Annotated in this window: 48 protein-coding genes and 4 pseudogenes (1 of these 52 running past the window's edge); 20 read left to right on the top strand and 32 right to left on the bottom strand. The window is 37.3% G+C overall.

Going from position 1 to position 57,671, the window contains the following annotated elements; all coding sequences use genetic code 11:
- Positions 1–19: the start of an endonuclease SmrB gene (gene smrB / locus GG9_RS06270; protein ID WP_005630706.1), read on the bottom strand. Its footprint begins 485 nt before the window's first position; the window shows 19 of its 504 coding nt (coding positions 1–19); its start codon is at positions 17–19; its stop codon lies off the left edge, out of view.
- A 129-nt stretch (positions 20–148) separates the two neighbouring features.
- On the opposite strand from smrB, the gene prmB reads away from it, so the two are divergent.
- From prmB to GG9_RS06280, 3 genes and pseudogenes are all read left to right on the top strand, one after another.
- Positions 149–1,093 (top strand): 50S ribosomal protein L3 N(5)-glutamine methyltransferase, encoded by a 945-nt coding sequence (gene prmB, locus GG9_RS06275; RefSeq protein ID WP_005630704.1) that lies wholly within the window; start codon positions 149–151, stop codon positions 1,091–1,093.
- Positions 1,094–1,196: 103 nt separating this feature from the next.
- Positions 1,197–1,500 (top strand): annotated as a pseudogene (locus GG9_RS09465) (MFS transporter); the annotation flags it as partial.
- A 194-nt stretch (positions 1,501–1,694) separates the two neighbouring features.
- Positions 1,695–2,087: a hypothetical protein gene (locus GG9_RS06280; RefSeq protein WP_005630702.1), complete on the top strand. Its 393-nt coding sequence runs from the start codon at positions 1,695–1,697 to the stop codon at positions 2,085–2,087.
- Positions 2,088–2,143: 56 nt separating this feature from the next.
- On the opposite strand, the gene cysB is transcribed toward GG9_RS06280, so the two are convergent.
- The 7 genes from cysB to GG9_RS06315 all read right to left on the bottom strand — a co-directional run bounded on the left by cysB (position 2,144) and on the right by GG9_RS06315 (position 9,068).
- Positions 2,144–3,115 carry an HTH-type transcriptional regulator CysB gene (cysB, locus tag GG9_RS06285; protein ID WP_005630701.1) on the bottom strand — a complete coding sequence of 324 codons (972 nt, stop codon included), beginning with the start codon at positions 3,113–3,115 and terminating at the stop codon, positions 2,144–2,146.
- 10 nt (positions 3,116–3,125) lie between these two features.
- A complete protein-coding gene (rluB, locus tag GG9_RS06290; protein ID WP_005630700.1) occupies positions 3,126–4,199 on the bottom strand; it encodes a 23S rRNA pseudouridine(2605) synthase RluB in 1,074 nt (357 codons plus the stop codon).
- A 59-nt stretch (positions 4,200–4,258) separates the two neighbouring features.
- Entirely contained in the window at positions 4,259–4,882 is a 624-nt protein-coding gene (locus tag GG9_RS06295) for an L-threonylcarbamoyladenylate synthase (protein ID WP_005630699.1), read from the bottom strand.
- A 134-nt stretch (positions 4,883–5,016) separates the two neighbouring features.
- Entirely contained in the window at positions 5,017–5,886 is an 870-nt protein-coding gene (sucD, locus tag GG9_RS06300; RefSeq protein WP_005630698.1) for a succinate--CoA ligase subunit alpha, read from the bottom strand.
- Positions 5,886–7,055, bottom strand: a complete 1,170-nt coding sequence (gene sucC, locus GG9_RS06305) for an ADP-forming succinate--CoA ligase subunit beta (protein ID WP_005630696.1) — start codon at positions 7,053–7,055, stop codon at positions 5,886–5,888. The genes sucD and sucC overlap by 1 nt, the downstream gene beginning before the upstream one ends.
- 35 nt (positions 7,056–7,090) lie before the next feature.
- Positions 7,091–8,182 (bottom strand): 23S rRNA (cytidine(2498)-2'-O)-methyltransferase RlmM, encoded by a 1,092-nt coding sequence (gene rlmM / locus GG9_RS06310; RefSeq protein WP_005630694.1) that lies wholly within the window; start codon positions 8,180–8,182, stop codon positions 7,091–7,093.
- Positions 8,175–9,068 (bottom strand): transcriptional regulator GcvA, encoded by an 894-nt coding sequence (locus tag GG9_RS06315; protein ID WP_005630692.1) that lies wholly within the window; start codon positions 9,066–9,068, stop codon positions 8,175–8,177. Before GG9_RS06315 ends, rlmM begins: the two co-directional genes overlap by 8 nt.
- A gap of 475 nt (positions 9,069–9,543) precedes the next feature.
- Between GG9_RS06315 and GG9_RS06320 the strand changes: the two genes are divergently transcribed.
- Positions 9,544–10,575, top strand: a complete 1,032-nt coding sequence (locus GG9_RS06320; protein WP_005626306.1) for a branched-chain amino acid aminotransferase — start codon at positions 9,544–9,546, stop codon at positions 10,573–10,575.
- A 50-nt stretch (positions 10,576–10,625) separates the two neighbouring features.
- Here GG9_RS06320 and GG9_RS06325 read toward each other — a convergent pair whose 3' ends face one another.
- Entirely contained in the window at positions 10,626–10,769 is a 144-nt protein-coding gene (locus GG9_RS06325) for a hypothetical protein (RefSeq protein WP_005630689.1), read from the bottom strand.
- Between the two features lie 376 nt (positions 10,770–11,145).
- On the opposite strand from GG9_RS06325, the gene GG9_RS06330 reads away from it, so the two are divergent.
- On the top strand, positions 11,146–11,901 hold the full coding sequence (locus GG9_RS06330; RefSeq protein ID WP_005630686.1) for a Nif3-like dinuclear metal center hexameric protein: 756 nt from the start codon (positions 11,146–11,148) through the stop codon (positions 11,899–11,901).
- A 56-nt stretch (positions 11,902–11,957) separates the two neighbouring features.
- Here GG9_RS06330 and ffh read toward each other — a convergent pair whose 3' ends face one another.
- Positions 11,958–13,346, bottom strand: a complete 1,389-nt coding sequence (ffh, locus tag GG9_RS06335; RefSeq protein ID WP_005630678.1) for a signal recognition particle protein — start codon at positions 13,344–13,346, stop codon at positions 11,958–11,960.
- Between the two features lie 280 nt (positions 13,347–13,626).
- Here ffh and GG9_RS06340 point away from each other — a divergent pair, with 280 nt between their 5' ends.
- From GG9_RS06340 to GG9_RS06350, 3 genes and pseudogenes are all read left to right on the top strand, one after another.
- On the top strand, positions 13,627–14,889 hold the full coding sequence (locus tag GG9_RS06340) for an HlyC/CorC family transporter (protein ID WP_005630677.1): 1,263 nt from the start codon (positions 13,627–13,629) through the stop codon (positions 14,887–14,889).
- Between the two features lie 127 nt (positions 14,890–15,016).
- A complete protein-coding gene (locus GG9_RS06345) occupies positions 15,017–15,787 on the top strand; it encodes a threonine/serine exporter family protein (protein ID WP_005630676.1) in 771 nt (256 codons plus the stop codon).
- Position 15,788: 1 nt separating this feature from the next.
- A pseudogene (locus GG9_RS06350) lies at positions 15,789–16,256 on the top strand (threonine/serine exporter family protein); the annotation flags it as partial.
- 59 nt (positions 16,257–16,315) lie between these two features.
- Here the strand turns inward: GG9_RS06350 and GG9_RS06355 are convergent.
- Both GG9_RS06355 and GG9_RS06360 read right to left on the bottom strand, forming a co-directional pair.
- Entirely contained in the window at positions 16,316–16,534 is a 219-nt protein-coding gene (locus GG9_RS06355) for an HP1242/YdcH family protein (RefSeq protein ID WP_005630674.1), read from the bottom strand.
- Between the two features lie 120 nt (positions 16,535–16,654).
- Entirely contained in the window at positions 16,655–17,413 is a 759-nt protein-coding gene (locus tag GG9_RS06360; RefSeq protein ID WP_005630673.1) for a hypothetical protein, read from the bottom strand.
- Positions 17,414–17,582: 169 nt separating this feature from the next.
- Here GG9_RS06360 and serS point away from each other — a divergent pair, with 169 nt between their 5' ends.
- Positions 17,583–18,872, top strand: a complete 1,290-nt coding sequence (gene serS / locus GG9_RS06365; protein ID WP_005630671.1) for a serine--tRNA ligase — start codon at positions 17,583–17,585, stop codon at positions 18,870–18,872.
- A 51-nt stretch (positions 18,873–18,923) separates the two neighbouring features.
- On the opposite strand, the gene selD is transcribed toward serS, so the two are convergent.
- From selD to seqA, 8 genes are all read right to left on the bottom strand, one after another.
- A complete protein-coding gene (gene selD, locus GG9_RS06370; RefSeq protein ID WP_080563580.1) occupies positions 18,924–19,964 on the bottom strand; it encodes a selenide, water dikinase SelD in 1,041 nt (346 codons plus the stop codon).
- Between the two features lie 57 nt (positions 19,965–20,021).
- On the bottom strand, positions 20,022–20,978 hold the full coding sequence (gene lpxM, locus GG9_RS06375) for a lauroyl-Kdo(2)-lipid IV(A) myristoyltransferase (protein WP_005630667.1): 957 nt from the start codon (positions 20,976–20,978) through the stop codon (positions 20,022–20,024).
- A 46-nt stretch (positions 20,979–21,024) separates the two neighbouring features.
- Positions 21,025–21,792 carry a TSUP family transporter gene (locus tag GG9_RS06380; RefSeq protein WP_005630665.1) on the bottom strand — a complete coding sequence of 256 codons (768 nt, stop codon included), beginning with the start codon at positions 21,790–21,792 and terminating at the stop codon, positions 21,025–21,027.
- Positions 21,793–21,809: 17 nt separating this feature from the next.
- Positions 21,810–22,670 carry a penicillin-insensitive murein endopeptidase gene (gene mepA / locus GG9_RS06385; RefSeq protein WP_005630663.1) on the bottom strand — a complete coding sequence of 287 codons (861 nt, stop codon included), beginning with the start codon at positions 22,668–22,670 and terminating at the stop codon, positions 21,810–21,812.
- Positions 22,671–23,007: 337 nt separating this feature from the next.
- Positions 23,008–24,081, bottom strand: coding sequence for a chorismate synthase (gene aroC / locus GG9_RS06390; RefSeq protein ID WP_005630662.1), 1,074 nt, complete (start codon positions 24,079–24,081; stop codon positions 23,008–23,010).
- Between the two features lie 9 nt (positions 24,082–24,090).
- Entirely contained in the window at positions 24,091–27,414 is a 3,324-nt protein-coding gene (gene mscK, locus GG9_RS06395) for a mechanosensitive channel MscK (protein ID WP_005630660.1), read from the bottom strand.
- A 41-nt stretch (positions 27,415–27,455) separates the two neighbouring features.
- Entirely contained in the window at positions 27,456–28,814 is a 1,359-nt protein-coding gene (menE, locus tag GG9_RS06400) for an o-succinylbenzoate--CoA ligase (RefSeq protein WP_032825056.1), read from the bottom strand.
- A 2-nt stretch (positions 28,815–28,816) separates the two neighbouring features.
- Positions 28,817–29,428, bottom strand: coding sequence for a replication initiation negative regulator SeqA (gene seqA / locus GG9_RS06405; RefSeq protein ID WP_005630657.1), 612 nt, complete (start codon positions 29,426–29,428; stop codon positions 28,817–28,819).
- Positions 29,429–29,497: 69 nt separating this feature from the next.
- On the opposite strand from seqA, the gene GG9_RS06410 reads away from it, so the two are divergent.
- The 3 genes from GG9_RS06410 (at position 29,498) to fur (ending at position 31,371) form a co-directional block, all read left to right on the top strand.
- Positions 29,498–30,280, top strand: a complete 783-nt coding sequence (locus GG9_RS06410) for an alpha/beta fold hydrolase (RefSeq protein ID WP_005630645.1) — start codon at positions 29,498–29,500, stop codon at positions 30,278–30,280.
- A gap of 94 nt (positions 30,281–30,374) precedes the next feature.
- A complete protein-coding gene (fldA, locus tag GG9_RS06415) occupies positions 30,375–30,899 on the top strand; it encodes a flavodoxin FldA (RefSeq protein ID WP_005629135.1) in 525 nt (174 codons plus the stop codon).
- Positions 30,900–30,927: 28 nt separating this feature from the next.
- Positions 30,928–31,371 (top strand): ferric iron uptake transcriptional regulator, encoded by a 444-nt coding sequence (fur, locus tag GG9_RS06420; protein WP_005630643.1) that lies wholly within the window; start codon positions 30,928–30,930, stop codon positions 31,369–31,371.
- A gap of 106 nt (positions 31,372–31,477) precedes the next feature.
- Here the strand turns inward: fur and gdhA are convergent, their stop codons facing one another.
- The 7 genes from gdhA to GG9_RS06455 all read right to left on the bottom strand — a co-directional run bounded on the left by gdhA (position 31,478) and on the right by GG9_RS06455 (position 38,275).
- The gene (gene gdhA, locus GG9_RS06425) at positions 31,478–32,827 is read right to left on the bottom strand and encodes an NADP-specific glutamate dehydrogenase (protein WP_005630640.1); all 1,350 of its coding nucleotides are present in this window, start codon (positions 32,825–32,827) and stop codon (positions 31,478–31,480) included.
- A gap of 377 nt (positions 32,828–33,204) precedes the next feature.
- A complete protein-coding gene (tatC, locus tag GG9_RS06430; RefSeq protein WP_005630637.1) occupies positions 33,205–33,975 on the bottom strand; it encodes a twin-arginine translocase subunit TatC in 771 nt (256 codons plus the stop codon).
- A gap of 9 nt (positions 33,976–33,984) precedes the next feature.
- Positions 33,985–34,545 carry a Sec-independent protein translocase protein TatB gene (gene tatB, locus GG9_RS06435; RefSeq protein ID WP_005630634.1) on the bottom strand — a complete coding sequence of 187 codons (561 nt, stop codon included), beginning with the start codon at positions 34,543–34,545 and terminating at the stop codon, positions 33,985–33,987.
- A 3-nt stretch (positions 34,546–34,548) separates the two neighbouring features.
- Entirely contained in the window at positions 34,549–34,776 is a 228-nt protein-coding gene (gene tatA, locus GG9_RS06440) for a twin-arginine translocase TatA/TatE family subunit (RefSeq protein WP_005630630.1), read from the bottom strand.
- Between the two features lie 172 nt (positions 34,777–34,948).
- Positions 34,949–36,388 (bottom strand): alanine/glycine:cation symporter family protein, encoded by a 1,440-nt coding sequence (locus GG9_RS06445; RefSeq protein WP_032825047.1) that lies wholly within the window; start codon positions 36,386–36,388, stop codon positions 34,949–34,951.
- A 183-nt stretch (positions 36,389–36,571) separates the two neighbouring features.
- Entirely contained in the window at positions 36,572–37,486 is a 915-nt protein-coding gene (gene nagK / locus GG9_RS06450) for an N-acetylglucosamine kinase (protein ID WP_005630625.1), read from the bottom strand.
- A 63-nt stretch (positions 37,487–37,549) separates the two neighbouring features.
- Positions 37,550–38,275, bottom strand: coding sequence for a phosphatase PAP2 family protein (locus GG9_RS06455; protein WP_005630624.1), 726 nt, complete (start codon positions 38,273–38,275; stop codon positions 37,550–37,552).
- A gap of 69 nt (positions 38,276–38,344) precedes the next feature.
- On the opposite strand from GG9_RS06455, the gene ribA reads away from it, so the two are divergent.
- Positions 38,345–38,995 carry a GTP cyclohydrolase II gene (ribA, locus tag GG9_RS06460; protein ID WP_005630623.1) on the top strand — a complete coding sequence of 217 codons (651 nt, stop codon included), beginning with the start codon at positions 38,345–38,347 and terminating at the stop codon, positions 38,993–38,995.
- Between the two features lie 320 nt (positions 38,996–39,315).
- Here the strand turns inward: ribA and GG9_RS06465 are convergent, their stop codons facing one another.
- Together GG9_RS06465 and GG9_RS06470 are read right to left on the bottom strand one after the other, a co-directional pair.
- A complete protein-coding gene (locus GG9_RS06465; RefSeq protein WP_005630622.1) occupies positions 39,316–40,857 on the bottom strand; it encodes a peptide ABC transporter substrate-binding protein in 1,542 nt (513 codons plus the stop codon).
- Positions 40,850–41,212 (bottom strand): YbaN family protein, encoded by a 363-nt coding sequence (locus tag GG9_RS06470; RefSeq protein ID WP_032825046.1) that lies wholly within the window; start codon positions 41,210–41,212, stop codon positions 40,850–40,852. Before GG9_RS06470 ends, GG9_RS06465 begins: the two co-directional genes overlap by 8 nt.
- Before the next feature lie 123 nt (positions 41,213–41,335).
- Between GG9_RS06470 and prlC the strand changes: the two genes are divergently transcribed.
- The 5 genes and pseudogenes from prlC (at position 41,336) to GG9_RS06495 (ending at position 50,707) form a co-directional block, all read left to right on the top strand.
- Entirely contained in the window at positions 41,336–43,375 is a 2,040-nt protein-coding gene (gene prlC / locus GG9_RS06475) for an oligopeptidase A (protein WP_032825055.1), read from the top strand.
- Positions 43,376–43,630: 255 nt separating this feature from the next.
- Positions 43,631–45,175 (top strand): type I restriction-modification system subunit M, encoded by a 1,545-nt coding sequence (locus GG9_RS06480; protein ID WP_005630618.1) that lies wholly within the window; start codon positions 43,631–43,633, stop codon positions 45,173–45,175.
- An 83-nt stretch (positions 45,176–45,258) separates the two neighbouring features.
- The gene (locus GG9_RS06485) at positions 45,259–46,455 is read left to right on the top strand and encodes a restriction endonuclease subunit S (protein WP_032825045.1); all 1,197 of its coding nucleotides are present in this window, start codon (positions 45,259–45,261) and stop codon (positions 46,453–46,455) included.
- A 6-nt stretch (positions 46,456–46,461) separates the two neighbouring features.
- Positions 46,462–47,388, top strand: a complete 927-nt coding sequence (locus GG9_RS06490) for an Abi family protein (RefSeq protein ID WP_005630608.1) — start codon at positions 46,462–46,464, stop codon at positions 47,386–47,388.
- A gap of 235 nt (positions 47,389–47,623) precedes the next feature.
- Positions 47,624–50,707, top strand: a pseudogene (locus GG9_RS06495) (type I restriction endonuclease subunit R).
- 80 nt (positions 50,708–50,787) lie between these two features.
- Here the strand turns inward: GG9_RS06495 and GG9_RS06500 are convergent.
- Both GG9_RS06500 and GG9_RS06505 read right to left on the bottom strand, forming a co-directional pair.
- Positions 50,788–52,584: an ATP-binding protein gene (locus tag GG9_RS06500; protein ID WP_005630602.1), complete on the bottom strand. Its 1,797-nt coding sequence runs from the start codon at positions 52,582–52,584 to the stop codon at positions 50,788–50,790.
- A gap of 113 nt (positions 52,585–52,697) precedes the next feature.
- On the bottom strand, positions 52,698–53,285 hold the full coding sequence (locus GG9_RS06505; protein WP_032825043.1) for a uracil-DNA glycosylase family protein: 588 nt from the start codon (positions 53,283–53,285) through the stop codon (positions 52,698–52,700).
- 549 nt (positions 53,286–53,834) lie between these two features.
- On the opposite strand from GG9_RS06505, the gene GG9_RS06510 reads away from it, so the two are divergent.
- Together GG9_RS06510 and GG9_RS09255 are read left to right on the top strand one after the other, a co-directional pair.
- Entirely contained in the window at positions 53,835–56,069 is a 2,235-nt protein-coding gene (locus tag GG9_RS06510) for a TonB-dependent hemoglobin/transferrin/lactoferrin family receptor (RefSeq protein ID WP_005630596.1), read from the top strand.
- Between the two features lie 109 nt (positions 56,070–56,178).
- Positions 56,179–56,262 (top strand): annotated as a pseudogene (locus GG9_RS09255) (IS200/IS605 family transposase); the annotation flags it as partial.
- A gap of 125 nt (positions 56,263–56,387) precedes the next feature.
- Here the strand turns inward: GG9_RS09255 and GG9_RS06515 are convergent.
- Positions 56,388–57,041 carry an IS1595 family transposase gene (locus GG9_RS06515; RefSeq protein WP_032825042.1) on the bottom strand — a complete coding sequence of 218 codons (654 nt, stop codon included), beginning with the start codon at positions 57,039–57,041 and terminating at the stop codon, positions 56,388–56,390.
- Positions 57,042–57,671 lie beyond the last annotated feature (630 nt).

The following is a 57,671-nucleotide window of genomic DNA, read 5'->3' as shown; positions in this document are numbered from 1 at the left end:
AATCAAATTCGTCTTGCATTTTTTCTCATTAATTTCAAATTTTGCGTATCATATCATAGTTCTACATTCTCATCTGTGGTATAACTACGCCAAATTTTCATACCGAATTTTATGCTAACTTTTCTACTCACTTTTATGGAGAAATGCGATGGAAACTTCACATAACCAAGAATTAGTTGCAACTATCTTGGAAGATAATGTTGCAAACGAACTGCAAACCATCCAAGATTTTCTGCGTTGGACGTATAGCATTCTCAATCGTTCTGATATTTACTTCGGGCAAGGGCACGATAATCCTTGGGATGAAAGCCTGCAACTCGTTTTAAGTGGCTTACATTTACCCATTGATTTACCTACCGAATTATTTAACAGTCGATTAACCCCATCTGAAAAAGAAACCTTAGTTCAACTTGTATTAACCCGAATCGAACAACGCGTACCGGTGGCATATTTAACAAATAGTGCTTGGTTCTGTGGTCACGAATTTTATGTCGATGAACGAACTATTATTCCACGTTCTCCAATTAGTGCGTTAATTCAAGATCGCTTTGAAGATTTAATTTCACAAGAGCCGAATCATATTCTCGATCTATGCACAGGCAGTGGCTGTATTGCCATTGCTTGTGCTTATGCTTTCCCAAATGCGGAAGTAGATGCAGTCGATTTATCAGTTGATGCACTTAATGTCGCGGAGATCAATATTTCACGCCATCAATTAGAACATCGCGTATTCCCGATTCAATCAAACTTATTTGAAAATATTTTGGGACAAAAATACGATCTTATCGTGACCAATCCACCTTATGTGGATGAAGAAGATCTCGCCGATATGCCAGAAGAATACCATTTTGAGCCAGAGTTAGCCTTAGGTTCTGGCAGTGATGGCTTAAACATTACCAAACAAATTTTGAAACAAGCACCAGATTATTTAACCGAAAATGGCGTATTGGTGTGTGAAGTGGGTAATAGTATGATTAGCTTAATTGAGCAATATCCAGATGTACCATTTGAATGGGTAGAACTTAAAAATGGCGGGCTAGGCGTATTTGCTATTCAGCGTAAAGATTTAGTGAAATATCACGATCTGTTTTAATCTTTTAAGTGCGGTAAAATTTTAATATAAATTTCAACCGCACTTATAAAATTCATGGCGCGCGTTATTCAACGCGTGCTTTTCTTTTTTCTCATTTAACTCTATGAATTTACAAAAACTTTTACTGACTCGGCGTTTCTTTTCCACCCTTGCCTTTTTTCTGTATAAACGGTATTTCTGATTTATCTACAAAATAAAGGATTGAGCAACAGCGAAATTGCCTTTTCCTTATCACTACTCTTTTTCTCAAACCAAGCCCTTTCTCTATTCTTGCCGGTATTTGGGGCGATCGTTATGGTTTAGCCAAAATGATGTTACTCGGCGGTTTTTTAGATGTAATCGCTTATATTTTCTTTCTCGCAGCAGATAATTATTTATTGCTTCTTATTGCGACCACTTGTTTTGGTTTTTATTTTTATTATAACAAGTGCATTAATCAATCTTTCTCGAAGTACATTTTGTAATAAGGTTGGCAATCTTTTTTAATTAAATTTCAATTCTCTTAAACAAATATATTCATCAAAATACATAAATAAATTGTACTTATTTTCGATGTAAGTTAGACTAAGGAAGACTATAAATTCAAGAATAAGGAGATACCATGTCATTTTTATCTAAGACCCTCGGTGGATTATCAAGAGCTTACTATACTAGACAATTTCTATTTGGTTTAATATTCTTTATATCTATAGTTGCTATAAGCTATAACGGATATAATTACACTGGGAATACATCTATTCTTGTAAAAAATGTAATCCTAGGATTAATCTGCTTATTATTATATCCTTATTCTCGATTCGTTTATGAAAGTATTATCGAATATATTTTAGGTGATAATGTTTTTTTCGTTAATGTACCTTTAATGCTTGTAACAAAACTAATCACAATGGCGATTTGTTTCATATTCTCAATTTTTATTGCACCAATTGGTTTAATATATCTTTATTTTTATCATTCAAAACAAGAAAAACTTCAAGATCAGAATGAACAATAAGAGTAAGAAAGGACGTTTAACGTCCTTTTCTCTATCACTTAATTTCAACAATTAATTTATCTAACGTCTAATTTCACGTTATCAAATAATTTTTTCACTGAACTGTTATCACGCAAGCGTTCTGCTTTTTCCACGACACTACGAGTTAAGTGCGGTGAAAAATATTCCATGAAATCGTACATATAATTACGTAAGAACGTGCTATGTTTAAATGCAATATTCGTCATACTAGGGCGGAATAAATGACTTGCATCAATCGCCACAAGATCTGTATCTGATGGCGTATGAGCCATAGATGCCATAATGCCTACCCCTAAGCCTAAGCGAACATAAGTCTTAATGATATCAGCATCGGTAGCCGTAAAAACGATATTCGGTAAAATACCGGCACTATTAAATGCGTAATCTAAATCAGAAACACCCGTAAAACCAAACGTGTAAGTCACAAGTGGGTATTTGCCTAATTCCTCAATGGTCAGTTCTTTCACTTTAGCAAGTGGATGATCGGGCGTAACAATCACGGCACGATTCCACCAATAGCATGGAATCTGAACTAAATCATCAAATAAATAAGGTGCTTCAGTGGTAATTGCCAAATCCACTTCGCCTGACATTAAAGCATCGTGAATTTGTGTTGGAGAACCTTGATGAATATGCAAACTCACATCAGGGTATTTTTTAGAAAAACGTTCAATCACGCTTGGCAACATATAACGTGCCTGAGTATTTGTTGTCGCAATACGTAACACACCGTGATTTGGCTGAGTATATTCATCGGCAACGGCACGGATACCTTGTGCTTTAACAAGTAACTCGCGTGCAATCGAAATAATCTTTTTCCCTGCTGGCGTAATTGATTTTATATGCTTGCCATGACGCTCAAAAATTTCCAGACCTAATTCATCTTCTAATAGGCGAACTTGTTTACTGATACCCGGCTGCGATGTGTAAAGTGCATTTGCTGCTTCTGTAACATTCAAATTTTGGTTTACAATCTCAACGATATAACGCAATTGCTGCATTTTCATAAAAAAGTCCTTATTTTTTATAACGTTTATTCATCTCCGAATAACGTTTCACCGCTTTACGAATTTGCCCAGATTTTGGACGACGACTTGCCTGTTTTACATCTAATTTCGTTTCAGTCTCAGCAGGTAATCCTACCAATTCACGCAAATAATTGACGTTTTCAAGATCCATTTCTTCCCAGCCACCACGAGGCAAACCTTTCATCAATTTGATATTTCCATAACGAATACGAATCAAACGGCTGACTTGAATGCCTTGTGATTCCCATAAACGACGAACCTCACGGTTACGTCCCTCCATCAAGGTTACGTCATACCATTGGTTAATACCCACACCGCCTGTAAATTTAATTTCTTTAAAGTTGGCAGGGCCATCTTCAAGCTGAACGCCTTTGCGTAAACGCGCTAACATCGCATCATCAACTTGACCAAATACACGCACAGAATATTCACGTTCCACTTCACGGCTTGGGTGCATTAATCGATTTGCCAGCTCTCCATCAGTGGTAAAAAGCAATAAACCTGATGTATTAATATCTAAACGCCCTACCGCAATCCAACGAGATCCCGTTAAACGTGGCAAACGATCAAACACGGTCGCACGCCCTTCTGGGTCGCTACGCGTACAAAGTTCGCCTTCAGGTTTGTAATACATTAATACACGGCAAATTTCTTTTTGAGCGTGGCTAAGATTAATGATTTGACCATCAATACGCACTTTTACACCAGAATGTACGTCAATGCGATCGCCTAAAATCGCAATTTTACCCTCTACACTCACTCTGCCTGCGGCAATCATTGTTTCAATTTCACGACGAGAGCCTTGTCCAGCGCGTGCTAAAACTTTCTGTAATTTTTCGCCCTCTGCTTTAGGCTGATTTGAGACTTTTACAACAGGTTTCGCTTTTGGCTTAGATAAAAATTTGTTGTCAGAATTAACCGCACTTTTTTTCGTATTTGCCGTTTCTACGCGTGCAGTACGAGACACTGAACGTCTATCATTTTTAGCTGAAAAATCACTTTTCTTTGCTGAATCTTTGGAAAAGTGCGGTTGTTTTTGAGTTTGTTTTTGACTAGGTTTCATTGTTTTCCTTAAATAATGGAAAGGTCGCTTTCACAAGCGTCTATCTGTTATATAATATATTAAATAAAAGGATCAGTGCTTCCACTTCCTTCGCGTAAAATCACTGGCGATTCTTCCGTTAAATCCACCACTGTTGTAGGCTCTTGCCCTAAATATCCGCCATGAATAATTAAATCGACTTGGTGTTCCAAACGATCACGAATTTCTTCAGGATCGGATTGTGTAGTATGTTCTTCATTAGGCAACATTAACGAACAAGATAAAATCGGCTCTCCTAAGGCGGAAAGTAAATCTAAAGCAATTTTATTATCTGGTACGCGTAAACCTATAGTTTTACGTTTTGATGTCATTAAACGACGCGGTAATTCTTTCGTTGCAGTAAGAATAAAAGTATAACGCCCTGGCGTATTATTTTTAATCAAACGATAAGCGACATTATTCACTGTTGCGTAAGTTGAAAGCTCCGATAAATCACTACACACCAACGTAAAATTATGTCCTTCAGGCAATTTACGAATTGCTATAATGCGATCCATTGCGTGTTTATCGCCCATCATACAGCCTAAGGCATATCCCGAATCCGTTGGATACACAATTACACCGCCTTTTTGTAAAATCTCTACAGCTTGATTAATCAAGCGCGCTTGGGGATTTTCAGGGTGGATATAGAAAAATTGGCTCATCTGTTTCTTCCTTAAAAAGTGTGCGCTGATTATAGCAGTTTTGCGTTCACTTTATAATGGCGAGCATATAAAAATAAAGGCGTAGAGAGTCAATCTACGCCTTGTCAAACTAAAGTGCGGTTAATTTTCTAAAATTATTTTAATACCTTTCTCAAGGCTGCACCAATTTCAGCGAGGCTTTTTACACAGGTCACACCTGCGGCCTCAAGCGCTGCAATTTTTTCTGCGGCAGTACCTTTTCCGCCACTAATAATAGCACCAGCATGCCCCATCCGTTTGCCTTTTGGCGCAGTGATACCCGCAATATACGCAACCACTGGTTTAGTGACATTATCTTTAATGAAGATTGCTGCATCTTCCTCTGCGGAGCCGCCGATCTCGCCAATCATCACAATGGCTTCAGTTTCGGGATCTTGTTGAAATCTTTCGAGAATATCAATAAAACTAGAACCCGGTATGGGATCGCCACCGATACCCACACAAGTCGATTGTCCAAAGCCTTCATCTGTAGTTTGTTTTACCGCTTCATACGTTAAAGTACCAGAACGAGAAACAATCCCCACTTTGCCTTTTTTATGTATGTGAGCAGGCATAATGCCAATTTTACATTCATCAGGTGTAATCACACCAGGGCAATTTGGCCCAATCATCACAACGCCTGTTTCATTTAATTTTTGTTTCACTTTAAGCATATCCAATGTAGGGATGCCCTCAGTAATGCAGACAATTAACTTAATCCCTGCATCAATGGCTTCAATTATGGCATCTTTACAAAATGGTGCTGGCACATAAATGACTGTCGCTGTTGCACCTGTATTTTCAACGGCTTCACGAACCGTATTAAACACAGGCAAACCAAGATGGGTAGTTCCACCTTTATTTGGCGATACGCCACCGACTAATTGCGTTCCGTAGGCTAATGCTTGTTCAGAATGAAAAGTCCCTTGTCCACCAGTAAAACCTTGGCAAATCACTTTGGTGTTTTTATCAATTAAAATCGCCATTACTGTTCTCCTTTTGCTGCATTCACGGCTAATTCTGCGGCTTGTTGTAAACTCTGTGCGGTAAGAATATTAACATCGCTTTCCGCTAAAATTTGGCGACCGATTTCAGCATTCGTTCCTTCTAATCGCACAACCACGGGCACTCTCACACCCACTTCATTTACTGCAGCAATCACGCCTTCAGCAATCAAATCACAACGAACAATGCCACCAAAAATATTCACTAAAATCACCCTCACGGAAGGATCGGTTAAAATGATTTTAAATGCTTCAGCAACCCGCTCTTTCGTTGCACCACCGCCGACATCAAGAAAATTCGCAGGCTTCCCACCATAGAGTTTCACAATATCCATAGTTCCCATTGCAAGCCCTGCCCCGTTTACCATACAACCAATATCGCCCTCTAAAGCTACATAGTTTAACTGGAATTTTTCAGCTTCTGCTTCACGAGCATCATTTTGAGTTAAATCTTGCAGTGCTAAGAGATCTTTATGGCGAAATAAAGCGTTATCATCAACAGATATTTTGGCGTCGAGACAAACCAAATTGCCTTGTTTAGTCAGAACAAGCGGATTGACTTCCACTAAAGATAAATCTTTTTCAAAAAACAAACGAGATAAGCCCATAAAAATATCGGTAAACTGTTTGTTTTGCGTACCACTTAACCCTAATTTAAACGCCAATTCACGACCTTGATAAGGCAATCCTCCAAATAAAGGATCAATGGTGACTTTGTGGAGTAAGTGCGGTGAATTTTGCGCGATTTCTTCAATATTCATTCCACCCGCAGAGGAAGCAATAAACACCACTTTTTGAGAGGCGCGATCAACAACCGCACTTAAGTAAAATTCTTTAGCAATATCGCAAGTTTCTTCAAAATAAATCTGATTTACTGGCTGACCTGATTTATCCGTTTGAAAAGTGACTAAACGTTGTCCTAGCCATTTTTCTGCAAAAGATCTTGCTTCCTCTACATTCTGTACCAATTTAACGCCACCTGCTTTACCACGCCCACCCGCATGAACTTGGCATTTCGCTGCCCACTTATCGCCTGAAAGTTGAGCCAGTACCAAATCGACTTCATCAACAGATTGACAGACCGCCCCATTTTTTACGGGTAATCCATAATGATCAAATAGTTGTTTTGCTTGGTATTCGTGTAAATTCATTCGCGACGTCCTTTTTGGTTATGAAAACAATTCACTCAAGATTTTAATGCTATATGAACCGTGATTTCTTCACGATCGTGATATAAATGTTTTGCTTGAATCTCAAAATTCAAATTCTGCTCAGCCAACATAACAGCCAAGTTTTCTAAACATAATACAACTTCCTGATAACGTTTTTTCATGGGTAATTTTAAATTAAAGATCGTTTCTCGGCACCAACCATTCAACAACCATTTACCAATCAATAAAGAAATACGACTTGGTTGTTCCACCATATCACAGACTAACCAATCCACTTTTTTCCTTTTTGGGGGCTGAAATTTAAAACCATCTTCCGCGCAATGTTCAATACGTCCCGTATCATGCAAACTCGCCGCCATTTTTCCGTGATCAACCGCATAAACAAATAAACCGCGTTTGACTAATTGATACGTCCAACCACCAGGGCAAGCCCCTAAATCAACGCCAATCATATTTTCATTTAAACGTTTATTCTCCTCTTTACGCGGAATAAAAGTCAAAATAGCTTCTTCTAGTTTTAACGTAGATCGACTCGGCGCATCTGCCGGAAATTTTAAACGAGGGATCCCCATAAAATGGGGGGAATGATTATCCACATAAGAATATCCCACATAACAGCAATTCGGTTTTACAAAAAAACAATGTAAAAATTGACCGCACTTTTGAGTCGCCTTTGCAGAAAGCCAACCTTGTTTTTTCAATGCCTGGCGTAAAGGCACGGTAAATTTACGACAAAAAGTGGAAAGCTCTTTCGCTTCATTTGTGTCTGCAGTTTCTACAAAAAGCTCGCTAGATTGAACAAAATTAACGTGTTGTGATAATTCTTCAAACGCCGCCACGATGGGACTAATACGATCAGCGGGATCTAAATCTTCCAATAAATCGGAAATAACTATCATCTGACGAGCAAAAATCAAACGGTTAAAAGGAATTTCTTGGGCAAGGCGATCTGCCTCATCAGGTTGATAACATTCAAAAATCACATAGCCCGAATTATCTTGTACTCGTGCAAAACCAAATATACCTAAATTACTTGCTTGATCGGTGATCTCTGCGGCGACTTCTTTCTCAAAACCTGGGCGACAATATAATGCGAGTTTATTCATTTTCTTCTTGTTTAATTGAGTTAATAATCCACTGACGGAATGCTTGAATTTTTTGGTCATCAAGGCAATCAAGATGATTGACCACATAAAATGATTTTGGATCAGGCAAATTAGTTGGCAATACCACTTTTAATGAGCCATTTTCAATTTCTTGTAAGGCTAATAAGCGATTAGCTAATACAATGCCTTGCCCATGAATCGCAGCCTGTAACGCCATGAATGTATGGCTAAATAACGGCCCTTGCTGAATATTTAAATCGTCTAACTGTAAATGATTTGCCATCACTTGCCAATTATCGCGCGTATGAATATGAATTAATGTGTGTTTTTTTAAATCTTCAGACTGAATAATTGGATTTTCCGCTAACAATTCGGGTGCGGCTAAAATCAATAAATTTTCTTCGCAAAGACGATCTACTTGAAGATTCTGCCAATTTCCCAAACCATAATAAATAGCAAGATCAATTTCTTTATTTAACAAGCCTTCGTCTTGATCTACACCAGTTAAACGCACCTCAATTTGCGGATAAAGCTGATTAAATTCACTTAAATGTGGAACTAGCCATTGAATACCAAAAGTTTGTGGCACACTAATGTTTAAATGCGGATCAGTTTTTAGCGTTAGCAATTTCTCCGTTGCTTCATTTAAACGACGCAGAATTTTATTAATATCAACAAAATAAGCTTTTCCAAGCTCTGTTAATTCTAAAGAACGATTCTTTCGCTTAAATAATTCAATTCCTAAGAACTCTTCTAATAATTTAATTTGATGACTAACTGCCGCTTGTGTGACACAAAGCTCATCTGCCGCTTTAGTAAAACTTAAGTGGCGAGCAGCTGACTCAAAAGATTTTAGCGAATTCAATGGTGGCAAACGTTTATACATAAGTATTTCCATTCATAAAATTTTCGTCTATAATAGACAAGATTTAATTCGGATTAGTTTTTCTAATACTTCAAATAAAAAAACGTCATTTGTTCTTTCTAACCCTTTTTCTTAAAATATCGCCATACTTAATGATTGGTAATTCCTTACTAGTTAATGAGTTTCGGACTTAAGTATGATGTTGTGTTTGCATATAGTTCGGGTAACCGAACTTGAGTAACAAATATGTTACTCATTTACTTCCTGTATATTATTAAACCAATTTGGTTAAACGCTGCTCTCATTGAGTGGCGTTTTTTTCGTCCCGATTTTAGCATAACTATATCTTTATTTCCTGCCCTGTTTCCAAAATTTCCTTATTCCTTTTTAATTGGCTAAAAATTGCATAATTTCGAGAATTTATTATTTAAATCACTGCTGGAATGGTGTAGATTAAACGGTATTTCATTCAAAAAAATAATATTAAGGAAGCAAAATGAAAGACTTAGACTGGAATAACCTTGGTTTTAGTTATATTAAAACAGATTACCGCTTCATTGCTCACTGGAAAGATGGCAAATGGGACGAAGGCAAACTCACAACAGACAATACCTTACATATTCACGAAGGTTCTACCGCACTTCACTACGGTCAACAATGCTTTGAAGGCTTAAAAGCTTACCGTTGCAAAGATGGCTCAATCAACTTATTCCGTCCACAAGAAAATGCCAAACGCATGCAACATACTTCAGATCGTTTACTTATGCCACAAGTGCCCACTGAATTATTTATCCGAGCATGTAAAGAAGTAGTGAAAGCGAACGAAGAATGGGTTGGACCTTATGGCTCTGGCGCAACCCTATATTTACGTCCATTTTTAATTGGTGTGGGTGAAAATATCGGTGTGAAAGCTGCGCCAGAATTTATTTTCTCTGTATTCTGCTGCCCAGTTGGTGCCTATTTCAAAGGTGGTTTAACACCATCTAACTTTATTACCACAGAATACGATCGTGCTGCACCAATGGGAACCGGTGGCGTAAAAGTGGGGGGTAACTACGCTGCAAGCCTTCTGCCACATGTATTAGCGGCAGAACAAGGTACGCCAGAACGTAAATTCGCTGATGCGATTTATTTAGATCCAAAAACTCACACCAAAATTGAAGAAGTCGGTGCGGCAAACTTCTTTGGGATCACAAAAGACAATAAATTCATCACACCAAAATCAGAATCTATTTTACCAAGTATCACCAAATACTCTCTTTTACATATCGCAAAAGAGCGTTTAGGTATGGAAGCAATTGAAGGCGATGTTTATATCGATCAACTAGATCAATTTGCTGAAGCTGGCGCTTGTGGTACTGCAGCGGTCATTTCACCTGTTGGCGGAATCCAACATAAAGGCAAATTCCATGTATTCTATTCTGAAACTGAAGTTGGCCCAGTAACACGTCGCCTTTATGAAGAACTCACTGGCATCCAATTCGGTGATGTCGAAGCGCCTGAAGGCTGGATTGTGAAAGTAGAATAATTTCTACCAATAGAAAAACGAAAGTGCGGTTAAAAATTAACCGCACTTTTTTATTGATTCAATCCCCATTGGCGAGAATCTTTATCAAATTTAACACCTGAATGAGAACCTTCCGCTCCGTTAAAATACACGTCTTTATTTGCACAAGCTGAAATAATCAACGCGCCTGCAATAATGAATAACCATTTTTTCATAAGTAAACCTTTTTGTTAAATTAAAAAACCTGCGAATTGTAGCACAACGATGCCACATCCCAACGAAATATTTTACTTTACTTGCCATCATTAACACCTCTCACCAAAGCCAAGCTTCCCTTCTTTGCTGACAAATTTGACTTATTGAACTATTAAAAAACGTAAGAAATTTAAACCGCACTTTAAATTAAATAAAAAATTTCTTATTTTCTCTTGATCGCTATAAATTTATGTATATAATGAATCCTGTTTTAGATACTAGATAGTAATTTAATAGTAATGAAACTTGGCTAGTGCATTCCCCCACTCCTTCGCACTAGCCATTTTTTTTGGAATTTTGTACCATATCTCAACTTTTTCCAATCAACGATCAATTATGAATAATCTCGAACTTGAACAACTCATTAATCAAAAACTTTCTTCCGATAAAATCAATGACTATGCCCCAAACGGTTTACAAGTCGAAGGTAAAACAGAAATCAAAAAAATCATTACTGGCGTAACGGCGAGTCAGGCTTTGATTGATTACGCAATTAGACAAAATGCCGATGCGATTTTGGTTCATCACGGCTATTTTTGGAAAAGTGAAAACCCTTGTATTCGAGGAATGAAAGGCAAGCGAATTAAAGCGCTTTTAGTGAACGACATTAATTTATATGGCTATCATTTGCCATTAGATGTGCACCCAGAATTAGGCAACAATGCGCAATTAGCCAAACTGCTCAATATTGAAAATTTACAACCATTAGAAAAAGGCGCTGTGAGTATTCCTGTTTGGGGCGAATTAAAAGAACCGATGACAGGTAAAGACTTTGCAGAAAAAATAGAAAAAGTGTTAAATCGAAAACCGTTAATTTGCATTGAAAACGGACCGCACTTAATCCGAAAAATTGGTATCTGCACTGGTGGCGGACAAGGTTATATTGATCTTGCGGCAGAACAAGGCTGCGATGCGTTTATTACTGGTGAAGTGTCAGAACAAACAATCCATTCTGCCCGTGAGCAAGGATTACATTTCTTCTCTGCAGGTCATCACGCAACAGAACGCTATGGCATCAAGGCATTAGGTGAATGGTTGGCGAAAGAATATGGCTTTGATGTAGAATTTAAAGATATAGATAATCCAGCGTAAAATACAAAAGTGCAGTAAAAATATTTCTTTTTTAACCGCACTTTTATCTTCTGAAATTATCGTTTAAACATTCCGCCTAAACCACCAAGACCGCCTAAGCCTCCGCCCATTAAGCCTTGCATTCCACGCATCATTTTAGCCATGCCGCCTTTACGCATTTTCTTCATCATGCGTTGCATTTCGTCGAATTGTTTAAGTAATTTATTAACATCTTGCACTTGAGTGCCAGAACCTAATGCAATACGACGACGGCGAGATCCTTTGATAATATCTGGGTTTGCACGTTCTTTTAAGGTCATGGAGTTAATGATCGCTTCCATTTTGACAAACATTTTGTCATCCATTTGATTTTTAACGTGATCAGGCAAATTTTTGGCACCAGGCAATTTCTCAAGCATAGACATCATGCCGCCCATTTTTTTCATTTCGATAAGCTGCTCGCGGAAATCATCTAAAGTAAAATCATCGCCTTTCTTGAATTTCTGCGCCATTTTTTCTGCTTTTTCACGGTCAACAGAACGTTCAAGATCCTCAATCAATGAAAGCACATCGCCCATGCCCAAAATACGAGAAGCAACACGGTCTGGATGGAACGGCTCAAGCGCTTCTGTTTTCTCGCCCACACCCAAGAATTTAATTGGTTTACCTGTGATTTGACGAATTGATAACGCCGCACCACCGCGCGCATCACCGTCCACTTTCGTCAAAATAACACCCGTAAGCGGCAATGCTTCATTAAAGGCTTTTGCCGTATTGGCCGCATCTTGACCAGTCATCGCATCTACGGTGAAAAGAGTTTCGATTGGATTTAATGCAGCATGGACTTGCTTGATTTCATCCATCATTTCCGTATCAACGTGTAGGCGACCCGCCGTATCCACAATCAACACATCGTAAAATTTCAGTTTTGCATCCGCAAGCGCCGCCTTAGCAATATCAACTGGATTTTGTTTAACATCCGATGGAAAAAAATCCACGCCAACGGATTGAGCCAAGGTTTCAAGTTGCTTAATCGCAGCAGGGCGATATACGTCGGCAGAAACTACTAACACTTTCTTTTTATGGCGTTCACGCAAGAATTTTGCCAATTTACCCACGCTAGTGGTTTTACCCGCCCCTTGTAAACCCGCCATTAAGATAACTGCTGGTGGTTGGGTTGCAAGGTTTAAACTCTCATTCGCTTCGCCCATCGCTTTTTCAAGCTCACGCTGAACGATTTTTAAGAATTCTTGCCCCGGCGTTAAGCTTTTATTGACTTCTTCCCCAAGCGCGCTTTCTTTTACTTTTGCGATAAATTCACGCACCACAGGTAAAGCAACATCTGCTTCAAGTAATGCCATACGCACTTCGCGCAAGGTTTCTTTAATATTATCTTCCGTTAAACGGCCTTTTCCTGTGATATTACGTAAAGTTTTGGAAAGGCGATCCGATAAATTCTCAAACATGGCTAACAATCCTGTTTTTCTTAAAAAATTGCGCTGATTATACCGAAATTTAGGCGTTTTTCATCATTTCAAATGAAAATGGCTTTTTGAGTAGGCGATTTCATAAAGAAAGCATAGGATATAAGGAAAAAGAATGATTATTTAGCCAATTTCGGGTATCATTCTGCCCACTCTTGGCTATTTGAGTAGCCATTTGATTTAGCAAAATCAAATAACAGGTAAAAAGTGCGGTGAAAAATGACCGCACTTTTTGTTGATTAACGAACAAAAGGATTTTCCCTTGGACAGTATTCCCCTTAGTACTTTATTTATTATTCTCATTATCTGTTTAGTGTTATCTGCCTATTTTTCCGGATCAGAAACCGGACTACTCTCTCTCAATAAATATCGTCTTCGTTTTCTATCTGAACAAGGCAATAAAGGCGCACAAAAAGCAGAAAAACTGCTCGAAAAGCCTGATACCTTGTTAAGCTTTATTCTTATTTTTAATAACCTTGTGAATATCAGTGCATCGGCAATTGCGACCATGATTGGTATGCGTTTATATGGCGATGCCGGCGTGGCAATTGCAACGGGTTTGCTCACTTTCGTAATGCTCGTATTTTCTGAAATCTTCCCTAAAACTGTGGCTGCAATGCACGCAGAAAAAGTGAGTTTTTTTTCAAGTCATATTTTAACTTCATTGCTTAAAATCTTTTATCCGCTCGTTTGGTTAATGAATATTTTTACTAAATCCTTGATGCAAATAGTAGGATTAAAACTTGATATGCAAAAACAAGTGATTAGTAGTGAAGAACTGCGTAGCATTGTGTCAGAGGCGGGCGAAGCAACGCCAAATGAACAGCATCCGCAAATGTTACTGTCTATTTTGGATATGGAAACAGTCACTGTTGATGACATTATGGTTCCCCGCAACGAAATCGGCGGTATAAATATTGATGATGATTGGCGAGCCATTATGCGCCAGCTCAATCACGCCGCACACAATCGTGTTGTACTTTATAAAGGCAGCCTTGATGAAAAAGTGCTTGGCATTTTGCGCGTGCGTGAAGCATTCCGCTTACTGCTTGAAAAAAATGAATTTACCAAAGAAACCTTAATTCGTGCCGCAGATGAAGTGTATTTCATTCCTGAAAGCACGCCATTAAAAACGCAACTTGCAAATTTCCGTGCAAATAAAGAACGCATTGGCTTAGTTGTGGATGAATACGGCGATATTAAAGGTCTTGTAACTTTGGAAGATATTTTGGAAGAAATCGTTGGGGATTTTACCACTTCCACCGCCCCAAGCATTGACGAAGAAGTAATTCAACAGTCTGATGGTTCAATGATTATCGATGGCTCCGCTAATCTACGTGATCTCAACAAAATGTTTAACTGGGAATTAGATACAGAAGATGCTCGTACTTTTAATGGGTTAATCTTAGAACACTTAGAAGAAATTCCCGACGAAGGCACAATTTGCGAAATTGATGGTTTACTAATCACTATTCTTGAAGTGGGCGATAATATGATTAAACAAGCGAAAGTAGTAAAACTTTAATCATAAAAACTCCGCCAAATAGAACCGCACTTTTGACTTGGATCATAAGTGCGGTTCTTTTTTTGCGCATTTTTCAGAAAACATTTTTATAATTCTTTCTAGGTATATTTTGATAGAGAACAAAGATATGGAACACGAATATCAACGGGCGGTAACTCGCGTGTGCGTACAAACTGCACTGCTCTTGTTACAACATGGGGCAGAAAGTACCGTGGTGGTACAAATGGCGCAGCGTTTAGGCATAGCACTTGGTGTAGAAAGCGTAGAATGTGCGCTTACGGCAAATGCAGTTGTGCTGACGACCTTATCAGATAATCACTGCATTACCACCGCACGAAAAAATACGGATAAAGGCATTAATATGCAAATCGTTACTGATGTTCAACGTATTGTGATTGCCGTTGAGCATCATTTATATGACTTAGAAATAGCACAAAGAAAACTGGATCAATTAAAACCGCTTAAATATAACCGATGGTTAGTGGTGTTTATGATAGGCTTATCTTGTGCGGCGTTTGCTCATTTATCTGGCGGAGATTGGATAATTTGTGGTATTACCTTTGTGGCAGCCGCCATTGCCATGTTTGTGCGACAAGAATTTTCAAAACGGCACTATAATCCCATCATTGTCTTTTCTATCACATCCTTTGTTGCCTCACTGATTTCTGGCGTGAGCTTAAAATATAACTTAGGTAACGATCCTCAAATTGCGTTAGCGTCTAGTGTGTTATTACTTGTGCCAGGGTTTCCGCTGATTAATTCTTTGGCGGATATATTAAAAGGTTATGTGAATATGGGATTAGGCCGTTGGACGATTGCGACTATTCTCACTTTTGGCGCATGTCTTGGTATTGTATTCGCTTTGAGCGTATTACATATTACAACTTGGGGGCATTAAAATGTTATTAGATATAACAATATTTATATTGAAATTACTCGATGATATGTTATTTGCCGCAATTCCAGCGGTGGGCTTTGCTTTAGTATTTAATGTGCCGCCCAAGGCCTTAAAATATTGTGCAATTTTAGCCGCACTTGGACATGTTACACGCACATTATTACTGCATATTAATATGCCTATTGTATTTGCTACATTCTTTGCCACTTGCGTAATTGGATTTTTAGGCGTGCATCTTTCCCATCGTTATTTAGCCCATCCAAAAGCCTTTACCGTTGCCGCAATTATCCCGATGATTCCCGGTGTTCATGCTTATAAAGCAATGATTTCAATGGTACAAATCCATCATTTTGGTTTTTCTGATGCTTTATTTGAACAAATGATTAGCTCCTTTATTAATACCAGTTTTATCTTAGGCGCGATTGTATTTGGATTAGCCTTACCAGGGTTATTGTTTTATCGACAAAAAACCCGTGGTGTAACCTTAAAACAGTGCAACAAAAAAGCCGACATTTTGTCGGCTTTCTACTATTCTTGTGATTTTTTCTTGAGATATTCATAAAGCTCATCTTTAATCCGTAATTTTTCTTTTTTCAAAGCCTCAATTTCCATATGAGTAGCGAGCTGAATGTTTTCCTGCATATTCTTAATTTCATGATCTAATTCGTTATGCTTTTCAAAAAGACGATCAAAATAAGCATCATTACTTTTAAGCTTGGTAATTAAGTCTCGATATTCGGGAAACATAGCATTGCTCCTATAGTGGTTTTAACTAGTTTAAGTTTACTACATTCGCCCCAAATAAACAGAAGATGATCTTAAAAATTTGACAAAGATCACAAAAATTTATTTATCGCAAACAATTCTTTATTCTTTTGCTTTTTTATTTCTTCCTGCACCTAAAATCAGCATCGCTAACAAACTTAGAATAATTCCAAAACCAGCACCAATACCCGTTGAGATAACATAAGGTTTCTCTGCCATCACAAGATTAGGCTGTTGAACAAAATGAAATGCCACCAAATTATTATCCAACGGTTGAACAGATTGCATCATCTTCAATTTATTTTCCCAAGAAACATCAATTTTAGCGTCAGCCGCATTTTTCACTTGTTCAAATAAAGATTTCCATTTTGTAATCAATTCATTATTTAATGTTTGGCGCGCTTGATTATTCACATAGCGAATGTATTCCACAAAAAGTTGATCCACTTCTTCACGCTCAAAAGAAGAAAGAGTTAATTGATCAAGATTATTTTCTTGGGAAAATTTAAAATGTGAGGCAATCTGCTGAATGGTTTGGTTTTCAACTTTAACTCTCGCTTTCACAAAATCAGATTGATTTAAAAAAGCGATTAATTGAGCGGGTGAATTAAGAATTTTTGTAAATTCATGATACGCAGAATCTGTCGCCTTACGCTCAATTTTTACCATATCAACGGCATCAGCATCACCGCTAACTAAACTGTATGTAGAAAAAAGAGAAAAATAATTACCTAGTTCACTCATTTTTGGCGCTTCAAATTGCGCACTAACCTGCCATTTTGTCGGGTGAAAATGAGCCCCCGCAAAACCAAGCCCACCGCCGATAATCATAAATAAAAAAGAAAGAATAAATTTTCTCATAACTCACCTAAAAATTTGATTAAATTGGCGCGAATTTTAGCACAAAGTGCGGTGTATTTTTCTTTATTTTCAGAATCTCGCTTTTCCCTTGGCTTTTAACTGGTTTATTTCAACAACGTGCGATAGAATAAAACCGTTTTCATTTCAACGAAAAAAGTAAGGAAATACCATGATCGATCCAAATTTACTCCGTAATAATTTAGCGGAAGTCGCAGAAAAATTAAAAATAAAACGTAACTTTATTCTTGATACAGAAAAACTCACCTCATTAGAAGAACAACGCAAGAACTTACAAGTCACCACAGAAAACTTACAAGCGGAGCGTAATACTCGCTCCAAAGCCATTGGCGCTGCTAAAGCACGTGGTGAAGATATCGCGCCATTATTGGCAGAAGTGGATGATATGGGCAATCAATTGACTGAAACAAAAGCACAATTAGATGCAGTACTTGCGGAAATCAATCAAATTGCATTAAGTATTCCAAATCTACCCGCAGACGAAGTGCCATTAGGCAAAGATGACACCGAAAATAAAGAAATCTTACGTTGGGGTACACCGCGTACATTTGATTTTGAAGTGAAAGATCATGTCACTTTAGGTGAGGAAGCAAATGGCTTAGATTTTGCCGCAGGGGCTAAATTAGCGGGCGCGCGTTTTGCCGTAATGAAAGGTCAAATCGCAAAAATGCACCGTGCACTAGCGCAATTCATGTTAGATCTTCATACTGAACAACACGGCTATTTAGAAACCTATGTGCCTTATTTAGTGAATCACGCAACACTTTATGGAACAGGTCAATTACCAAAATTCGGTGAAGATTTATTCCATACTTTAGCCTTAGAAGGCGAACAACCTTACGCATTAATTCCAACCGCAGAAGTGCCCGTCACTAATTTAGTGCGTGATGTAATTATTGATGAAACAGAATTACCAATAAAAATGACCGCACATACGCCATGTTTCCGTTCAGAAGCGGGGTCTTACGGGCGTGATACTCGCGGTTTAATTCGTATGCACCAATTTGATAAAGTGGAAATGGTACAAATCGTTGATCCAGATAAATCAATGGAAGCACTCGAAGAATTAACCGGTCACGCAGAAAAAGTATTGCAATTATTAAATTTACCATACCGTAAAGTTTTACTTTGCACAGGCGATATGGGCTTTGGTTCTTGCAAAACTTACGACTTAGAAGTGTGGGTGCCTGCACAAAATACTTATCGCGAAATTTCTTCTTGCTCAAATATGTGGGATTTCCAAGCTCGCCGTATGCAAGCACGTTGTAAAGCAAAAGGCGATAAAAAAACGCGCTTAGTGCACACCTTAAATGGTTCTGGCTTAGCTGTTGGTCGTACTTTAGTGGCTGTGCTTGAAAACTATCAAAATGCAGATGGTTCAATCACCGTGCCAGAAGTGCTGCGTCCATATATGGGCGGATTAGACGTTATCGGAAAATAATCCTTCTATAAAATAAAAAAGCGTGGGTTTTCAAATTTCCACGCTTTTTTATTAAGCTATTTCAACGACAACATCGGATTCTGATTTAGGTTTTAATTCACCCACTTCATATAAATCAATGCCAGCATCTTTGGCTATTTCAATTATAGTTTGAACGCTATTAGGATCAACTGCCACTAATAAACCACCTGATGTTTGAGGATCACACAAAATCGCTTTTTGTTCTTCCGTCAATATCCCAACTTTATGCCCATAACTGTCAAAATTACGCCCTGTTCCACCCGGTACGCAACCTTGAGCAATATAATCTTTTACACCGCCCAAGGTTTTAATTTTGTCCGCAAAAACTACCGCACTTAGATTTGAACCTTCACAGATTTCAATTAAATGACCAAGTAAACCAAATCCGGTGACATCCGTCATTGCGGTGACACCATCCACTTGGGAAAATTGACTGCCAATAGAATTCATTTGGCACATAGCAGCAGTGGCTAAACCTTGATGTTCTGGCTTAAGTTTTCCTTTTTTCTCCGCCGTCGTCAAAATACCAATACCAAGCGGTTTAGTCATATAAAGCTTACAACCTGATTTTGCAGACGCATTACGTTTCACTTTTTCAGTATCAATCACGCCTGTCACGGCTAAACCAAAAATAGGTTCAGGCGAATCAATGGAATGTCCCCCCGCCAAAGCAATACCCACTTGATGGCAAGCAAAACGCCCACCATCAACAATTTTCTGTGCAATTTCTGCAGGTAATACATTGGTTGGAAAACCTAAAATGGCGATTCCCATAATCGGCTTACCGCCCATAGCAAAAATGTCACTAATGGCATTGGTTGCGGCAATTCGTCCAAAATCAAAAGGATCATCCACAATCGGCATGAAAAAGTCGGTGGTACTGATAATTGCAGTTCCATTACCAAGATCATACACCGCCGCATCGTCAGCAGTTTCATTGCCAACGAGCAGATTTGGATCATAAAATTTTTCCAGTTCTGAATGTAAAATTGTCCCTAACACCTTAGGCGAAATTTTACAACCTCAACCCGCACCATGGCTGTATTGCGTCAGCCGAATTTTTTCTTCCATTTCTTATTTACCTTATTGAATATCCGTTTTCGAGAATATGACTTTCAAACCCTATTCTTAATCATAAAGATCTTCGCCATCCTTCCTTGTACGCAATAATTGCAAAATCCAAACATATTGCTCTGGCGTTGGCGTAACAAAAGATTCTATTTCTTCGTTCATTGCTCGGGCTGATTGTTCAGGATCATCACTTAAATTCATTGCGGGATGAATTTCCATTTCATATTTGCCAGCCTCAGCGTTATAACGAGGAAACATTGGAATGACAACAGCTTTAGAAAGTTTTGCCATTTTATTTAATCCCGGCAATGTCGCTTTATAAGTTCCAAAGAAATCAACAAATACGCTTTGCTCCACACCAAAATCTTCATCTGGTAAGTAATAACCCATTTCGCCTTTACGAACATGATTTAAAAAAGGTTTAATACCATTTTGGCGAGCATGCATTTTTCCGCCGAAACGTTGGCGTGTAATCGTCCAAAGCCAATCCACCAATGGATTACGGTGTGGATTATACATAGAAGTCATTGGCATGCCTTGAGTGTGCATAATAATGCCAGACGCATCAATCGCCCAGCCATGTGGCACCATAAGAATAATATTCTTGCCTTCAGCTTTTGCCCGTTCGATATGTTCAAGACCGATAAATTCGCTACGTTTTTGCAAATGTTTCTTTGAACGGATGGCAATCTCACCAATACCAAACATAACTTGTGCAACAACCGCAAACATTTTATCAATTATTTGCTCATGTTGTTGTTCAGTCCAATGAGGGAAACAATATTGCAAGTTAGTTTGTGCACGCGTACGCTGTTTCTTTGCTTTATGCCCAATCCAAATACCTAATTTTCCCGCCAATTTATCGCGTAGACGAAAAGGCACAAATGCTAACAACAATAAAAAGAAAATACCGAGCCAAATTCCCCAATATTGAGGCTTTAAATACGACCATGAAAAGTGCGCTTCATAGCCCACCCTCGCTGTCAAACGTAAATTTTGTTGATTATTTGACATAATAAAATGAAATTAATTTTAACCGCACTTTTGCGCGCTTTCCGAATTAAAAATGAAACCAGCCCTGATCGTAAACCATTTTAGCCGTCATCATAAAGGACATGATAACAACCATTGGTCGAATCAAGGTTTTACCTTTCGTCATTACCATTTTAGCACCTAAATTTGCGCCTAAAATGCTCCCAGCCATCATCACGAAACCCACTTTCCAAAGAATTTGTCCGCCCAATAAGAAAAGCGCAAAAGAAGCAAAGTTTGAAGTGAAGTTCATCACTTTTGCATGTGCTGTCGCTTTCGGGAGATTAAATCCTAGCAAAGTAACACAGGCTAAACTCATTATTGAGCCAGTTCCTGGACCAAAGAAGCCATCATAAAAACCTAAAAATGGGCTAACTAAAAGACCAAATAACAGATAACTTAATCGTTGTTTTCGATCTTCATCACCTAATTTAGGAGTAAATAAAAAATACAGACCAATGGCTAAAATCAAAAAAGGTAGAATTTTTTTGAAAATCGCTACATCAATTGATTGAATTAACAATGTACCGAGGGATGAACCTAAGAAAACCCAAATCAAAATAAACCAAATATCGCGTAAATTGACCGCTCTTTTTCGCAAGAAATAAAGGCTTGCAGATAATGCGCCCCCCATAGCTTGCAATTTGTTGGTGCCTAACGCCATTGCAGGTGGTATACCTGTCATGAGCAACGCTGGAATAGTGATTAATCCACCACCGCCAGCAATCGCATCGATAAATGATGCAACAAAACCAACACAAAACAATATTGCTAAAAGATCAATTCCGATATCCATATTGATTTACCTTAATGCTATTCTAACCATTCACTCCGATTCGGTGAGTTCAAAATTTGTTGGCACAAAAACGGCTCTGGTGGTGTAACTTTAGGTTTGCTCACTGAAGCGCCTGGTTTTGGCGGTTCAAACCAAGAATATAATTCGTCTCCACAACCATCACCAGCAGGAACGGGGGCTTGATTTTCACAATAAGGCGCATCTGCAGGGCAAGTTAAACGAACATGAAAATGAGAGTCGTGACCATACCAAGGACGAACTTTGTGTAGCCAACCGCGATCATTGCCAGCGGTTTGACATAATTTTACCTTAATCGCAGGATTAACAAAAATACGCGTCACACTTGGATCTTGCGCGGCTAACTTGATTAACGTCGCATGATTGCTATTCCACACGCGTTCATCGACTCGTTGCGCCTTTCTATCCACAACTAATAAACCTTTACCATCAGAATTCAGCGCATCGGCATCTGACATTTCGCCCATTCTTAACCAAATATCCGCATCTAACCCCATCTGATGGCTAGCATGACCCGTTAAAAACCGCCCGCCACCCGGCATGGCAATATCGCCCACTAACATCGTTGGTAACCCAGCAGCTTTAACGCGTTGCCCCAAACGTTCAAGATACTGAATCATATTTGGATGACCATAATAACGATTGCGATTCATACGAATAACTTGGTAACCTTCACCTTTCGGCGGTAATGCTTGCGCTCCAATAATACACCCGTTGGTATAACTACCAATAGGACTTGCTTTACCATCTTCACTTGGAATAGGGCGTTTCACTTTTTGCCAATCTAGAGGAGACGCAACAACGTTCAGAGAGAAAAGTGCGGTAAAAATTATGGTTGTTTTTAATAAAATTTTATTCATTCTAAAGTTTTGCCGTAGGTAAATATATTCTAGGTCTTGCTTGTAGATAAGCATACTCTGGGTTTTGCCGTGGGTAAGCATATCCTAGGTTTTGCCGTGGGTAAGTATACCCACGGTTAGAAAAATAGTTCCCCTTTGGGGAACTTTATACTTACCCCAAAGGGGTAACATCAAACTAAAACTAACCTAGGGTATACCTACCCTAGGCACAGACTCACATATAGGTACACCTTAAGTTCAGCCCCATTGAAGAACTTTCCACTTACCCCAAAGGGGTAACATCAAACTAACCTAGGGTATACCTACCCTAGGCACAGACTCCCATCTTACACTAAGATTATTTACACTGTGCCTTAAAACGTAAGAGATGATCTAATAAGACAATCGCCACCATAGCTTCCGCAATTGGCACAGCACGAATCCCCACACAAGGATCGTGACGACCTTTTGTTACAACTTCTACGGGTTTACCATTAAGATTGATTGAACGACCAGGAATCGTAATGCTTGAAGTTGGTTTTAGTGCAATAGTGGCGATAATTGGCTGTCCTGAACTAATTCCGCCTAAAATACCGCCTGCATGATTACTTTCAAAGCCATTAGGTGTCATTTCATCACGATGTTCCGAACCTCGTTGTTCAACCACAGCAAAGCCATCGCCAATTTCTACACCTTTTACTGCATTAATTCCCATTAATGCGTGAGCAAGATCGGCATCTAAACGGTCAAATACTGGCTCACCCAATCCTACAGGTACATTTTCTGCAATAACAGTAAGTTTTGCGCCAATAGAATCTCCTTCTTTTTTAAGTTCACGGATCAATTCATCGAATTTTTCTACCGCACTTTCATCAGGACAAAAGAATGGATTACTGTTTACCTTTTCCCAATCAATTTGTCCCACTTTCTGCGGAGCAATTTTTATATTACCGATTTGGCTTAAAAAACCTCGCACCTCAATGCCAAAATGTTCACGTAAATATTTTTTTGCTATCGATCCAGCTGCAACTCGCATCGCTGTTTCACGCGCTGATGAACGTCCACCGCCACGATAATCACGGATGCCATATTTTTGCTGATAGGTAAAGTCTGCATGACCAGGGCGAAAACGATCTTTAATCTCTCCATAATCTTGCGAACGCTGATCACCATTTTTAATGATCATTCCGATACTTGTGCCTGTCGTTTTTCCTTCAAACACACCAGACAAAATTTGAACTTCATCGTCCTCACGACGCGGCGTGGTATATCGAGATGTTCCTGGTTTACGACGATCTAAATCTGGCTGAATATCTTTCTCTGATAATTCAAGATTTGGCGGTACCCCATCAACGATACAGCCTAATGCAATACCATGTGACTCCCCAAAGGTTGTCACACGGAAAAGTTGTCCAATTGTATTACCAGCCATAATTTCCCCTTATTTTTTTACATCAACAAAAGGAATTTCTTCGCCTGTATCATTATTTTTGATAAATACATCTAATTGATTAAAGGCAATATCAATATTATGTTCTGCAAATAATTCATTAATACGGCGATTAAGGGCATCTGTAGTACTGGTGCGATCCCCAACTTGTTCTACATAAACACGTAACTCGTGATCCAAAGTACTTGCGCCAAAAGTTAAAAAATAAGCAGATGGTTTAGGATCACGTAAAACAGTCGGCTGTTCATCAGCTGCTTGAAGTAATAATTGGCGCACGAGTGTTAAATCAGAACCATAAGCAACACCAACGCTAATCACTAAACGTGTCATAGTGCTAGATAATGCCCAGTTGGTCACTTGACCTGTCACAAAAGATTTATTTGGCACAATCACTTCTTTGCGATCAAAATCAATCAATGTAATTGCACGGATACGAATTTTCGCTACAGTACCGCTCACTCCATTAATGGTAACCACATCGCCAACTCGGATTGGGCGTTCAAATAACAAAATGATACCTGACACAAAATTTGCAAAAATCTCTTGCATACCAAAACCAAGACCAACAGAAAGTGCGGCGAATAACCATTGTAATTTTGACCAAGACATCCCTAAGGTTGCAAATGCCCACGCGCCACCAATGGCGATAAAAATATAAGTAAGTAGTGTCGTAATCGTATAAGGCGTACCTTGTGAAAGATTCACTCGAGAGAAAATTAATACTTCCAAAATGCCTGAAATATTACGAACCAACACATAAGTAATTCCCACGATAACCAAAGCAACAAGAAGATTAAATAAAGTAATGCTTTCCATTACAGTGCCAGCATCGGTTGTCGTGGTTTGTTGCCAAAGTGTAATTTCACGTAAATAGCTCACTACGGTGACTAAATCTGACCATACATAGTAGAAAATCCCTAATAATGCTGTCCAAATAAAGAGATCTACAAAACGTAATAATTGGCTACGCACATCATTTAACGCCAAACTTTCCTCTGGCTCTCCCACTGCAACCACATCATCAGAGGATATATTTTCATAATTATTTTCAAGTGCTTTTTGACGACGTTTTTCTGCTAAACGGCGATGTGCTAAACGACGAGAAGAAACCGTAATACCACGGTAAATCGTATTGCGTACTAACCACCATACACACCAAGCAATATAAGAATGAATAAAATGCTCAATCAAATTTAAAGCGGTGTAGTAATAGCCTAAAACAATAAGTACGATTAATCCCACAGGAATTAATCTCAAACCAATTTGTACAATTCTTATTAACCAATGATGTTTATTTGTTTCAGGTTCATAAGCGCGAAGTACTCGATTAAAACGAGGGGCAATAATCGCCGCACAGAAAATTAGAGCCGTAATAGTATTAATTTGACCTAACACATCATTAGCTAAACCTGCATCAGTGACATTGCTAAACACAGAAGTATTTAAAAGCAATACAATCACAATAATAATGCGCTGGATAACACCACGAAAACGTTGTGCATTCTCTTTTGAAGATTCAAAATGATTAACAAAAATACCATTTGGACGGAACAATGAAATCCAAAATGTAAAGAACCACCAATAACCCGCCATATTAAATGACCAATGCCAAAATTCTTCTGGATTTTTGAAGAAAAAGAAGCCGATCATTTGGCAAACTGCTAAAAACCAAAGTGTACTAGAAAGCGTTAAAAACGCTGTTAATAACAGGGCAAGTGGAGTACTCCACTGACTATCTGTATCTAAACGATGTATTTCACGATTAATTTTGTTTAATTGTTGTTTAATTCGATTTTTAAATTTAAAAATTGCACCGCCTACAATAAATAACCCTAAGAAATACATCAGCAAATAAGGTAAATTGTCATAATTAGTTGGAAAACCTAATTTTTTCAACATGCCATTAAACTGTTCAACTAAAGCTCTTGGAAGCATTTTTACCCAATCTAAATTAATAGGATTATTACTTTTCACCCAAAAACTTTGCTGCTCTAATTTAGATTGAATTTGATCACTGATTTGTGTAATTTGCTGCTGTGTTAATTCCAAAGAAATCGCGAGATTTAATTGATTATTTAAAGATTTAATTAGATCAGATGTCATTTTCCGACGCTCAGTTAATAACGTTTTAACTTGCGTTCTTTCTGCCTCAGTAAATTGTTTTCCATCTTCACTTTCAACTTTATTAATATAGTTATCTAGATCATAAAGTTCATTGCGTTTTTGAGTAATGTCAAAAATATGTACGCGCAAATCGGCAATTTGTTTTGATAAACCTTGAATATTTAAGTTAGTCGGTAATTTTTGTTTTTGTTGCTGGATAATACGTGAAAGAACTAACGTGCCTTGTAATGCACTAATTTGTTCATCAATAGTATGTTGAGTTTGAGTGAGGCTATCTAAAATATTTCGCATTCTTAACTCATCTTGAGTTAATGAATTCGCTTTTTCTGTTTGTTGTAATAAATACTGACCAAGCTGTGCATTGCGATCAAGCTCTTTTTGAATGTAATCATTTTGCACAGTTTTTTGCTGTTGCTGCTGAGCTTGTTCTACTTGATTTTGTGATTGCTGAAGATTTTTTTGATTAATGACTTCTTGAATCTCAATAATATTTTGCTGCTGTACTTGCAAACGTAAATTCAATAGGTCATAACGGCTTTGATAAAGTAAAGAAAGCTGATCATTATTTTTTAATAAGTTTTGATTATAACTATTCTTTAAATCAATCAGTTGTAATTCAATCTGATATTGTTTTCGCAATGTGCTACCAATATCATTATTGGCTAATTGTTGATTGATTTGCTGTGTGCGTACAACATTTTCTGTTAATGCCGCTTGTGCTCGTTCAGAAATAGAACTTTGCCCTGCCAATTGTGCATTTGCTGTGCTTAATGCGTTTTGCGTATCTTGTAATTGATCATTTAACTTAGTGAGACTATTTTGTAAATAGTCCTGTGATTGTGCATTATAATCAGTACTTGTTGCCGTTTCTTGTTGTTTTTTTAATGCTTGAATTTCTGCATTATTCTTTCTAATTTCACTCTCTGAATGGCTTAATGTTGTTTGCAATGCATCATTGATTTTTTGTTGAGCTTGAATTTGCTGCAATAAATCAATTGATGTTTGTAATTCTGCTAACAACGTATTTTTTGCCTCCCCCTCACTCATTTTTTGAGCGTTAGCCAAATCGGCTTTAAGCGATTGCTCTGTTGGTAATACGTTTGTTGAATTTGCCGCCAATACCCCTTGCGAAACGCTAAGGGTAAACATTGCCGAAGCAAAAAGTGCGGTAAAAAATGGAGGTGTTTTCATAAGTTTCCTAATCATTATTTTTCCCTAATCTAAATGGTAAATTAATTTATCTCATCTCGCTTTGCCAGCCAATCAGCAAGCTGTTTACGTGAGATCTTAATGCCTTTCTCAAGCATCAGTGGCAAAGGATAATATGCAATAGGCTGTTTAAAACGTGCAAGTTTATCTTGTAAAAAAAACATTAAATTTTCAACCGCACTTTTACTAAAGAGTTCATTAAAATCCACTAAAGCGACAGGACGCTGACCAAATTCTTTGTTTTTTTGTGGTAAAACAAACACTTGATTAACTGAAGAATGTTGAATAATCACTTGTTCAATTTCTTCTGGTTGAATATTTTCGCCACCTGAAATAAACATATTATCAAGTCGTCCGATAATAACAAGTTCGCCCTCTTGCCAAATGCCTTTATCTTTTGTCTGAATCCAGCCTTGGTTATTCGTTAATGGAACAATTTGTCGATCTTTCCAATACCCCATCGCCAAACCTGCACCTTTCAGCCAAATTTCATCATTTACTAAACAATACTCTCTACCTAAGAGCGGTTGCCCTACGCCTTGTTTTCTGTCAGATTTTTTAGCAAAAACTGTCGAAGCCATTTCCGTCATTCCGTAGCCAGAATACGTTTCGATACCGTATTTCACCATTTTTTGTGTAAGTTCTGTGGGAATATGCGCACCGCCCAGTAAAATATGACGCGTAGCAAATGAAATGCTCGGATTTTCCTGTAAATAATCTAATAAACGCTGTAATTGCGTTGGCACAAGAGAAACGTGAGTCGCCTCCAATAATGAAGCGTAAAAATCCGTTTTCGGAAAATGCAATTCAGCGCCACAACTCAACCAACGCCAAACAATACCTTGACCTGAAACATGATATAACGGCAAGGAAAGTAGCCAAGAATGTTCGCTATCAAACTTCATCAATTCGCATACGCCCTTCGCATTATCTAAATGCGCTTGAACATTATGTACTACCGCTTTTGGCAAACCTGTCGAGCCAGACGTGAGCGTCATTGTTGCAGGGCGAAAGAAATCGGCTTTTTGTATAACTACATTAGTTTTTGGAAAATCCCTCAAATCTTCATCATAAAAACAAAAATCGATGTGATGAATCTCACATAATTCTTCAATTTTTTCTTGAGGAAACGCCAGATTAATGCCTAGAATTTTTGCACCCAGTTGGATTGCAGCAAGATATAAAAATAAAATGTTTTCTGTATTTTTTCCGACAAAAGCAACCGCACTTTCAGGATTTACACCTTTATTTTGTAAGAAGGAAACAGTTTGGTTCACTTTCTCGGCTACTTGCGCCCAATTAAAAATATCGCCCTGTGCAGTGCGTAAGGCGATTTTATGAGAAAACTTAGGTTGAATAGCAAAGGCTTGCCAAGGATACATCATTAATTTACCGTGAAATATGCCCGCACTTCGTCAATTAAACTTTCAGGCAAATCCATTGATTGCATTGCGCCTTCCAACATCAGCATTTTACGGCCACTGTTTGTGTTAGTAATAACCCAATAAGGCGTATCTGGAATTTGTTTTGGTTTTGTATGATTGCCAGTCATTAACAATGTTGCTTCATCTCGAGCAAAATAAACTCGGGTGCGGCCTTGTAAAGATTCTGTGGCTTGCGCAAAACTCTCAGGATTAGTGCGATAAAGCACGCGCAAAATAGCTAAGAAACGCGTAACAGCTTTGCCTTCCTCTTGAAATTCTGTCGATTTTAATAAGGCTTGAACTTTTTCTACAATCTGATTAATCGCCGTTATCGGCTGTTTTTTCGTCAGTTTTACACTTTCTGACTTAGCCGGTTCGGGCTGTACTTCTACTTTTGATTCTGTTTTTTCGTTATTTTCAGCCGGAGCAAATGTTAAGCCATCGGCGAAAACACTCGCATGTGCCGGTAAATTAAGCAAACGGCGTAAAATATCCGAAGCACTTTCCCCAATAGAGCGGGTTTGGCTCGCAATGTATTGGTATAATTCTTCATCAACTTCAATGATCTTCATTTTTTTCTCTCTGTTTGCTAGAATTTTTTTAATTATAGCGACTTCTTTACAAATTCTCACGCAAAAATTATGGCAAATTCATTGCTCAATTATCAATTTCATCAAGTAAAACAAACGATTAATTCTCCAACTTTAGTTTTTATTCACGGTTTATTCGGGGATATGAATAACCTTGGCATCATCGCCAGAGCTTTTAACGAAAATTACAATATTTTACGCGTAGATCTGCGCAATCACGGCCATAGTTTTCATTCGGAAAAAATGAATTATCAACTTATGGCTGAAGATGTTATCGCGGTAATCCGCCACTTAAATTTATCCAAAGTGATATTAATTGGCCATTCCATGGGGGGAAAAACCGCCATGAAAATCACCGCACTTTGCCCAGAATTAGTCGAAAAATTAATTGTAATTGATATGTCTCCCCTGCCTTACGAAGGATTTGGACATAAAGATGTATTTAATGGTTTGTTCGCTGTAAAAAATGCAGCACCTAAAACTCGTCAAGAAGCCAAACCGCTCTTAGAAAAGGAAATTGATGATCAGGATGTCGTGCAATTTATGCTGAAATCTTTTGAACCCAATTCACCTGATTATTTTCGGTTTAATCTCACTGCACTTTTCAACAATTACGCTAACATTATGGATTGGGAAAAGGTGCATGTACTCACGCCGACGCTGTTTATTAAAGGCGGAAATTCTTCTTATATAAAAATAGAGAATAGCGAAAAAATTTTAGAACAATTTCCTCATGCGACGTCTTTTACTATTAGTGGTTGTGGCCACTGGGTACATGCTGAAAAACCTGAATTTGTTATACGTGCGATAGCACGATTTGTAAATAAGAATTAATTTAAATGAGAATACTTTTGTAGTATACTCCCACATAATTTAGGGTATATCCCCTATTTATAATCAATACGTTAAATTTTAAAAGGAAAGAAAAATGGCAGTTGTTGGTCTATTTTATGGCAGTGACACAGGCAATACCGAAAACATCGCGAAAATGATCCAAAAACAATTAGGTAACGACTTAATCGATATTCGTGATATTGCAAAAAGTAGCAAAGAAGATATTGAAGCATACGATTTCTTACTTTTCGGTATTCCGACTTGGTATTACGGCGAAGCACAAGCAGACTGGGATGATTTTTTCCCAACGTTAGAAGAAATCGATTTTACAGATAAACTCGTAGGTATTTTCGGCTGTGGTGATCAAGAAGACTATGCTGATTATTTCTGCGATGCTATCGGCACCGTGCGCGACATCGTAGAACCGCGCGGCGCAATCATTGTGGGTAACTGGCCAACTGAAGGCTATACTTTTGAAGCATCAAAAGCATTATTAGAAGATGGAACTTTCATTGGGTTGTGTATTGATGAAGATCGCCAACCTGAACTTACTGCAGAACGTGTGGAAAAATGGTGTAAACAAATTTACGATGAAATGTGCTTAGCTGAATTGGCTTAGCATTTTGTGCATAATAGGAAGAAAAATTATGTCTGAAGAAAACATTAAATTACTCAAAAAAGCGGGATTAAAAATTACAGAGCCTCGTTTAACGATTCTTGCTTTGATGCAAAATCACAAAAATGAGCACTTTTCTGCAGAGGATGTATATAAAATTTTGCTTGAACAAGGAAGCGAGATTGGCTTAGCTACAGTTTATCGAGTGCTTAATCAATTTGATGAAGCGCGTATTTTGATACGTCATAATTTTGAAGGTAACAAATCTGTATTTGAGCTAGCACCCACTGAACACCATGATCATATTATCTGTGAAGATTGCGGAAAAGTATTTGAATTTACTGACAATATTATTGAACAACGCCAACGTGAAATTAGCGAAAAATATGGCATTAAATTAAAAGCGCATAGTTTATATCTTTACGGGAAATGTAGTGATATTAATCATTGTGATGAAAACAATTCAAATAAATAACATCTCTAAGGCGACAAAATGTCGCCTTTCTTATATTCAAATTTTATCCGAAAAAATAACCGCTCTTTTTTAAAGTGCGGTTATTTTCTATTTGAAATTTTGAGGATTAATAAACGCCTTGTGCCAACATAGCATCAGCGACTTTGACAAAACCTGCTACGTTTGCGCCTACCACATAGTTAATATTTTCTTGCCCCTCAATCGTGCCGTATTTTTTACAGTTTGCGTGAATATCTAACATAATTCGATGCAATTGTGCATCCACTTCTTCCGCTGTCCAATATAAACGTTGTGAGCTTTGCGCCATTTCTAAACCAGAAGTCGCTACGCCACCAGCATTAGCCGCTTTACCAGGTCCAAATAATACACCTGCAGCCTGTAACGCTTCTGTTGCTTCAATGGTAGTTGGCATATTGGCGCCTTCAGCGACTAATCTCACGCCATTTTTAATTAAAAGTTGAGCATCTGAAAGTTCTAATTCATTTTGAGTTGCACAAGGAAGCGCAATATCAACTTTCACTTCCCAAGGGCGTTTACCTTCAAAATATTGCAAGCCAAATTGTTCTGCATAATCTTTCACGCGACCACGTTTCACATTTTTAATTTCTAAAAGTGCGGCTAATTTTTCAGTAGTAAATCCCTCAGCGTCATAAACATAACCAGAGGAATCAGAACAAGTCACCACTTTTGCGCCAAGAGATAATGCTTTTTCAATAGCATATTGCGCTACGTTACCAGAACCTGAAACCGATACAACTTTACCCGCAAAGCTATCGCCTTTTTCAGCTAACATGGCTTGAGCAAAATAAACTAATCCATATCCCGTTGCTTCTGGACGAATTAAGCTACCACCAAAAGATAATCCACGACCAGTAAATACGCATGCAGCTTGGTTCGATAATTTTTTCATATAGCCAGCTAAATAACCAACTTCGCGCCCACCAACACCAATATCACCTGCTGGCACATCAGTATCTGCCCCTACATGACGATAAAGTTCAGCTATCAATGCTTGGCAAAAACGCATAACTTCTGCATCTGATTTCCCTTTCGGATCAAAGTCCGAACCACCTTTTGCTCCGCCCATAGGCAATGTAGTTAAAGCATTTTTAAAAATTTGCTCAAAACCTAAAAATTTTAAAATAGATAAATTTACTGATGGATGGAATCGCATACCGCCCTTAAATGGACCAATTGCACTATTAAATTGCACTCGAAATGCACGGTTAACTTGCACCTGACCATTGTCATCAGTCCAAGCTACACGGAATTGAAATGCACGTTCAGGCTCGACTAAACGTTCTAACAATCCCTCTGAACGATATTTAGGATTAGCTTCTAAAAAAGGCCAAATAGAAGTAAACACTTCTCTAACCGCTTGTAAAAACTCAGGTTGATGACCATCACGTTGAGCGACTTTTGCTAAGAATGCATCTAAGGAAGCAACTGTTGACATAATGAATTTCCTTCTTTGTTGTTGATGTTGTGTGTATTGTGTTTTTTATTATGTTCGCCTCATGGGGCGCACTGACAATATGCAATGACCGACTTAACGTTGCAATAATTTTTATGAAGGAAATTTAAAGAAAAACAAAACAGAAAGAAATTATCTAAAAAATCACCCAATTTATTAGATAGAAAATAAAAATAAAGATAATAACCTAATAAAATGATGATGTTTTCGGTGAAAATACGAAACTTTTACTAAGCTATAAATCACATTTATTCGTGAATAAAGAAAAGATATTGTTTTATGAAAAAGCAACGCGACAATGTCATCAATGCAATAAAAAAGGGGCTTAGTGATCTGCCCCTCATGAATAGATTAATTCATTATTCTGTTTTTTCTGATTCATCGTTGTTTTCAACCGCACTTTCATCGTCTTTGGGTTGATAAAAACGAGCGACTAATAGGCCAAGCTCAAAGAGCAAGCACATAGGCACTGCGAGTAAAGTTTGTGAGAAAACATCAGGAGGCGTTAAAAGCATACCGATAAAAAATGCGCCCACAACAATATAAGGACGTTTTCCTGAAAGAGCCTTCACAGTGGTAACGCCAGTCCAGCAAAGTAAAATAATAGCTATCGGTACTTCAAAACACACACCAAATGCTAAAAACAATGCCAAAGCAAAATCTAAATAGCTACTGATGTCTGTTGCAATAGCAACGCCTTCTGGCGCAGTTTGTGTAAAAAAACTAAATACAAACGGGAATACAACGTAATAAGCAAAAGACACGCCACAATAAAATAAAATCGTACTTGAAAATAGCAACGGATAAATCATCTGTTTTTCATGTTGGTACAATGCAGGCGCAACAAAAGCCCAAATTTGATAAAGCAAATAAGGAACAGAAATAAAAACAGCAACAATCGCTGTTAATTTAATTGGCGTAAAGAAAGGCGTTTGAATATTCGTTGCGATCATCGTCGCACCTTTTGGCATAACAGCCGTTAAAGGTGCAGCAACAAAATGATAAATATCATTGGAAAAATACACCAATGCGACAAAAACCAATACCACACAAATCACACAGCGTAATAAACGGTTTCTTAACTCAACAAGGTGTGTAATTAGAGGTTGAGATTCATCCACATTACTCATAAAAACTCGCTATGATTCAGTTTTTGAAGATTGAGATTTTGGTGCTGGCGCAATTTCAATCTCATCCGGCGGATAATAATCAGATAAACGCTCAGTCAATTCTGCTTGCTCGTGGGCTTCAAGTGCAGTTAAATCTGCAGGTGTTTTTTCTGCTTCAGGTAAAGTTTCTGTCGAATCCTCAGTTAATGCCACATTTTGAGGCTTTTCTGCATTTTCAGCCGCACTTTTAATTTCTTTAATTTGCTCTTCCACTGTTGTACCAGCTTGAGCCGCTTTATCCTCTAGCTCTGCTTTCATTTTATCTGCTTGAGCTTTTAATTCTTCCACCGTTTTACTCAATTCAGGTGAAAGGGTTTGCAAGTTCAAAGATTCAGCTTTTTTGATACTATCCTGTAATTCTTGCAATTTTAGTTCTTGTTTCAACTCATTTTGCACATTGGCAGCTAAACCACGAATCGTTTTCACCCAGCCCATCACTGTGCGAATAGCGACAGGTAAACGCTTCGGCCCTAGCACAACTAGGCCAACCACCATTACCAAAACAAGTTCTGAAAAACCAATATCAAACACGGATTAAGCCTGTTCTTTCTCTTTTGTGGTTTCAGTTTTTGCAGATGTTGCATTATTGTCAATAGACTTAAATTCTGCATCTTTTGTTTTTTCATCATCTTGCATTGCTTTCTTAAAGCCTTTCACAGCAGCGCCAAGATCTGAACCCGCATTTCTTAATTTTTTCGTACCGAAAACCAATAAAATGACCACTAATAAGATAATCATTTGAGCAGGGGATAAACCAAACATAATAAACTCCGTTCTGTAAAAAAGAAAAAATTTGGGTCGGAATATACCCTTTTTACCCACGTAGAACAATAGCTATCGGGGATTATTTTCAATTTATCACGATATTAATGATAAAACGCAATATATGAATAAACTAAAAATGGCTAAAAATTTCTTTCTAGCCATTTTATCTTTATTTCCAAATACGGGAATCAAATATTTTCTTACTCAATTCAGGGTGTTCGTCAATTTTAAACTCTGGTGTTTTTCCTTCTTTAAGCTGGCGTTGATAATCCTTCATCAATTTCCATACGATTGGCGATAACATCAAAATTGCGATCAAGTTAATAATTGCCATGACAGCCATTACCGTATCTGCAAAATTCCACACCACATTGCCTGAACGAACCGAGCCAAAATACACGAAGAATAGCACCATTAAACGGAACAAAAATACAAACCAAGGTTTATTCTTGATAAAACGGATATTGCTTTCCGCATAAGCATAGTTACCAATAATAGAAGAATAAGCGAATAACAATAAGATAAACGCCAGGAAATGCACCCCAAATTCACCTACATGATATTGCAAGGCATTTTGCGTAAGTGAGATACTTTTTAGCGTTTCGCTACCATAATTATTGGAAAGCAAAATAATAATGGCAGTACAAGTACAAACGATCATTGTATCAACAAAAACTCCGAGCATTTGCACTAAACCTTGGCTAACTGGATGCTTAACGTGAGCTGCTGCAGCCGAATTAGGCGCAGAACCCATCCCCGCTTCGTTTGAGAATAAACCACGTTTAATCCCCATCATCATTGCTTTTGATACAAGCGCACCAAACATTCCGCCAGCGGCAGCATCAAAACTAAATGCACTTTGAATGATACGATGAATCACGGAAGGAATCATATCAATATGCATACCAAGAATAATCACCGCCATAATCAAATAGAAAAGCGCCATCATTGGCACAAGACTACTCGAAATAATCGCAATCCGCTTAACACCACCGAAAATAATAAGTGCGGTCAAAATTACTAATGAAATACCAACATATTCCCCTTTCCAATTCCACGCATTGCTCGTCGCTTCAACAATAGAGTTTGCCTGCACAGAATTAAAGGCAAAACCAAATGTAAAAATTAATGCAAGCGCAAAAGCCACTGCCATACAACGTGATTTTAAACCTTGCACAATATAATAAGCAGGGCCACCACGGAATGAGCCATCTTTATCCTGAATTTTAAATAATTGAGCAAGAGTAGATTCAGCGAAAGCACTCGACATGCCAATAAATGCCGTTACCCACATCCAAAACACTGCGCCTTCGCCACCTAAGGCGATTGCCGTTGCAACCCCACCAATGTTACCCACACCAACGCGGCTCGCAAGACCTGTCGTAAACGCTTGGAAAGGTGTTAATGAACTCCCCTCCACCGCACGGCCAAACCACATTTCACGAAGGCTTGCTGGAAATAAACGGAACTGCACAAATCCTGTTGTAATGGTAAAAAATAGACCAGTCCCAAGCAAAATAATAATGGTGGCATCCCATAAAGGTCCATCAAGGTGTGCAACTATCCAAGTTAGCACTTCTTCTAACATTTTTGAAAATTCAAATTCCATAATCATCCCTCAAGCGATAAATAATTTGATTGTATGGTTTTTCAATGAAAAGGCGAGATTTTTTAATGATTTCTCTAAAGAAAAGAAACACAAGCAAGAAAAAATCTAATAAATTTAGAATATTCTAAATATTTTCCAAAACAAAGGGCGTATTATTTGAATACGCCCCACTAGTTTGTTGAATTATTTGGTTAAAAACAACGCTGCCGCACCACGCACGCCACCGGAATCGCCGTGTTTCGCTTTTTTAATTGGCGGGACTTTTGCTGTCCGCATCAAATGAGGCGGAAGCGCTTTTGGTAAAGCCTCATAAAGGTAATCAAAATTAGATAATCCACCGCCTAGCACAATCATATGCGGATCAAATGCCGTAATGATATTGCCAATAGAAATCGCCGCCAACTCAACAAAAAGATTCACAAAATCTACCGCACTTTCATTGCCTTGATAGAACAAATCAATAATTTCACGAGCAGATAATGTTTCGCCTTTCAAATCTCGATAAAGCATTTCAAAACCGCGACCAGACAGATAATTATCCAAACAAGCCTTGTTGCCACAACCGCATTGATAAATTGGGGCTTTATCCCATCCTAATAATTTCAAGGCATGATAATTTAGTTGTAAATGACCAAGCTCTCCCGCCATTCCAACTTGACCTGAATGAACTTTACCATTTAAGACAAAGCCACCACCAAAACCAGTTCCAAGAATTAAACCTAGTACAGTCGGATATTGCTGATTTTCCGTATCCCATGCTTCAGATAACGCAAAACAATTTGCGTCATTTTCTGCCCGCACTTCACGGCCTAAACGTGCAGACAAATCGCGTAAAATTGGTTTATTATCTGCCACACGAATATTGGTAATTTCGGCTAATCCAGTTTGTTGATTAACAAAACCAGGTACGCCCAAACCTACGGTGCCCACTTCACCAAACTTTTCATCAGTACGATTCACTAAATCCACAATCGTGTTAAGCCATTCCTCATAGTCAGTTTTAGGTGTTGGTACCCGTTCAGAATATAATTTTTCTAATTTTTCATTGAATACGGCAAGCTCTATTTTCGTGCCACCAATATCTAAACCATAATACATAATCTGCTCCTTTATAAAGAAGTGCGGTTAAAATTAGTCAAAATTTTAACCGCACTTAAATCATTATTTTATGACGAAGATCGCCTTTTTCTTCAAAAAGGCAAAAATAATACTATTAATCAACCATGCCAGTAATGTCGCCACTAATAAATCAATTGGGTAATGCATGCCTAATCGCACACGGCTAATCAACATCAACAAGCCCCACACTGCAATACCCGCCACCAGCAATTTTGCTTTAAAAGAACGGTTACCTAATAATTGGGTAAAGCCAACAGCAAGCATAAGCCAAGTTGCCGCAAAAATCGTATGTCCAGAGGGGAACGAATACCCCGTTTCATTTTCATAATGATGAACTAACCAAGCTGGTGTGATGGAATCCATCGAATAAAAATCCTTAGCCATTTCTGCACGCAAAGTGCGGTCATTTTTATAAAAATTTTCAGGCGTTGAATGAGTTTGCTCAGCTAGATAAACGGTGAACGGACGAGGTTCTTCAAATAATGCTTTTGCCCCCGTTTTTGCGGCTTGAGTTGCAATAACAGAAATCCCCATCACAATTACGCCTAATATCCATTGTTTTGGATTCTTGAATAAAAACGTAAACAAAAGCGTAAATAACACACAGGTAATCAACGCATAAGGTACGCTACCCGTTTCAGTGAGCAAATAAAGCCAATAATCAGCTTCAGTTAATTGGCTATTGCCATGCCACTGATAGGAAATACCCCAAATAAAAAATGGTACAAGACAAAGTAATAACGTATATAATGACAGCCTTTTAAACATGCTCGCCCCTTGATAATAAAAAATAACGCGCGCATTCTAACAGAAATGACTACGAATAAGGATCACTTTATGGCAAAAATTCAGCTAGTTGCGCAAGCCAATTTACCCACTGAATACGGTATTTTCAAAATGGTGGGATTTGAATTCCTAGATACAAAAAAAGAACATGTAGCCTTAGTGATGGGCGATATTTCTAATGCTGATGAACCTGTATTAGCACGTATCCATTCTGAATGTTTAACTGGCGATGCACTTCACAGCTTAAAATGCGATTGTGGGTTCCAACTGGCGACAGCATTGAAACAAATTCAAGAAGAAGGTCGTGGTGTCTTAATTTATCATCGTGAAGAAGGTCGCGGAATTGGTTTGATTAATAAAATCCGTGCTTATTCTTTACAAGATAAAGGAATGGATACCATTGAAGCTAATCTTGCTTTAGGTTTCAAAGCGGATGAACGCAACTTTGAAGTCTGTGCCGATATGTTTGAGCTACTCGGGGTAAAAAAAGTTCGTTTGATGACCAACAACCCAGAAAAAGTAGAAACCATGAAAAAAGCAGGTATCAACGTAGTTGAGAGAGTTCCTCTTAATGTGGGCGAAAACCGCTACAACACAAAATATCTTGATACTAAAGCGAAAAAAATGGGGCATTACATTGTGCATAACAATGATGAACAACATTTAATGACCTGCCCACATTGCCAAGAAGAGATTATTTAATAAAACAATGCATGTAAAAAAAGCCATACTGTAATATTGAACAGCATGGCTTTTTTATTTAAACTTTATGCCACGGAATAATCAAAAGATTTTTTAGCATATTGCTAAAAACGAGAAACCCCGTCTCGTATTCCAAAGATCGGGGCTTATCAGGAGTAAGTAAAATGAAAAAAATGACCTTTTTCATTTTCTTGATTATCTGTTGTTTAGTTAGCTGTTCCGGAACAGTTATCTAAGATAATCGCTACGGGGACGATGTAGGAGTTGTCCCCAATGCCTCCAATCTTAAAGAATTCTTTCCTTGATTGCAAGCGTGATTACTAATTTTTAACCTTTCGCCATAAATCTTTACTATAAATAGTTCCAACAGAATTTACTTGCGCGCCCATTATGCTTGGTGCGAGATAAACTGGCGTACTATATTGAAAAATGGGTAACACTAAATATTCTTGTTGAACTATCCCTTTTAATTTTGCGTAATTTTCTAACCGCATTTTTTCGGATATCGTCGTCATTGCACTTTCAAATAAACGATCAAATTCTGCATTTTTATAGCCATTCTTGTTATCAGGGCTTTTGGAATAGAACAAATTTAAGAAAGCGACGGGATCATTAAAATCAGCACACCAGCCAGAACGAATTAATTGAAAATCACCTTTTGTGCGAGCTGTTTGCAATTCTTGCCAACTCACCCCTTGATTTTCAACTCGTAATAAATCTGATTGTGATAACTGACGATTTAATTGCGTTGCAATGGTTTGATTCAGAGACGAATCATCATAACGAATGCGTAATTTCAACGGATGAGTTTCACTAATTTGATTTTGGGAAAGAAGCTGTTCTGCAACAACTGGCTCCCAAACAGATTCTTGCTCACCTAGCATAGATTTAGGTAAAAAAGTATTACTTGGATGAAGATGAGCAATATCTGCAACTAAATTTTTCGTAGAAACCATCGAAACAATCGCTTTTCTTACCGCACTTTTCTGTAAAATAGGATCGGCAAGATTAAACTCATAGAAGTAAGTACAAAGTTGCGGATAATCTTGGATATTCTGATCGACTTTTTTCGGATTCAATACAACATCAAAATTAGACAAATCTGCATCTGCTGTAATTTTTTGATACTTCACTTGCTGAAATATCACTTTTTCTTTTGCCCAATAATAAGGATTGGCAGTTAAAACTTGCTGATTATTATCTTGGCTTTGTAATTGATAGGCGCCATTGCTGATAAGGGTTTCAGTCGCTTTCGTATAGCGAGGTAAAAGACTGACATGTGCCAGCATAGAAGGTAAATATGGCGATGCTTTATCTAATTCAATGCGTAAAGTGCAGTCATTTTCAGCGAACAATCCTAGAGATTCCACAGCTTGCGTTTTTTCCAATACTGCCTTAGCATTTTTCAGATTCATAAAAGCCAAATAATTTTTTAGCGGGCTTTCAGATTGAGAAAGTGCTTGCCAAGATTGCACAAAATCTGATGCTGTTACTGCTTCACCATTTGACCATTTGGCATTTTCACGCAAAGTGAAAATCCAAGTTTTATTGTCTTCGGTTTGCCAACTTTCTGCTACAGCTGGAACAAGATTACCTTGCGTATCATAAGCCGTTAAGCCTTCAAAAAGATCGCGTAATAATTGCATTTGTTCTTCGTTTTGTGCTTGCCAAGGTTGCAAAGTCAAATCGCCGTAAACACCGCGTTTTAATTCAATTCGGTTAGATTCTAATTGAGTATTTTTCGGTGCCTCAACTTGTGGCGAAACAGGCTTGGGATTATCCAATTTATCACAAGCCACCACCGTAAAAACAATGGAAAAAATAACCGCACTTCGTTGGCACAACGCGAACAAATTATTCATTTTCGGTTTTAACCCAAAATAAGAAGAACCAAAACTTAATACAAATCAATGCAACAATAACACTACGCCCTATTACACTTGGCGTGAAATAGAAACCAATTAGTAGCATTGTGGTAACAAAAGTCAAAATACAAATTTTGGTATTTTTCTTTAATGACCGATTTTCATTAAAGGACTTGAGATGTTTTTGGTAAATACTTGTGCCTAAAAACCATTGTTCTAAGCGTTTTGAACCTTTTGCAAAGAAAAATAAAGTAAGTAATAAAAACGGCGTGGTAGGCAAAAGAGGAAGGAAAATCCCAATGATGCCAAGTGCAAGTGAAAGAAAACCTAAAACAATGTAAATAAACTTCATAATGCCCCTAATAAAAAAGAAAATGCGAACCATTATTACTGATTTTTTAGATTTTTCAACCTTGATATTATAGAATTTGCCGTCACATAAAAAGTAGTTTTCAAAAAAGGAACATTTATGTCTATGTCAAACCCATTACTTAACATTCAAGGCTTACCGCCATTTTCACAAATCAAGCCAGAACATATTCAACCAGCTGTTGAAAAATTAATTCAAGATTGTCGCTATACGATAGAACAAGTGTTAAAACAACCGCACTTTACTTGGGAAAATTTCATTTTACCTTTAACAGAAACTAATGATCGCTTAAATCGTGCTTGGTCACCTGTTTCTCATCTCAATTCAGTAAAAAATAGCGCTGAATTACGTGAAGCCTATCAAGCGTGCTTACCGTTACTTTCTGAATACAGCACTTGGGTTGGTCAGCATAAAGGGCTTTATAATGCCTATTTAGCGTTAAAAAACAGTGCTGAATTTGCGGACTATTCTATTGCGCAAAAGAAAGCCATTGAAAATTCACTGCGTGATTTTGAACTTTCAGGCATTGGGCTTTCAGAAGAGAAACAACAACGTTATGGCGAAATTGTGACGCGCTTATCGGAATTAAATTCACAATTTAGCAATAACGTATTAGATGCCACCATGGGTTGGGAAAAAGTCATTGAAAACGAAGCAGAACTTGCTGGCTTACCTGAATCCGCACTACAAGCTGCACAACAATCTGCCGAAAGTAAAGGATTGAAAGGCTATCGTTTTACGTTAGAAATCCCAAGTTATTTGCCTGTGATGACTTACTGTGAAAATCGTGCATTGCGTGAAGAAATGTACCGTGCTTATGCAACACGTGCCTCAGAGCAAGGCCCTAATGCTGGCAAATGGGACAACAGTAAAGTTATGGAAGAAATTCTTACATTACGCGTGGAATTGGCGAAATTACTCGGTTTTAATACTTATACCGAACTTTCACTTGCCACCAAAATGGCAGAAAACCCACAACAAGTGCTTGATTTCTTAGATCATCTTGCCGAACGTGCCAAACCACAAGGCGAAAAAGAACTGCAAGAATTGAAAGATTACTGCGAAAAAGAATTTGGTGTCACTGAACTTGCACCTTGGGATATTGGTTTTTACAGCGAAAAACAAAAACAACATTTATACGCCATTAATGATGAAGAACTTCGCCCATATTTTCCCGAAAATCGCGTGATTTCGGGACTGTTTGAATTGATTAAACGCATTTTTAATATTCGTGCAATTGAATGCAAAGGCGTGGATACTTGGCATAAAGATGTACGTTTCTTTGATTTAATCGATGAAAACGATCAACTCCGAGGCAGTTTCTATCTTGATTTATATGCGCGCGAACACAAACGTGGTGGTGCGTGGATGGATGACTGTATCGGACGTAAACGCAAACTAGATGGCAGCATTCAAACTCCTGTGGCTTATTTAACTTGCAACTTCAATGCACCGATAGGAAATAAGCCAGCGTTATTTACGCACGATGAAGTGACTACCCTATTCCACGAATTTGGTCACGGAATCCATCATATGCTTACGCAAATTGATGTTTCCGATGTAGCGGGTATTAACGGCGTGCCTTGGGATGCCGTAGAATTACCAAGTCAATTTATGGAAAACTGGTGTTGGGAAGAAGAGGCTTTGGCGTTTATTTCAGGGCATTACGAAACAGGCGAGCCGTTGCCAAAAGAAAAACTCACGCAATTGTTAAAAGCGAAAAATTTCCAAGCCGCAATGTTTATCTTGCGTCAGCTTGAATTCGGGATTTTTGATTTCCGCTTGCATCACACCTTTGATGCGGAAAAAAACAATCAAATTTTAGAGACACTTAAATCAGTGAAATCACAAGTTGCCGTCATAAAAGGCGTAGATTGGGCAAGAACCCCGCACAGCTTCAGCCATATTTTTGCGGGGGGCTACGCTGCAGGTTATTACAGCTATTTATGGGCTGAAGTCTTATCGGCTGATGCTTATTCACGCTTTGAAGAAGAAGGTATTTTCAACCCAATCACCGGCAAATCATTCTTAGATGAAATTCTCACTCGTGGTGGCTCAGAAGAACCAATGGAACTCTTCAAACGCTTCCGTGGTCGTGAACCGCAATTAGATGCGTTATTAAGACATAAAGGAATTATGAACTAATACACCAAACTATAGGGCATGCACGACATGCCCTTTTTCAAATATTTTCCTCTAAAAAAGCCCTTCATAAAAACATTGCAAATTTCAACCGCACTTTATCAAGGCAGAACCTTCAGACGAGCTATTATTTTTTACAAACAACCCAAATGAAGTTTTAGGGATAAACGCATAGAAACTCACACATAACATACTCATTTCCTGTATAATTTTTCACATCTTTATTTAACTCATTACATAAAATATTTTGAGGATTTTATGACAATAGCAATGCAACAACGTGCCGAACTCCAACGCAAAATTTGGCAAATTGCTAATGATGTGCGTGGTTCCGTCGATGGTTGGGATTTTAAACAATATGTGCTTGGCACACTTTTCTATCGTTTTATTAGTGAAAACTTTACCAATTATATTGAAGCGGGTGATGAAAGTGTAAATTACGCTAAATTGCCTGATGAAATCATCACACCTGAAATTAAAACGGATGCCATAAAAACCAAAGGTTACTTTATTTACCCAAGCCAGTTATTTAAAAATGTCGTGGCAACAGCCAATACTAATCCGAATTTAAATACGGATCTGAAAAGCATTTTTACAGATATCGAAAATTCTGCTACTGGCTACCCTTCCGAACAGGATATCAAAGGCTTATTTGCCGATTTTGATACCACCAGCAATCGCTTAGGCAATACCGTAAAAGATAAAAACGACCGCTTAACAGCTGTTTTGAAAGGCGTGGCTGAACTTGATTTTGGCAAATTTGAAGATAACCACATTGATTTATTTGGCGATGCATACGAATATCTTATTTCTAACTATGCTGCCAATGCAGGCAAATCTGGTGGCGAATTTTTCACGCCGCAAAGCGTATCCAAACTCATTGCTCAAATTGCAATGCACGGGCAAACCTCAGTCAATAAAATTTATGACCCCGCAGCAGGTTCTGGCTCACTTTTGCTTCAAGCCAAAAAACAATTTGATGAACATATTATTGAAGAAGGCTTTTTCGGGCAGGAAATAAACCACACCACATACAACCTTGCCCGTATGAATATGTTTTTGCATAACATCAACTACGACAAGTTTGATATTGCTTTAGGCAACACCTTAATGGAACCACAATTTGGCGATGATAAACCTTTCGATGCCATTGTTTCCAACCCGCCTTACTCCGTGAAATGGGTTGGCTCCGACGATCCCACATTGATTAACGATGAACGATTTGCCCCCGCAGGTGTGCTTGCTCCAAAATCAAAAGCAGATTTTGCCTTTATTTTACACGCATTAAGCTATCTTTCAGGCAAAGGCAGGGCGGCGATTGTCTCCTTCCCCGGCATTTTTTATCGTGCCGGTGCGGAGCAAAAAATTCGTCAATATTTGGTGGATAATAATTTTGTGGAAACAGTGATTGCCCTTGCACCTAATCTATTTTACGGCACCAGTATTGCCGTGAATATTTTGGTTTTGTCCAAGCACAAACCCAATACCCAAACTCAATTTATCGACGCCAGCGGTTTATTTAAATCTGCCACTAATAACAACATTTTAGAAGAGGAACATATCGAGCAAATCCTAAAACTCTTTGCTGATAAAGAAGATGTGCCGCATTTGGCAAAATCCGTATCCTTTGAAGAAATCGCCCAAAATGACTACAACCTTGCAGTGAGTTCGTATGTGGAACAAAAAGACACCCGCGAAGTAATTAATATTAATGAACTCAATGCTCAAATTCGTGAAACTGTTACCAATATTGACCGCTTGCGTGCGGAAATTGACAAGATTGTGGCTGAGATTGAAGCATAAAGTGTAGGGTGGGCTTTAGCCCACCAATTTACGATAGCACACGGTGGGCTAAAGCCACCCTACGAGGAACAACAAAAAACACAATGAAAAACAACCGCACTTTTTTAGAGAAATTATTGAATGGGGCTGAGGTTGAGTGGAAGCCTTTAGATGAAGTTGCCAATATCGTCAATAATGCAAGAAAACCAGTTAAATCATCCTTACGAGTGTCAGGGAATATTCCATATTATGGTGCTAATAATATCCAAGATTATGTCGAAGGATATACTCACGAGGGCGAATTTGTATTAATTGCTGAAGATGGTTCTGCTAGTCTAGAAAATTACTCTATTCAATGGGCTGTAGGTAAATTTTGGGCAAATAACCACGTCCATGTAGTGAATGGCAAAGAAAAATTAAATAATCGTTTTTTATACCATTATTTAACTAATATGAATTTCATTCCATTCTTAGCTGGAAAGGAACGTGCAAAATTAACAAAAGCTAAACTGCAACAAATTCCAATCCCCATCCCCCCACTCTCTGTCCAAACCGAAATCGTCCGAATTTTGGACGCATTGACAGCTCTTACCAGCGAGCTTACCAGCGAGCTTACCAGCGAGCTTACCAGCGAGCTTACCAGCGAGCTTACCAGCGAGCTTACCAGCGAGCTTACCAGCGAGCTTACCAGCGAGCTTACCAGCGAGCTTATACTACGCCAGAAACAATATGAATACTATCGAGAAAAATTATTATCTTTTGATAGTTTAGAACAATTAAATTCGGGGGGGGGGAAGAAGAAACTTATTGATGTGGCTAAAATCAAAAATGGAAAAGATTGGAAACATCTTGGGGAAGGTAATATTCCAATATATGGTTCAGGTGGGATTATGGGATATGTTGATACATATTCATACGATAGACCTACGGTATTAATTCCACGAAAAGGAACTATTACAAACATATTTTACCTTGAAGAACCATTTTGGAACGTTGATACGATTTACTATACAGAAATTGACACAACTCAAATTGTACCAAAATACTTTTATCATTTTATGAAAACGGTAGATTTAACAAAATTGGATACAGGTTCAGGCAGACCGAGCTTAACACAAGCTATTTTGAATGAAATTCCTATTTTTGTTCCGTCAATCGAAGAACAACACCGCATCGTTTCAATCCTCGATAAATTTGAAACCTTAACCAATTCCATCACCGAAGGCTTGCCGTTGGCAATTGAACAAAGCCAAAAGCGGTATGAGTATTACAGAGAATTATTACTAAATTTTAAACAATAAGAAAATATGCCAAAAACATTAAAAGAATGGAAAAGTTTTGATGAGCAGCTTTCCCGCTTAAAAGAAAGAGGACTTATCATTGATAACGAAACCAAGGCCTTAGGTTATTTAAAAACCATTGGATATTATCGTGTTAGTGGCTATCTTTATCCTTTTCGCCAAATAGATATTTGTAATCCTGAGAAAAAATTAGACCGCTTTATTGAAAATACATCTTTTACTGATGTAAAACAACTTTACCTTTTTGATAAAAAATTACGACAATTAGCACTTGATGCTTTAGAAAGAATTGAAGTCGCTATGCGTGTGAATATTGCTTATCAATTAGGAAAATATCATCCGCTCGCCCACAAAAAAAGTGAATTTTTTGATTCTAATTTCCGACATTCAGAATGGTTAGATAGACTTGATAGTTTAATTCGCCGAGAAGGAAAAACAAGTTTTGTAAAACATCATTTAGAACAATATGAAGATCTGCCTATTTGGGTATGCTGTGAAGTTTGGGATTTTGGCACAATGTCAAAACTTTATAGTGGGATGAAAGAGGAAGATAAAGACCATATTGCTAAAATATATCATTTAAAAAGTGGAAGACATTTACAAACGCATCTTCACGCTTTTAACATCATTCGCAACATTTCTGCACATCATAGCAGATTATGGAATCGTTCTATTCCTATAAATGCAACCTTGAAAGGGCTAAATGACCCACAGTGGAAAATGCTTTCCACGAAACAAGTATTCGTATATTTTTGTTTGATGAAAAGAATGTTAGATATTATTTGTCCAAATTCAACTTGGGGAGAACGTTTTTTAGCGGTTCTTGATGAATTTCCTAAGGTGCAAAATAATGCAATTTCAATAAAAGATACAGGATTAGTTATTGACCTAAAAGAATGGAATCTATGGAAAAAATGGCCCCTAGCCTTGTGAATCCAACCACTTGAGTTGGCAAAGCCAGGGGAACTGTTGGCACGCATAGTATAAAAATATGGATCCGAGGTCAAGTTCTTTAGTTAAAACTAAAGTTTTCTTGATTAATATTTAAACTATAAAAATTACGACCAGAAAATATATTCAACAAAAATAATCTTATTATTCAATAACTTATAATAACTCAAGTTATTCAGTATTACTGAATAACTGAAAAATATACTAAGGAAAAACCATGACCCAATACAAAACTATCGCTGAATCCAATAATTTTATCGTTTTAGATCAATATAATAAATTTGTGGAAGAGCCTAATGCGGGTTATCAAACAGAAGGGAGCCTTGAGCATGAGTTTATTCGTGATTTACAGGCGCAAGGCTATGAGTATTTACAAGAAATCAATGGTCATGATGCGTTGATTAAAAACTTACGGGCGCAATTATAACGCTTAAATAACGTGGTTTTCTCCGATGCAGAATGGCAACGTTTTTTAGAGGAATATTTGGATAAACCGCGCGATAGTCTGATTGAGAAAACCCGCAAAATTCACGATGATTATATTTATGATTTTGTGTTCGATAACGGACGCATTCAGAATATCTGTTTGCTTGATAAGAAAAATCTTGCCAATAATTCTCTGCAAGTCATCAATCAATTTGAGCAAACTGGCAGCTATGATAATCGTTATGATGTGACAATTTTGGTGAATGGTTTACCGCTTGTACATATTGAACTAAAAAAACGCGGCGTAGCCATTCGTGAAGCCTTTAATCAAATTCATTGCTACAGCAAAGAAAGTTTCAATAAAGAAAATTCACTTTTCAAATATCTGCAAATTTTTGTAATCTCCAACGGAACCGACACCCGCTATTTTGCCAACACAACGAAACGCAATAAAAATAGCTTTGATTTCACAATGAATTGGGCAACGGCAAAAAATACGCTGATTAAAGATTTAAAGGATTTTACCGCGACTTTCTTGCAAAAGAATACTTTGCTCAATGTGTTGGTAAATTACTGCGTGTTTGATGTTTCCGACACTCTATTGATTATGCGTCCGTATCAAATTGCCGCCACTGAGCGTATTTTATGGAAAATTCAAAGTTCATATCACGCCAAAAATTGGAGCAACAAAGAAAGTGGTGGCTATATTTGGCACACTACAGGCTCAGGCAAAACCCTCACCAGTTTTAAAGCCTCTCGCCTTGCGACTGAACTTGATTTTATTGATAAAGTCTTTTTTGTGGTCGATCGTAAAGACTTAGACTACCAAACGATGAAAGAATATCAGCGTTTTTCGCCTGATAGCGTGAATAGATCGGAAAGTACCGCAGGGCTTAAACGCAATATTGAAAAAGATGATAACAAAATTATCGTCACCACCATTCAAAAATTGAATAATTTAATGAAAAGCGAAGAAAACCTGTCTATTTATCAAAAACAGGTGGTCTTTATTTTCGATGAAGCACATCGCTCCCAATTTGGCGAAGCACAAAAAAATCTAAAACGTAAATTCAAAAAATTCTATCAATTTGGTTTTACTGGCACACCTATTTTCCCTGAAAACGCATTAGGTGCGGAAACGACAACAAGTGTGTTCGGTACGGAATTGCATTCTTATGTGATTACCGATGCTATTCGTGATGACAAAGTACTGAAATTCAAGGTCGATTACAACGATGTCCGCCCACAATTTAAAGCCTTAGAAACAGAAAAAGATCCTGAAAAATTAACCGCACTTGAGCAGAAACAAGCCTTTTTACACCCTGAGCGTATTAAAGAAATCTCGCAATATTTGCTTAACAATTTTAAACAAAAAACCCACCGCTTGAACGCCACAGGTAAAGGCTTTAATGCAATGTTTGCGGTAAGCAGTGTGGAAGCAGCAAAACGTTATTACGAAACCTTACAAAATTTACAGGTAGAGCAGGAATATCCGTTAAAAATTGCAACAATCTTTTCGTTTACCGCCAATGAAGAGCAAGATGCGATTGGCGATATTCCAGATGAGACCTTTGAACCCACTGCTCTAAACAGTACGACAAAAGAATTTTTAACAAAAGCCATTGATGATTACAATCACTACTTTGGCACGAATTATGGCGTAGATAGTCAATCATTCCAAAATTACTATCGCGATCTTGTCAAACGTGTGAAAAATCAGGAAGTGGATTTACTGATTGTGGTCGGAATGTTCTTAACAGGCTTTGATGCCCCTACGTTGAATACTCTTTTCGTGGACAAAAACTTGCGTTATCACGGATTAATGCAGGCTTTTTCTCGCACCAACCGCATTTATGACACAACTAAAACCTTTGGGAATATCGTCACTTTCCGCGATTTGGAACAAAATACCATTGATGCAATCACGCTATTTGGCGATAAAAATACGAAGAATGTCGTACTAGAGAAAAGCTATGACAGCTATTTTAACGGTGATGACAATCAACGTGGTTATTTAGAGGTTGTTCAAGAGCTACAAAATCGCTTTCCTAATCCAACAGAAATCGAAACAGAGCAAGATAAAAAAGAGTTTGTAAAATTATTTGGTGAATATCTACGTGTCAAAAATATTTTGCAGAATTACGATGAGTTTGCAGCATTGCAAGCCTTACAAGCGGTCGATTTAAATGATCCGATTGCAATGGAAAAATTCAAGCGAGTACATTATGTGAATGATGAACAAATTGCAGAAATGCTGAAAGTTCCTACTTTACCAGTAAGAACAGAGCAAGATTATCGTTCAACTTATAATGATATTCGCGATTGGTTACGCCAAAGAAAAGAGGGGAATGATAAGGATAATTCGCCGATAAATTGGGATGATGTCGTATTTGAAGTAGATTTATTAAAATCTCAAGAAATCAATTTGGATTATATTCTTGCGTTAATTTTCGAACATCATAAGAAAAACCAAGACAAAGAGGTGTTAATTGATGAAATCCGCCGCACAGTTCGTTCAAGTTTGGGTAACCGTGCGAAAGAGAGCTTGATTGTCGATTTTATCAACCAAACAAATTTAGATGATATTCCCGATAAAGCAAGCTTGATTGATGCCTTTTTCCTTTTTGCCCAGAACGAGCAACAAAAAGAAGCAGAAACCTTAATTCAAGAAGAAAATTTGAATGTCGATGCAGCAAAACGCTATATCAGCACTTCATTAAAACGCGAATATGCCAGTGAAAACGGCACGGCACTTAATGAAGTATTGCCAAAAATGAGCCCGCTTAACCCGCAATATCTCACTAAAAAACAGACGATTTTCCAAAAAATTGCTGCATTTGTAGAGAAATTTAAAGGGGTTGGGGGAAAGATTTAAATTTAATATATCAATCATTAAATCCAGCAGTTTGATCCTAAAACTGCTGGATTATTGTTATCTGTCCAAATAAAAATTCATTAGTATTCACAAAATTGAGCTAAGTCTTCCACATTTTCTAACCAGTGATTTCCAATTTCATCAATCAATTCAGCGCAATTAAAAATATCAGAATTTTTAGCCGCACTTTCTAAAGTATCCGCTAATTGACGTAAATAATTTAACCCTACCGATGATGCTGCTCCTTTAATTTTATGGGCTGTTTCTTCTGTTTCTTTCATATTATCTTTTGATAATTGAGCAAGATAATTTGGCATAGTTTGTTTGAATAAAGATAAATTTTCTAAAATTTGGGATTTTCCAAGCGTTTCTATCAGCGCTAAATCAAACTGTTCTGAAAGCTCATTATCATCATTCATTTCTATAGTAGATTCGCTTTCATCCGCAAAAAATTGCTGCAGACAATGGTGTAAATCCTTAATTGAAATGGGTTTACGTAATACGCCATCCATGCCCATTTCTAAATATTCTTGCTCGCTTTGCATAACATTGGCGGTAAAAGCAATCATTGGCGGTAAAAAATCATAAATACCGTTTTCATAGTTCTCTCGCAAATATTGGGCGATTTCAAAACCACTCATATCTGGTAATTTAATATCTAGCAATAAAATGTCGTAAACATTTTTCTCAAATAAAGTGATCGCCTGCTTGCCATTTGTCGCAACATCAACATGATGCCCAAGTTTTTCTAAAATAGTTTTCGCAACCATTATATTGAGGTCAACATCCTCCACTAAAAGAATGTCCAAGTATGGAATATTTTTCTTAACGGATTCTTTTTCAGAAATTTCTTGAGCGTGGAGAGTAAGATGGAAAGTCGCACCTTTTCCTCGTTCACTTTCAACCGTTAAATCCCCTTCCATTAACTGAGCGAGATTTTTAGAAATAGCCAGCCCAATACCGCTACCCGCACTTTGCTGACGGCTTTCTTTCACTTGATAATACATTTCAAAAATATGTTTTTGTTCCTCAGGCGAAATCCCCATTCCTGTATCTTTCACAATAAAATGGTAACAATCCTGATTTCTCATGATTTTAAGAATAATATTTCCCTGATCCGTAAACTTCACCGCATTACTAATTAAGTTCCACAAAATTTGGCTCAAGCGAACACGATCAAGATTCAACCAATTAGGCAAATTAGCCTCAAGCTCTAAAGAAAAAATAAGATTTTTTTGTTTAGCGAGAAAACTAGCAAAATTATAAATATCGTTTAATAAGGCTGGGAAATCTGTTGGCTGGCGATTTAATTCAATTCGGCTGGCATCGATTTTTTCCAAATCAATAATATCGCTAAAAATATAGCCTAAACTAACCGCACTTATGTTAATAGTTTTTAAATAATTACGCTGACGATCGTCTAATTCATCATCAAGTAAAATCTGGCTAAGCCCCACAATCCCATTCAATGGCGTGCGTAATTCATGGCTTATTGTGGCAAGTAAGGTACTTTTATCACGGCTATTTTTTTCCAACTTTTCCAATGCTTGGGATAATTTTTTCTGAGCGGCAATTCGCTCGGCGACCTCATTTTCCAATCGATTAACCGAGCTAGAAAGATCAAGACGAGAATGTTCAAGCTTTTCGACCAATAAAGTGAAAAAATAGATAACAAAAGGTGCAGTGAGTAAGCCAAAAGTTACCGAACGAAAAATATCGACCCAAGAAATCTGATGAACAATAAATAGACTAAATAAAATCTGAGTACAAAGAGCTAAAACCGCGAGAATCATCACGCCCAAAAGAGAAAAACGAAGGCGCCCAAGACGAATAACCCAATCCACATAACTCTGAGCAAAATATTTGAAATTTTTCATCAAATCTCCTAAGACATTATTATCGTTATAAAAAAACCTGTGCATACAGGCTTTATTATATCCATAAAGTAAAAGAGATTGTTATTACTATGTGTGCGTAAGAAATGAAAAACTTAGTCTTTATTAATTATCTGTTTGACTAAAATTTGTAATTCAGGAATAACTTGTTCTTCAAACCAGGGATTCTTTGTTATCCAAAGCTGATTACGTGGGGAAGGATGCACAATAGGCATAAAGTGCGGTAAGAATTGACGATAATTTTTAACAGTGTCAGTTACATTATCTTTGTTTTCAGGTAAATAATATTTCTGTGCATATTGCCCAATAAGAATAGTGAGCTGAATATTAGGTAAATTCTCTAAAATCATTGGATGCCATTTTTCGGCGAAACCTTGACGAGGTGGTAAGTCACCCGATTTACCTTTTCCAGGATAATAGAAATCCATAGGAAGAACCGCAAACATCCCAGAATTATAAAAATAATCGTAATCTACTCCCAACCATTCACGTAAACGCTCACCGCTTTTATCATTCCAATATAAACGACTTTGCTCAGCTTTTAACCCAGGAGCTTGACCTACAATATTAATTCTAGCTGTTTTAGGCGCCGAAAATAAAGGGAAAATTCCACGACATGTAAAATCTTTATTTTGAGGATCAGCGATAATACTTGAAGTTATTTTGTCTAAAGTTTTCGGCATACTGGAAATATTACATATCTGATTTGAAACGAGCATATAAAGTCTATTTGAAAAAATATAAAAAATCAAAAAAGTAAAAACCCCACTCAATCAACTGATAGCTTATTTTATTCTCTTACTTTTTCTATCTTATATCTTACGATGAATCAGTGAGTGTTGGATTATGAAAAAGCAGAAGAAATTATGTAATTAACTGACTTTTTAGCGGTATATCGCCAAACCAATGACATTAATGTTGCGGAAACCTATCACTATTTTTCGGCTAAATGAGATGCAGATTTTGTAATAAAAAGGACAAAATAGTCAATAGAAACCCCACTTCAGTGAAAAATACCGCCTTTTTAAAATTCCGTGTGAGAATTGCATAAAACAATTTAGTAAGAAGCCCTTTTCTCTTTCATTCGTAGCACCCCGCTATAATTTTTGGCAAAACTTGTTCAAGTTTTTTCATTAGAGTAATTCCTATACCACAAAAAGACTTGTTTTTTTATTGTCATTTATTAGAATAAGAAAAATTAATACAAATAATTATCGTTAAGGTTATGATTCATGTGCAAAAATTTTTCAATCAACGAATGTGTCTTCTTATTAATAATCGGAGCTAGTATTCAACCGAGTGTAGCAGCAAATCTAAATTCTTCGAATATAGATGAGTTATTACCTATTATTGTGAACAGTAATGATGATAGCAATAAACTACCTGGTCGTTCAGTATTAAAACAGAAAAATATCGAACAACAACAAGCTGATAATGCAGCAAATTTAATTAATATCTTGCCAGGTGTGAATATGGCTGGCGGGTTTCGCCCTGGTGGGCAAACATTAAATATTAATGGAATGGGTGACGCTGAAGATGTTAGAGTGCAGTTAGATGGTGCTACAAAAAGTTTTGAAAAATACCAACAGGGTTCTATTTTTATTGAGCCTGAATTATTAAGAAGAGTAACAGTAGACAAAGGAAATTATTCTCCTCAATATGGTAATGGTGGTTTTGCTGGAACAGTAAAATTTGAAACCAAGGATGCTAGGGATTTCTTGCAAGAAAACCAGAAAATAGGTGGTTTTTTAAAGTATGGAAATAATAGCAATAATAACCAAAAAACTTATAGTACTGCACTAGTTTTACAAAATGAACAAAAAAATATTGATTTATTATTATTTGGTTCTGTAAGAAATGCTGGCGATTATAAAAGACCCGATAATAGCAAAATTCTTTTTTCAAAAAATAATCAAAAAACCGGATTAATAAAAGTAAATTGGCAAATTTCACCCGAGCATTTACTCACATTATCAAGTGTTTATGGTATTCATAAAGGCTGGGAGCCTTTCGCAGCGAAAAGAGATATCCTACCTAAACCAAGTTTGAAGGATATAATGAGTTATGGTGCTGATATTGCTTGGAAACGTAAACTGGTTTATCGAGATCAAAAAGATGAAAATTACACATTAAAATACAACTATCTACCTGAAAATAACTCATGGATTAACTTATCTACTCAGTTCAGCTACAGTAAAACCACACAAAATGATACTCGCCATGAGAAAGTCACTTCTTCATTCCTAGGTACATTAGGAAATAAAAGTTGGATAACTTATTCAGATCTTACTTTTGATATAAATAACACAAGTACTTTTAATATTAAAAGTACTCGGCATGAACTATTATTTGGTTTGCAATGGTTAAAAAATACAAGACACACTTTAATGTATGATAAAAGTAAAGTGGGAAAAGCGGATTATAATTATGGCTATTTCCAACCTTATTATATGCCTTCTGGACGTCAATATACACAGGCGTTTTATTTACAAGATCAAATAACATGGAAGAATTTAATTTTTAGTACAGGGATGCGTTATGACCATATCAATAATATAGGGCAGAAAAATTTAGCACCACAATATAATGATATATCTGCGGGGCATAATTATAGTCAGAAAAATTATAATGGTTGGTCCTATTATTTAGGTTTAAATTATGATGTAAATCATTATTTAAGTTTATTTACAAATTTTAGTAGAACTTGGCGTGCACCTGTTATTGATGAACAGTATGAGACGCAATTTAAACAATCTTCTGTACCTGCAACCTCTTTAAATTTAGAAAAAGAAATGATTAATCAGACCAGAGGAGGAGGGGTTGTTACGCTTAATAATTTATTTCAAGAGGATGATACCTTTCAATTTAGAGCTACTTATTTTTACCACCGTGGTAAAAATGAAATATTTAAAACCAGAGGAGTTAATTGTGTAGGCAATGCTGCAGATACCAATAATAATGTTTGTCCTAAAATCATTGGAAATTATCGTAATTTGCCAGGTTATGTTATTCAAGGCGCAGAGTTAGAAGCTTATTATCAATCCACTTATTTATTTGGTGAGCTAACATATTCTTATGTAAAAGGAAAACGTGACACCTCACCAAGAAACCCATGGGGTAAAACCTCAACATGGATTGCAGAAATACCCCCTAGAAAGGCAACTGCTACTTTAGGTTTCAATGTTCCAAAATATTATCTCACAGTAGGTTGGCGTGCTGAGTTTGTAAGAAGACAAGATCGATCGCCATTATCTGGTGATCCCAAAGCATCATATTGGTCATTACCAGTTTCAAGAGGATACAGCCTACATAACCTATTCCTTTCTTGGAGCCCTGCAAAAATTAAAGGTATGAATGTTAAGATTACAGTGGATAATTTATTCAATCGAGCATACAACCCTTATCTAGGCGAATTGGCTTCTGGAACAGGTAGGAATATCAAATTTAGCATATCTCAGAAATTTTAGAATATAGCCCGATTGAATGTAATCGGGCTTTATCATAACTATATCTAGACAAAGTCTAGCTATAAAGTCTACCACACAAGATAGAACTATAAGTACCTATATTCTTTAGAGAAAAGCAATTTACGGCAAATTGAGAGTTAATATAGGAGATATATTAAGACAATTACATCACTATAAGAATGTAGAGATAATAGGTATAATTCCCTATACTAATTTCGTTGTTCTTTGCAGAACAAATCTAAGCAATAAATCCAAAGATACATACAATATCTGAAATTATAGATGAGTATTAAAATTAAGAGCTGACGTAGATTAGCCCTAAATACCACACCATTTTCTCAATATTTTAAGCTGTTCTTTTGATGCTCCAAAGTTAAACCGAAATTCACATTCCTTCAAGAATAAAGGAAAGTTTTTTCGATCGATTCCATTATATCTTCGGAGGATTCTCTTCGCCTGACTCCAGAAATTTTCTATTCCATTTATGTGGTTTTGTTTCACCGCAAATAGTTCGGAATGATTGATTCGTTCGTGGTGAAATTTGCTCACATCAAGAGCATCATAGCTTCGATAAGTATCGGTATACACCCAGCTGTCAGGCTTGATTTTCCTCACAATAACAGGCATTAATGTCTCTGTTTTGGTATTTTCTACCACTACTGTAAATACTTTTCCTTGTCGCTTTAACAAACCGAATACGGCAACTTTTCCTGCTGCGCCTCGACCTCGTTTTCCTTTACGATGACCGCCAAAATAGCTTTCATCAAGCTCAATTTGACCATCAAAAACCTCATCGGCTTCAAGGGCTAAATGATAGCTAATGACTTCACGAATTTTTCGGTAAAACAAAATCGCTGAATTGGCTTGGATACCGAGTAAATCAGCCGCTGCTCGGGCTGTCACTTCTAATACAAAAAATTCAAGGAGCTTATTTTGTATAGATTTCTTTAATTTACAATGAGTTATCTTTATTTTTATAGACTAGCACATTTGCTAATCTACGTCAGTCCCTAAAATTATGTTTTATCTTTACCCTCTTACTTGCATAACAGGAGATAAACTCACCTAATTGTTTAAATATAATTTTATGCCCAGTATCTAGTCCGTTGTTCTAACTGGCTTTTCTACTATAGGAATATCATCAGAATAAGCCATAAAGAAAAGAGCTAAAGCACCAGCATTATGTAATAAGTTATCAATAATTTGCTGTCATTTTTCATATAACACCAACGTATTTTTATAACATTGTGGTTTACTTAAATTACCTTTTGCAACAAGTTTCAACGCCCATATCAGCATCATTGTGGTGTCTCTTGTTCTAGGTTTATAGCAACTATCTAAATAGCAAAGGGTACGAACTGCATAGCAGTTATACTTCCTTTAAAAGGTTAGAATTTATTTGTAGATGTAGGGGCTATTACATTTGCTCTTAAAGTGCGGTTGGTCTGGAGAGATTTTTTACAACGGTGCAACAAGTTTACAAATAATAGGAAAAAGCAAAAACCCCAGTCACTCAACTGGGGTTCTACATTTATTCTATATTTATTCTTTATTTACTTTATTCTATTTATCTCAAATAGTTAAATCCAAATTTGTATTTGA

This window comes from Haemophilus haemolyticus M19501 (assembly GCF_000222025.1).
GTDB lineage: Bacteria > Pseudomonadota > Gammaproteobacteria > Enterobacterales > Pasteurellaceae > Haemophilus > Haemophilus haemolyticus_G.
The sequence above is the reverse complement of the archived record's forward strand: the minus strand, read 5'-3'. Positions and strand labels throughout refer to the sequence as shown.

Coding starts and splice junctions, on each gene's coding strand:
- serS (WP_005630671.1), top strand. CDS start 17,583: ATGATCGATCCAAATTTACTCCGTAATAATTTAGCGGAAGTCGCAGAA.
- cysB (WP_005630701.1), bottom strand. CDS start 3,115: ATGAAAATGCAGCAATTGCGTTATATCGTTGAGATTGTAAACCAAAAT.
- ffh (WP_005630678.1), bottom strand. CDS start 13,346: ATGTTTGAGAATTTATCGGATCGCCTTTCCAAAACTTTACGTAATATC.
- GG9_RS06280 (WP_005630702.1), top strand. CDS start 1,695: ATGTCATTTTTATCTAAGACCCTCGGTGGATTATCAAGAGCTTACTAT.
- rluB (WP_005630700.1), bottom strand. CDS start 4,199: ATGAAACCTAGTCAAAAACAAACTCAAAAACAACCGCACTTTTCCAAA.
- GG9_RS06355 (WP_005630674.1), bottom strand. CDS start 16,534: ATGTTTCCCGAATATCGAGACTTAATTACCAAGCTTAAAAGTAATGAT.
- GG9_RS06470 (WP_032825046.1), bottom strand. CDS start 41,212: ATGAAGTTTATTTACATTGTTTTAGGTTTTCTTTCACTTGCACTTGGC.
- GG9_RS06510 (WP_005630596.1), top strand. CDS start 53,835: ATGTGCAAAAATTTTTCAATCAACGAATGTGTCTTCTTATTAATAATC.
- prmB (WP_005630704.1), top strand. CDS start 149: ATGGAAACTTCACATAACCAAGAATTAGTTGCAACTATCTTGGAAGAT.
- sucC (WP_005630696.1), bottom strand. CDS start 7,055: ATGAATTTACACGAATACCAAGCAAAACAACTATTTGATCATTATGGA.
- GG9_RS06410 (WP_005630645.1), top strand. CDS start 29,498: ATGGCAAATTCATTGCTCAATTATCAATTTCATCAAGTAAAACAAACG.
- GG9_RS06320 (WP_005626306.1), top strand. CDS start 9,544: ATGAAAGACTTAGACTGGAATAACCTTGGTTTTAGTTATATTAAAACA.
- sucD (WP_005630698.1), bottom strand. CDS start 5,886: ATGGCGATTTTAATTGATAAAAACACCAAAGTGATTTGCCAAGGTTTT.
- fur (WP_005630643.1), top strand. CDS start 30,928: ATGTCTGAAGAAAACATTAAATTACTCAAAAAAGCGGGATTAAAAATT.
- GG9_RS06505 (WP_032825043.1), bottom strand. CDS start 53,285: ATGCCGAAAACTTTAGACAAAATAACTTCAAGTATTATCGCTGATCCT.
- GG9_RS06315 (WP_005630692.1), bottom strand. CDS start 9,068: ATGTATAAACGTTTGCCACCATTGAATTCGCTAAAATCTTTTGAGTCA.
- nagK (WP_005630625.1), bottom strand. CDS start 37,486: ATGTATTATGGTTTAGATATTGGTGGCACGAAAATAGAGCTTGCCGTA.
- ribA (WP_005630623.1), top strand. CDS start 38,345: ATGGCAAAAATTCAGCTAGTTGCGCAAGCCAATTTACCCACTGAATAC.
- menE (WP_032825056.1), bottom strand. CDS start 28,814: ATGTATCCTTGGCAAGCCTTTGCTATTCAACCTAAGTTTTCTCATAAA.
- tatC (WP_005630637.1), bottom strand. CDS start 33,975: ATGAGTAATGTGGATGAATCTCAACCTCTAATTACACACCTTGTTGAG.
- GG9_RS06325 (WP_005630689.1), bottom strand. CDS start 10,769: ATGAAAAAATGGTTATTCATTATTGCAGGCGCGTTGATTATTTCAGCT.
- GG9_RS06480 (WP_005630618.1), top strand. CDS start 43,631: ATGACAATAGCAATGCAACAACGTGCCGAACTCCAACGCAAAATTTGG.
- prlC (WP_032825055.1), top strand. CDS start 41,336: ATGTCAAACCCATTACTTAACATTCAAGGCTTACCGCCATTTTCACAA.
- mepA (WP_005630663.1), bottom strand. CDS start 22,670: ATGAATAAAATTTTATTAAAAACAACCATAATTTTTACCGCACTTTTC.
- GG9_RS06380 (WP_005630665.1), bottom strand. CDS start 21,792: ATGGATATCGGAATTGATCTTTTAGCAATATTGTTTTGTGTTGGTTTT.
- GG9_RS06345 (WP_005630676.1), top strand. CDS start 15,017: ATGGAACACGAATATCAACGGGCGGTAACTCGCGTGTGCGTACAAACT.
- GG9_RS06455 (WP_005630624.1), bottom strand. CDS start 38,275: ATGTTTAAAAGGCTGTCATTATATACGTTATTACTTTGTCTTGTACCA.
- GG9_RS06445 (WP_032825047.1), bottom strand. CDS start 36,388: ATGGAATTTGAATTTTCAAAAATGTTAGAAGAAGTGCTAACTTGGATA.
- seqA (WP_005630657.1), bottom strand. CDS start 29,428: ATGAAGATCATTGAAGTTGATGAAGAATTATACCAATACATTGCGAGC.
- fldA (WP_005629135.1), top strand. CDS start 30,375: ATGGCAGTTGTTGGTCTATTTTATGGCAGTGACACAGGCAATACCGAA.
- GG9_RS06485 (WP_032825045.1), top strand. CDS start 45,259: ATGAAAAACAACCGCACTTTTTTAGAGAAATTATTGAATGGGGCTGAG.
- mscK (WP_005630660.1), bottom strand. CDS start 27,414: ATGAAAACACCTCCATTTTTTACCGCACTTTTTGCTTCGGCAATGTTT.
- GG9_RS06360 (WP_005630673.1), bottom strand. CDS start 17,413: ATGAGAAAATTTATTCTTTCTTTTTTATTTATGATTATCGGCGGTGGG.
- gdhA (WP_005630640.1), bottom strand. CDS start 32,827: ATGTCAACAGTTGCTTCCTTAGATGCATTCTTAGCAAAAGTCGCTCAA.
- GG9_RS06330 (WP_005630686.1), top strand. CDS start 11,146: ATGAATAATCTCGAACTTGAACAACTCATTAATCAAAAACTTTCTTCC.
- tatA (WP_005630630.1), bottom strand. CDS start 34,776: ATGTTTGGTTTATCCCCTGCTCAAATGATTATCTTATTAGTGGTCATT.
- aroC (WP_005630662.1), bottom strand. CDS start 24,081: ATGGCTGGTAATACAATTGGACAACTTTTCCGTGTGACAACCTTTGGG.
- rlmM (WP_005630694.1), bottom strand. CDS start 8,182: ATGAATAAACTCGCATTATATTGTCGCCCAGGTTTTGAGAAAGAAGTC.
- lpxM (WP_005630667.1), bottom strand. CDS start 20,978: ATGTCAAATAATCAACAAAATTTACGTTTGACAGCGAGGGTGGGCTAT.
- GG9_RS06500 (WP_005630602.1), bottom strand. CDS start 52,584: ATGAAAAATTTCAAATATTTTGCTCAGAGTTATGTGGATTGGGTTATT.
- GG9_RS06295 (WP_005630699.1), bottom strand. CDS start 4,882: ATGAGCCAATTTTTCTATATCCACCCTGAAAATCCCCAAGCGCGCTTG.
- GG9_RS06465 (WP_005630622.1), bottom strand. CDS start 40,857: ATGAATAATTTGTTCGCGTTGTGCCAACGAAGTGCGGTTATTTTTTCC.
- GG9_RS06490 (WP_005630608.1), top strand. CDS start 46,462: ATGCCAAAAACATTAAAAGAATGGAAAAGTTTTGATGAGCAGCTTTCC.